Raw genomic sequence first — 43,775 nt, 5'->3', positions numbered from 1 at the left:
GGCCCAGCGTCAGCAGCGGCACGAGGGTGCCGGCAGCCGATGCGTTGTTGGCGGCCTCGGGACCGGCGACGCCCTCGATGGCACCCTTGCCGAACTCATCCGGGTATTTCGTTAGACGCTTTTCGGTCGAGTAGGACAGGAAGGTCGGGATTTCCGCGCCGCCTGCGGGAAGCGCGCCGATGGGAAAGCCGAAAAGCGTGCCGCGCAGCCAGGGCTTCCAGGAGCGCTTCCAGTCTTCCTTGGTCATCCAGAGCGAGCCGCGGACGGCCTCGAGCTTCTCCTCGTGCACGTGGCGGCGGGAGGCGACATAGAGGGCTTCGCCGACCGCGAAGAGGCCGACCGCCAGCGTGGTGACCTCGACGCCGTCATAGAATTCCGGAATGCCGAAGCTCAGGCGCGACTGGCCGGACAGGATGTCGATGCCGACAAGGCCGAGCAGCAGCCCGATGAAGAGGCTTGTGAGGCCACGCACGGGCGAGTCGCCGAAGGTTGCCGAGACGGTCACGAAGGCCACGCACATCAGCGCGAAGTAATCCTCAGGCCCGAAGCTGACGGCGATATCCACGAGATAGGGGGCCAGGAAGGTCAGGCCCAGCGTCGCGAAGGTGCCGGCCACGAAGGAGCCGATGGCGGCGGTGGCGAGCGCGGGGCCGCCGCGGCCCGCCTTGGCCATCTTGTTGCCTTCGAGCGCGGTCGCCATGGAGGCGCTTTCACCGGGCGTATTGATGAGGATCGCGGTGGTCGATCCGCCATACATGCCGCCGTAATAGATGCCCGCGAACATGATGATCGAGCCGGCCGGATCGAGCTTGAACGTGATCGGCAGGAGCAGCGCCACGGTGAGCGCGGGGCCGATGCCCGGTAACACGCCGACCGCGGTGCCGAGAAGAACGCCGATGAGAGCGAAGAGCAGGTTCATCGGCTGGATGGCGACGGTCAGGCCGTGGGCCAGTGAAACGAAAGCTTCCATGTCAGTCGGGCCTCAGAGCAGGTTTTCGAGCGGCCCTGCCGGGAGGGACAGGGTCAGGAGCTTCGCGAAGAGGAAGTAGATGATCACGGCGAGCACGGCCCCGATGATCAGATCCGTCACGAAGGCCTTGCGGCCGAAGGCGGCCGAGGTCGTCGCGAAAAGAATGGCCGTGCCGATCATGAAGCCGCCGCCGAGCGCAATAAGCGCGATCAGCGTGGCGAGGCCGCCGAGAATGAGGACGATGGGTGCCCAGTCCAGCCGGTCACGCGCCGGCAGGTCGCCGCGAAGGGCTCCGATGCCGTTGCCGATGGCGAGAAGGGTCAAGCAGACGGAGACGACGATCGGCATGACCTTCGGGCCGAGATCATAGGGGGAGAGGATCTGGAGTGTGGTCATGTCCCACCAGACCAGAGCTGCCAGGACGAGAAGAATGAGTGCGATGACGAGACCGGCCACGTCGACGCGCCGCTGCTGAGAAGTGCTCATGAGTGATCCCAAAAAAGAAGCGCCGCGCTCCGAGAAACGCGGCGCTTCCTAAGGCATTTATCTTGAAAACTAAGACTTAACCAGACCCACGGCGGTCAGGACGTCCTTCGTGCGGACCTGCTCCTCGGCGAGAATCTTCGCGAAGGCATCGCCCGAGACATAAGAATCCTCCCAGCCCTTGGCTTTCAGGAGTTCCTGCCATTCCTTCGACTTGGCCATCTTGTCCATGACGTCCGTCAGGGCCTTCTTCTGGTCGGCGGTGATGCCGGGAGGGGCCACGACCGCGCGCCAGTTGGCGATTTCGAGGTCGACGCCCTGTGCCTTGACGGAAGGCAGGTCGGCGGTCGCCTTGTCGGCAGGGGTCGTCAGGCCGATGAGGCGCAGCTTGCCGGCCTTGATCTGGCTTTCGAACTCGCCGTAGCCGGAGATACCGGCGGTCACCKTACCGCCGAGGATGGCCGCGAGAGCCTCGCCGCCGCCCGAGAACGGAATGTAGTTGATCTTCGTCGGGTCGGCTCCGGCCGCCTTGGCGAAGAGCGCGGCTGCGATGTGATCGACGCCGCCGGCAGAGCCGCCGGCCCAGGTCACCTTGGCCGGATCGGCCTTGATGGCCGCCGCCAGGTCCTTGGCATTCTTGATCGGGGAATCGGTCGGCACGACGATGGCCTCATATTCCGCCGTCAGGCGGGCGATGGGGGTCGTCTGGTCGAGGGTGATCGGCGACTTGTTGGTGAGCAGAGCGCCCACCATCACGTAGCCCATGACCATGAGCTGGTGCCCGTCGCCCTTGGAATTGTTGACGAGCTGGGTGATGCCGATGGAGCCGCCGGCTCCCGGAACGTTGACGACCTGCACGCTTTTCGCGAGGCCGGACTGGGTCAGCGCCTGCTGCATCGAGCGCGCCGTCTGGTCCCAACCGCCGCCGGGGGCTGCGGGGGCCATGATCTTCAGTTCCATCTGAGCGGCGGCAGACGTCACAAAGCCTGCCACGGCTGCCGCTGCGAGGGCGCCGCGCCAAAGGCTTTTCCGAATATGCCTCATAATCTATTTCCTCCATGGACACTTCCGTTACGTCGGAGTGTCGGGTCAAAAACCGTAATGGGGGATTTCTCAAGGGGCAAGCATATGGGTTATTTATCCCTGTTGAACCTTCGCGTAAGAGCCATGCTGTAATTCAGCGACGAGCACATCCTTGATGTCCTTCACCATCCCACTCGCGACCGACCGGCGCGCCCACTATGCTGAAGGGCTGTGGCGCGCGTCCATGGTCACGCTGGCCCTGATTCCGGCCGGGATGGTGATTGCGAACCGCTCCAGCGCGACTCTTATCGTGCTGAGCGCGCTCTTGGCGCTCGCGGCTGCGGGAATCGAGGGAAGGGCGCGTTCTTTACGGCAGGACATCGTATCCGCCCTGACATCGCCCATCGGGCTGGCCTCGCTCGCCTTCTTTCTCTGGTGCGCGATTTCGATCTCCTGGAGCGAGTTCAAGCTCGTCTCGCTGCGCTCCTTCGGCGAGTTCTGGATTCCCATCGCGGCCACTCTCGTGCTGGGCCTCACCCTCGTGCCGCGCCTGACGCAGCGCATGTTCCTGCTGCTCACGGCCGTCTTCGTGGTGTGCTGCCTCGATATCGTCCTGGAACTCGCGACCCATCGCTCCTTCCGGACCATGGCCGGGGTGCGGTCCGATTCCTACATCTTCAACCGGCCGGTCCTGACCCTGCTGATGATGGTTCCGCCCCTGGTGGCCTGGTTCCTCGGCTCCAGCCGCCGGGGCTGGCTCTATGGGCTGGGAGTGACCGTGCTTCTGGCCTTCACGGCGATGCGCTCGGAGAGCGATGCGGCGGCGCTGGGGCTTGCCATCGTCTGCTTGTCCTTCCCGCTCGCCTGGTATTTTCCCCGCATGACCTGCATCCTAGCGGGCCTTGCCTTCGTCATCGCCATGGGCGTGTCGCCGCTGATCGGCCAGATCGCCAGCCAGGTGATCACGCCCGAGATGCACGAGAAGTTCGCGACCGGGCATTCCAAGGAGCGAGTGGCGCTGTGGAGCAGCTTCGGCTCCGCCGTGAGGAAAGACCCGATCCTGGGAGGCGGCTTCGGCGTGAGCCCGAAGATGGCTGAAACGACAGTGGCCAAGAAAGTCCCGCGCAAGGAGCGGAAAATGCTCGCCATCGGGCACCCGCACAACGCCGCTTTGCAGATCTGGGTTGAGCTTGGCGCCGTGGGCGCGGTCCTTGCACTGGCCGTTATTTTCCTCACATTACGGTCAGTTGCCCGTCATCCTCACCTGGTCCGAAGCGCCTCTCTGGCCCTGATCGCCGGAGCAGCGCCCGTTGCCCTGGTCGGACACGGAGCCTGGCAGGGATGGTGGGCGGCATCTTTGGGAGCGGCCATGATCTGGACGCTCGCCGCTGCCCGATTCCAAACGGAGAAGCCTTGATGTCCGAGTTCGATGTAGACCTTTTCGTCATTGGCGGCGGTTCGGGGGGCGTGCGCGCGGCCCGCATCGCAGCCGGCTACGGCGCGAGGGTCATGATCGCCGAGGAATACCGGGTCGGCGGCACCTGCGTCATCCGTGGCTGCGTGCCCAAGAAACTGATGGTCTATGCCAGCCGCTTCGCCGACGATTTCCACGATGCGGCGGGCTTCGGCTGGACGCTGGGCGAGCCTAAGTTCGACTGGGCGACCCTGATCCGCAACAAGGACAAGGAAATCGACCGCCTGGAAGGCATCTACCGGGCCAATCTCGAAAAGGCCGGCGTCGAGATCGTCGACAGCCGCGCGGTGATCGAGGACCCGCATACCGTCCATTTGCTGAAAACCGGCGCCCGCATCCGGGCGCGCTACATCCTCGTGGCGGTGGGTGCTCACCCCACCATGGACCCGCCGATTCCCGGCGGCGAACTCGGCATCACCTCGAACGAGGTGTTCCACCTGGAAAAGCTGCCAGAGCGTATCATGGTCGTGGGCGGCGGTTACATCGCCGTGGAATTCGCCGGAGTTTTCGCAGGCCTCGGCAGCAAGGTCACCCTGGTCCACCGGGGCGACATGCTCCTGCGCGGCTTCGACGACGACATCCGCGTCGCCMTGGGCGAGGCCTATGCCCAGCGCGGCATTGATCTCGCCCTGTCGCGAACCCTGGCGCGCCTCGACAAAACGGCTGACGGCATCGCCGCCACCCTTTCGGATGGTTCGGTGGTCCATGTGGACCAGGTGCTCGTCGCCACCGGGCGGCGGCCGAACACCAAGGGCCTCGGCCTCGACAAGGCCGGGATCACGGTCGATGAGGTGGGGGCGATCCCGGTGGATGCCTATTCCCAGACGCTCACGCCCTCGATCTATGCGGTTGGCGACGTGACCAACCGGGCAAACCTTACCCCTATCGCCATCCGCGAGGGCCATGCCTTCGCCGATACGGTCTTCGGCAACAACCCGACCATCATCGATCACGACCTGATCCCGACGGCGGTGTTCTCGACGCCCGAGATCGGCGTGATCGGCTGCGGCGAGAACGCGGCCCGGACGATCTATGGCGAGATCGATGTTTACCGCACCGCTTTCCGCCCCATGAAGGCGACGCTTTCCGGCGGCTCCGAGCGGGTTCTCATGAAGCTCATCGTGGAAAAGGCCACCGACAAAGTCCGGGGTGTCCATATCATGGGTCACGACGCGGGCGAGATGATCCAGCTCGCCGGCATCGCCGTCACCATGGGCGCGACGAAGGCCGATTTCGACCGCACGGTCGCCGTTCACCCGACGGCGGCGGAAGAGCTGGTGACCATGCGTACGCCCGTCGTGGTCAAGAAGCCGGTCGCGGTGGGCTGAGGGCTGCTTGCTCCTGAACAGCTTTTTCCGTTCGCTTAGGTCCCTGTTTCGCAGTAGAATCCTCCCTCCGGAGGCTGAAACATGCGTATCGGAGCAATCCTGGCGACTGGCTTGGCGCTTTGTTTCCTGCTGGTCTTAGGCTTTCTTTTCGTAGCGCTCGTGGGGCTCGTCGGCTTCATGGGAAGCTTGGTCACAGGGCTCTTGGTGTTGGTCATTGCCTACACTGTCGAGCTCGAGGACGGGTCGGCCATCGGGTCGAGCTGGACACCCGACCTCTATGCTTCACAAAGGCAAGAACGGCCCATGAAGCCTGAAGAGCGCGCTGCACACCATGCCGAGCGCGCGGAGAGATTGGCGTGGCTTTCCATGGCAAAGCACGCCGGCGCGGCCTTTGTCACGATCGGAGCCATAGGTTTTTTCTTCTTCCAACTGTAGTTGGCTTGAAAAGCCTCCCATATCTTTGCCGGCATGCGGCCTCTCTCCGCACTCGCCTTTTAGATTATGTCGTGTATAGGTGCCCGTTCGTACCGCTTATTGCGGGGAACGAAGAAGTTTTGAAGAGAGGACACGGGGGTAAGTGTCATGAGTGAGCGGTGGACGCCCAATAGCTGGAGAAACAAGCCGATCCAGCAGGTTCCGGCCTATCCGGACGTTGAGGCACTTGAAGGCGTGGAGCAGCAGCTCGCAGGCTTTCCTCCGCTCGTTTTTGCAGGCGAGGCCCGTAAGCTGAAGCGTGATCTGGCGAAGGTCGCCAAGGGTGAGGCTTTCCTGCTCCAGGGCGGCGATTGCGCCGAGAGCTTCGCCGAGCATTCCGCCGACAATATCCGCGATTTTTTCCGCCTGTTCCTGCAGATGGCCGTGGTGCTCACCTATGCGGGCGGCTCGCCCGTGGTGAAGATCGGCCGCGTGGCCGGTCAGTTCGCCAAGCCGCGCTCGTCCGGCACCGAAATCATCGACGGCGTCGAGCTGCCGAGCTACCGGGGCGACATCATCAGCGACATCGCCTTCACGCCCGAGGCCCGCACGCCGGATCCGCGCCGCCAGATCGAGGCCTACCGCCAGTCGGCCGCGACGCTCAACCTGATCCGCGCCTTCGCCACCGGCGGTTACGCGAACCTTGAGAATGCCCATCGCTGGATGCTCGGCTTCGTGAAGGATTCGCCGCAATCCTCCCGTTATAGCGAACTCGCCGAGCGCATCACCGAGAGCCTGAACTTCATGCGGGCCATCGGTATCGATCCCGAGACGCATCCCGAGATGCGCTCGACGGATTTCTACACCAGCCACGAGGCCCTGCTGCTCGGCTATGAGGAAGCCCTGACCCGCGTCGATTCCACGACCGGCGATTGGTACGCCACCTCCGGGCACATGGTCTGGATCGGCGACCGCACCCGCCAGACGGACCATGCCCATGTGGAATACATGCGTGGCATCAAGAACCCGATCGGCCTCAAATGCGGCCCGTCGCTTTCGGCTGACGGGCTCCTGAAGCTCATCGACGCCTTGAACCCGGAGGACGAGGCCGGTCGCCTGACCCTGATCTGCCGTTTCGGTGCGGACAAGGTGGCCGATCACCTGCCGAACCTCATCCGCGCGGTGCAGAAGGAAGGACGCACGGTGGTGTGGTCCTGCGATCCCATGCACGGCAACACCATCAAGGCGGCTTCGGGCTACAAGACCCGTCCGTTCGAGCGCGTGATGGGCGAGGTGCGAGACTTCTTCGCCATCCATCAGGCGGAAGGCACGCATGCAGGCGGCATCCATCTGGAGATGACGGGCAAGAACGTGACGGAATGCACCGGCGGCGCCCGCGCGCTCACCGATGCCGACCTCTCGGACCGCTACCACACCTATTGCGATCCGCGCCTCAACGCGGAGCAGGCGCTGGAAATCGCGTTCCTGACCTCGGAGCTGATCAAGCGTGAGCGCCAGTCACGGGAACGGCCCACGCCGCTGGCCGCTGAATAAGAAGCCAAATGAACGAAGAAAAGGGGCGCATCTAGCGCCCCTTTTGCTTTACGCATACGCAACTCTACTTGTATTCGGGCTTAGCTCAGCCAGCCCATGAAGAAGAGAATAAGAATGATCGGCAGCGGAATGCCGATGAGCCAAAGCAGGCCACCTTTAAACATGTCAGTCTCCCGTATATTTCGTGTTCAGATAACGAACTGGACTATTGCGGGTTCCAACAAAGCTTGAGTTTGGCAAGCGATCTGTGGATGCCCATGTTTCCGTGGCGGGCTCCCCTTGTCCGAGGGTCGTAGGGGAAAGCGCGCTGAACTCATTGCTGTGCAACCTTCCGCGCGCTAAATCCGCAGGTGCCATGGCTCAGAACACGCTCAAGATCGCACTCGCGCAGCTCAACCCCATTGTCGGCGACGTGGCCGGCAACGAGCAGAAGGCTCGCGACGCCCGCGCGGAGGCCACCCGCCTCGGCGCAGACATCGTCATGTTTCCGGAGCAGTTCCTCGCGGCCTATCCCGCCGAGGACCTCGTGCTCAAGCCCGCCTTCCAGGATGCATGCCGCGCCGCCCTCGAACGGCTGGCGCGCGAGACGGCGGATGGCGGTCCCGGCATGCTGATCGGCCTGCCGTGGCGGGAGGGCGACGAGCTCTACAACGCCTATGCGCTGCTCGATCAAGGCACGATCACCGTGCGCTATAAGGTCGACCTGCCGAATTACGACGTGTTCGACGAGAAGCGGAATTTCGATGCCGGCCCTCTGCCTGGTCCGGTGAATTTCCGCGGCATCCGCATCGGCGTTCCGATCTGCGAGGATATCTGGGCCGGCGATGTCGTGGAGTGCCTGGCCGAGACAGGAGCCGAGATCCTTCTGGTTCCCAATGGCTCGCCTTATCATCGCGGCAAGACCGACGAGCGCTTCAACATCGCAACCGCCCGTGTGACCGAAAGCGGCCTGCCGCTGGTCTATCTCAATCAGGTCGGCGGACAGGACGAGTTGGTCTTCGACGGCGCGTCCTTTATCCTCAACGCCGATTGCTCGCTCGCCGGCCAGCTTCCTGCCTTCGAGGAGGCCATCGTTCTGACCGTCTGGGAAAAGGGCGAGGACGGCTGGGCCTGCCGCGAGGCCCCCATGGTCGAGGTCGATGAGGACCGGGAGGCCGATTACACGGCCTGTATGCTCGGCCTTCGCGACTACGTGGAGAAGAACCGCTTTCCCGGCGTGGTGCTGGGCCTCTCGGGCGGCATCGATTCCGCCATCTGCGCCGCCATGGCGGTGGATGCGCTGGGCGCCGACCGGGTGCATTGCGTGATGCTGCCTTACCGCTACACCTCGGGCGAGTCCCTGAAGGATGCGGAGGATTGCGCCAAGGCGCTCGGCGTGCGCTACGACATCCTACCCATCGCCGAGCCTGTGGAAGGCTTCGAGGCCGCGCTCAAACCCCTGTTCGAGGGCAGGCCGCGCGACATCACGGAGGAAAACCTCCAGAGCCGTGCCCGCGGCACCATCCTCATGGCGATCTCTAACAAGTTCGGCGCCATGGTGGTGACCACCGGCAACAAGTCTGAAATGTCCGTGGGCTATGCCACGATCTACGGCGACATGAACGGCGGCTTCAATCCGATCAAGGACCTCTACAAGATGGAGGTCTACCACATCTCAGCATTGCGCAACCGCTGGAAGCCGAAGGGCGCCCTGGGGCCGGATGGCATCGTAATCCCCGAGAACATTCTCACCAAGGCTCCCACCGCAGAGCTGCGCGAGAACCAGAAGGACCAGGATTCCCTGCCGCCCTACGAGGATCTCGACGAAATTCTGCGCGGCCTCGTAGAGCAGGAGCTTCGCGTCTCCGAGATCGTGGCGAAGGGCTATGACCTGGAGGTGGTGAAGAAGGTCGAGCGCCTGCTCTACATCGCCGAATACAAGCGCCGCCAATCAGCCCCCGGCGTAAAAGTCACCCGCAAGAATTTCGGCCGCGACCGCCGCTATCCCATCGTGAACCGCTTCCGCGACCAGGGTCTCGTCGCCCACGAGAAGGACGAGGCCCTGGAGCGCGCCATCGGCAAGCCGCGTGTCGGCTCGCTGGATGTTTGATCATTCCTCGCAGGCGGCCCCTTGCGCCGCCGCGCTCCCTTCGTCATAGGGTTTGCCCATGTCCAAGCCCATCGTCCGCTTCGCCCCGTCCCCGACCGGGCATATCCATATCGGCAACACCCGCGTGGCCCTGCTCAACGCGCTCTTTGCGCGTCGGGAGGGAGGCACCTTTATTCTCCGCTTCGACGATACGGATCTTGCCCGTTCGAAGCAGGAATACGCGGATTCCATCGAAACCGATCTCAAGTGGCTCGGCATCACGCCGGATATGATCGTCAGGCAGTCGGAGCGCTTCGCGCTTTATGACGCGGCGGCCGAACGGCTGAAGACCCTCGGGCGGCTTTATGCTTGCTACGAGACGCCGGAAGAGTTGGAGTTCCGCCGCAAGCGCCAGCTCGCGCGCGGCCTGCCGCCGATCTACGACCGCGCTGCCCTGAAGCTCACCGACGAGGATCGTGCGAAGCTCGAAGCCGAGGGGCGAAAGCCCCATTGGCGCTTCCGCCTCGACCCGACGAACGTGGCATGGAAGGACCTCGTGCGCGGCGATTGCCATGTGGATTGCAGCTCGCTCTCCGATCCGGTTCTGGTGCGCGAGGATGGGACCTATCTCTACACGCTGCCTTCCGTGGTGGACGATATCGACCTCAAGATCACCCATGTGATCCGGGGCGAGGACCACGTCACCAACACAGCGGTGCAGATCCAGATCTTCGAGGCGTTGGGTGCGGAGATTCCGACCTTTGCCCATCACAGCCTGCTGATCACCGCGAGCGGTGAGGGGCTGTCGAAGCGCCTTGGGCATCTCTCCGTGAAAGGCCTTCGCGACGCGGGTCTCGAGCCGCAGGCAGTCGCTTCTTTGGCTGTGCTCGTCGGCTCTGCCGAGGCCGTGCGGCCGATTGCCGATCTCAACGAACTCGCGGGGCTTATCGACTTTTCCCACATCTCCCGCGCGCCCGCGAAATTCGACGAGAGCGAGCTGGAGCATTTGAACGCGCGTCTCATCCACGAGATGCCCTATGCGGACGCTCGCGAGCGGCTTGCCGCTCTCGATGCGGATGCGGGCGAGGCTTTCTGGAATGCCGTGCGCGGCAATCTCACCAAGGTTCAGGATGCGGTGGAATGGGCGAGGGTGGTTCGCGGCCCGGTGACTCCTGTCATCGAGGACCGGGCCTTCATCGACGCCGCCACCGAAGTGCTGCCGCCGGCGCCATGGGATGCAACCACCTGGAAGGCCTGGACGGAAGCCGTGAAGACGAAGACCGGCGTGAAGGGCAAGGCGTTGTTCATGCCGCTGCGCCTCGCGCTCACAGGCCTCGACCACGGCCCTGAGCTGGCTGCGCTTCTGCCGCTGATCGGGCCGGAACGCACGAAGGCGCGGCTGTCGGGGCAGGTGGGTTAAGGTTCAAGCTCTCGTCATGCCCGCACTCGTTGCGGGCATCCACGTCTTTGCACCATAGCCCCCATCCTGAGGGATCGAGGAGTGATCGTCTCGCAGAGCCTGCCCCGGACTTGATCCGGGGACGAGGGCGTCTCCAGCGCACTCTGGACCCTCCTTCGAGACGCGAGCAAGCTCGCTTCTCAGGATGAAGGTTGTGTTGGTGGAGAGGGCAGAAGAAGAGCGAGGAGCAACATATGCCCGATGCAACGCTGCGAGCCGCCGTTCCTGACGACGTTCAGGCCATCGAGACATTGGTTCGGAACGCCTACGGCAAATACGTCGAGCGGATCGGCAAGCCGCCTGCTCCCATGACGGCGGATTACAGGCAGCTTGTCGATGAGGGCGACGTCTGGGTTCTCGAACTCGATTGCGATGTGGTCGGCCTGATCATTCTGAAATCCGAGACGGACCACCTTCTCCTCGACAATGTCGCCGTCTCACCCGCCCATCAGGGGCGAGGCCTTGGGTCGAAGCTTCTCGCTCACGCCGAGGCGCAGGCCCGGCAGCGCGGGTTTCGGGAAATGCGGCTCTACACGAACGAGCTCATGCACGAAAACCTCGTGGTCTACGGCAAGCTCGGTTGGTCGGAATATGACAGGACCGAGCAGGACGGGTTCCGYCGAGTTTTCATGAAGAAGGAACTCGGCGACATCCCGTCCTGAGACATGTCCTTAAGCCTTGATCTTGTACCCCGTCCTGAAGATCCACCAGATCGCGCCCAGGCAGATCAGCATGAACACGAAGGTCATGCCCAGGCTGATGCCCACATCCACGTCGGCGACGCCGTAGAAGCTCCAGCGGAAGCCGCTGACCAGATAGACCACCGGGTTGAACAGGGCGATCTTCTGCCAGAAGGGCGGGAGCATGTTGATGGAGTAGAAGCTGCCGCCGAGGAAGGCGAGCGGCGTCACGATCATCAGTGGGACCACCTGAAGCTTCTGGAAGCTGTCGGCCCACACGCCGATGATGAAGCCGAAGAGGCTGAAGGTGACGGAGGTCAGCACGAGGAAGGCTATCATCCACACGGGATGCTGGATGGAGAAATCCACGAAGAGACGGGCGGTAACGAGAATGATGACGCCGATGATCACCGATTTCGTCGCGGCTGCGCCCACATAGCCGATCACCGTCTCCATGGCCGAGATGGGCGCGGAGAGGATCTCGTAGATCGTGCCCGTGAATTTCGGCATGTAGATGCCGAAGGATGCGTTTGAGATGCTCTCCGTCAGCAGCGAGAGCATAATGAGGCCCGGCACGATGAAGGCGCCGTAGCTCACGCCGTCGATGCTGGCCATGCGCGAACCGATGGCCGTTCCGAACACGATGAAATAGAGCGAGGTCGAAAGAACAGGCGAGGCGATGCTTTGCATGATCGTGCGCCAGGTGCGCGCCATCTCGAAGAGATAGATGGCCTTGATGCCGTAGATGTTCACGCGCGTTCCCTCACCAGACTGACGAAGATGTCCTCCAGCGAGGACTCGGAGGTGTGCAGATCCTTGAAGCCGATGCCGTGCTCGTTGAGCCGGCGCAGGAGCGTGGCGATGCCCGTCTCCTCGCTCTGGGCGTCGAAGGTGTAGACGAGGTCTTCGCCATCCTCGGAGAGCTGCAAGTGCTCGGATTGCAGGTCGGCGGGCAGGGAGGTGAGCGGACTCTGCAAGTGCAGGGTCAGCTGCTTCTTGCCGAGTTTCTGCATCAGCACGTCCTTGTCCTCGACCAGGATGATCTCGCCCTTGCGGATCACGCCGATGCGGTCGGCCATCTCCTCCGCTTCCTCGATGTAGTGCGTGGTGAGGATGATGGTGACGCCGCTTTCGCGAAGCTGACGCACCATGTTCCACATGTCCCGGCGCAGCTCCACATCGACGCCGGCGGTCGGCTCGTCGAGGAAGAGGATGTTGGGCTCGTGAGAGAGGGCCTTGGCGATCATCACGCGGCGCTTCATGCCGCCTGACAGCGCCATGATCTTCGTGTCCTTCTTCTCCCAGAGGGAAAGGTCTTTCAGGATCTTCTCGATATAGGCCGGGTTCGCGGGCTTGCCGAACAGGCCCCGGCTGAAGCTCACCGTCGCCCATACGCTCTCGAAGGCATCGGTGGTGAGTTCCTGGGGCACGAGGCCGATCTTGGTGCGGGCGGGGCGGTAATCGCGCGCAATGTCATGCCCATCCGCCATCACCGTTCCGGTGCTCGGATTGACGATGCCGCAGATGATGCTGATCAGCGTCGTCTTGCCGGCGCCGTTGGGACCCAGCAGCGCGAAGATCTCGCCGCGCCTGATTTCCAGATCGACCTGTCGAAGCGCCTGGAAACCCGACGCATAGGTCTTGCTCAGGCCCGAGACGGCGATGATCGGGTCGGACATGCCGGAAGGTTGGGGAAGTCTCTGAGAATCGAGAGGTTTCATGCGCGCGTGATAGCACAAAACGTGACTGGGTACCTCATGGGCGTGGGCATCTCCTTTTACCGATCTCCAACCCACAAACCTCCTCAGGATGAGGTTTGTGGGTTGGGACCCAAAAAGAAATGGCCGGGACAGGCCCGGCCATGACGAAGGAACGTTTGAGCAATCAATTCTGCGGGTTGGGCACCGGGATCAGGTCGGGCGCGATCACGCGCACCGTCTTCTTGCCGGTGCTGGTCTGAACCTCGCGCTGCGAGCCTTCGTTCTCGCCCACGACGGCGGTGTTCTCGATGGATTGCGGGCCGATACCTGCGGATTCCTTGCTGGCGGTCGGAGCGGCGGCGGCGATTTCGGCGGCGGCCTTCTCTTCCTCGTCCGCCTTCTTCTCGGCGGCCTTGCGGGCCTGGACGGCCTTGGGGCGGGAAAGCTCCTCCGCCTTTTCGGCACTCACGATCATGTCGCCCTTACGCTGATCGAGCATGCTTTCCGCCTTGCGCAGAACCACGGACCAGCTCTCGTCCTGCTTCTTGCAGGCGCAGCTCTCGTCGAAGCTCTTGCGGAACTTGAAGGCGTTGGCGAGCGACGTATAGGGCTTGTCGCTCGACAGCGATGCCGCGCGGGAAAGGCCGTCGTCACCGCCCGGATAGGCGAAGGCGGTGGTTTCCGTGCCGGGGCAGAGGGCCTGGCACATTTCGTCCGCGCTCTGCCCGCCGCCCGGAGGTGTGGTGAGAGGGAAGAACGAGCCGTCGCAGGACTTCACGCAGATCAGGCGGCCACCGCCCATGGAGCGCGGGCCTTCATCGGCGATGATCGGCTGGCCTTCCGGCATGATCTGCTGCTGAGGCTGCTGGCTGCGCGGCGGGCCGAAGAGGGTCTCGAAGAAGCCGCGCGGCTGGTCGGTGGAGCAGGTCTGCTGAACCGCGGCCTGCAACTGGCGGCGGCGGAACTCCACATCCCCCGGATCGACGGCCTGGGCGGCGAGGCGGGCATAGCCGGCCTCGAGCTGGCGGATCTGCTGGGCGATGGCGGGGCACTCGGCCGGGGCGGGGCCGGAAAAGAAGCCAAGGGGGCCGCGCTCGCAGCCAATGGAGGAATAATACCGGGCAAGACGGGAGATCTCGGCCCGCTGCGCCTGCATCTGGCCAGTCGGCGCTCCACCCCGGTTGCGGTCCAGGTTCGCCAGCTCTGCCCGAAAGCGCTGGCATTCCGGCGATTGGGCCAAGGCGGCTTCGCCGGCGACCAGAAAGGCCATCACGGCGACAAGGGAGCGGAGGAGAGATGTCTTTGTCATCAAGCGTATCGCAGAACCGGATCGTCAGAAGGCGTCATTGCCAGATTGGTCATGTGCCGTCGGAATTTGACCCTATTGTGATTAATGCCTTGCCCGCCCCCGGGAAAGCCTCATAGCCTTCCCATCAGAAGCGATTCCCGATCGAGACCCTGCATGTACTCCCATACGACCATCGGGGCAAATGACCTCGCCCGGGCCAGGGCCTTCTACGATATCGTCCTGGCGCCTCTTGGTCTCGAAGTCCGGTTCGAGGACGACGGCATGGTGGGATACGGCTTGCCGGGCGGGCGGCCGCAATTCCTTGTCGTGCAGCCTTTCGATGGGCGAGAGCCCTCCGTGGGCAACGGCGCGATGATCGCCCTCCTGGCCGTGCGACGGGCGCTTGTGGACACCTGTCATGCGGCGGCAATAGAGCAGGGCGGCACGGATGAGGGCGGGCCTGCCTTAAGGCCGCATTATCACCAAAACTACTACGGGGCCTATTTCCGTGATCTCGACGGCAACAAGATCTGCATCTGCAGCCACCACGCCGAATAGGCCTCGCCAAAGCGGCCAGGCATCCCCACATGACAGCGTAACAGTGGGAGACTGTAAACAATGTTCGCTCGTATCGCTCTGGCTTTGGCCCTCATCGTCGGCGCGGCCTCCGGTGTCGCGGCCCAGGAGCCGGATCTGATCTTCAAGAAATCTACGGTCTGGCGCGCCCTGACGCCGGACGACAAGCTCGCGGTCTATGGCATCGACGACCCGCTCGTAGAGGGCGTCGCCTGCCATTACACGACCCCTGAGCGCGGCGGCATCTCGGGCACCTTCGGCGTGGCCGAGGAGGTGTCCGACATCTCTCTGTCCTGCCGTCAGGTGGGGCCGGTGAAGATCAAGCAGCGGTTCGGGCAGGGCGACATCGTATTCAGCGAGCGCCGGTCACTGATCTTCAAGAAGATGCAGATCGTCCGGGGTTGCGACGCGAAGCGCAACACCCTGGTCTACATGGTCTATTCCGACCGTCCCATCGAGGGCTCACCCAAGAACTCGACCTCGACCGTGCCGCTGATGCCCTGGGGCACCGAAGTGCCGCCGAAATGCGGGGAGTGGCTGAATAAGTAACAGGAAATTATTACACCATCCTCATCCTGATGAGGTCTAAGGTGTGGAGACAGGCAAAAGGAAATGGCCGGGACGAGCCCGGCCATTATGCAAAATTGGGAATTGCTCAGTTCGAGCACGTAATCGAAATGGGCCGGTGCTCGCCTGTGGTCATCGATGCCTTCTGGATCGAGCCCGTCACTTCCTCGGCGTCGATCTGGCGGAACGAGACCGCCTTCACGTAGCCCTGGGCTTCGCACCAGGTATTTGCCACAACTTGGCCACAAGCGTCGCTTGAAATCAGGCATTCCGCGACGCCGTAGCCGTCTGCGGCGGGTACCATGAAGGTGGCCTGGGACGATGAGGCCTGAGTGTCGTTGGGAAGAAGCGTGAGGGACGCGGCGGCGCAGAACACAGCTGTACCCAACCCGAGCATTGTATATGCGCGGCGCATAGATGACCTCTTTGATTGAACTCGTGATGTATTGTCACGATTGCCTGTGAATAAAGCTCTAACGAGTATGCTTAAATCCCGTTGCTTGCATTCCTGCAAATTGATTGTGCTCTTCAGCATGGGAACCTTGACGTCCTTAGGCTGACAGGGCATTGATGCTTTCATGAACATGGCAACAATCCTCATTTCCGGGATTATTTGCGGCTAGCGCACACGCTGGCTGGAGCTGTCTCGTTCTGATTCCAAGATCGAAACCAATCTCCGGCCTGTGTGGCCTGATAGGGAATTGGTTTCATGGCGCCTCAGTTGAAGCTCTACAACACGCTCACCCGGTCGAAGGATGGGTTCGTCCCAATCGATCCTGAGAACGTGCGCCTCTATATCTGCGGTCCCACGGTTTACGACTACGCCCACATCGGCAATGCCCGCCCCATCATCGTCTTCGATCTTCTCTTTCGCCTGTTAAGAGAAATCTATGGCGAAGCTGCCGTTACGTATGTGCGCAACATCACAGATGTCGACGACAAGATTAACGCCCGCGCCGCAAGGGATTATCCGGACCTTCCGTACAACGAGGCGATCCGCGAGCTGACCCGGAAAACCGAGCAGCAGTTCCATGCGGATATCCGCGCGCTCGGCGTGCTGATGCCGGAGGACGTGAACCGGCCGGGAATGCCGCCGAGCTTCGTCGAGCCGAGGGCCACCGAGCACATCGCCGAGATGCGCATGATCATCGAGCGGCTGATCGCGCGCGGCATCGCCTATGTGGCCGAGGAGCACGTGCTCTTCAGCGTCTCCGAGATGCAGAAGCTCTCCGGCGTGCCGAAATACGGCGCCTTCTCCAAGCGCTCGCTGGACGAGCTCTTGTCCGGCGCGCGGGTGGATGTGGCGCCCTACAAGCGCGACGCGATGGACTTCGTGCTCTGGAAGCCGTCCGGCCCCAAGGATCCCTCCTGGGAGTCTCCCGCAGGAATCGCGACTCCGGGCCGTCCCGGCTGGCATATCGAATGCTCGGCGATGGCGTGGAAGCACCTGATTCAGGCCTTCGAGACGCGGATCACCTGCACCGATGCGAAGGAGCGTGAGATCTTCGACATCCATGGCGGCGGAATCGACCTCGTGTTTCCGCACCACGAGAACGAGATTGCGCAAAGCTGCTGCGCTTTCGATGCGCCGCGCATGGCCAATGTCTGGATGCACARCGGCTTCCTGCAGGTGGAAAGCGAGAAGATGTCGAAGTCTCTCGGCAACTTTTTCACCATCAATGACCTGCTGAAGGATTGGCCGGGCGAGGTGCTGCGCTTCAACATGCTGCGCACGCATTATCGCCAGCCCATCGATTGGACGGTGGCAGGTCTGGAAGAAAGCCGGAAGATTCTCGACCGCTGGTACGAAAAGGCCGGCCACGGCTCGGCTATGGCCTTCTCTAGCTCCATCGTCGAAGCGCTCGCCGATGATCTCAATACGCCGAAGATGCTCGCGGAGCTGCATGCCCTCGACAGTCAGGGCGCGTACGAGGAACTCGGCGCGAACCTGCGCGCAATGGGCTTCCTTCTGGAAGGCGCCGATGCGTGGAAGGCGCGCAAGCGGGCCGCGCTCTGCGTCGATCCCGCCGTGGTCGAGAGATTGATCGCCGCGCGCAAGGAAGCGCGCGCCGCCAAGAACTGGGCCGATTCCGACCGCATCCGCGATGAGCTTGCATCCCTCAAGGTCGTGGTGAAGGACAACAAGGACGGCACGACCACTTGGGAGGTTGCACGCTGATGGGACAGTCATTGCCGAAACCGGGGCTTCGTCCCTTTCTCCCCGCCGACCTGCCGCTGCTCATCGAAATCTATCAGGCGAGCATCGAGGGGCTGACGGCTGAGGATTACAGCGAGGCGCAGCAGGAAGCCTGGATGGCGCAGGCCGAGGATGAGAACTTCGCCGAGACGCTGGCGAAAAGCCTTACCCTTGTCGCGACCGTGGAGGGCTCTCCCGTCGGCTTCATCGCGCTGAAAGACAACGAGCTGATCGCGTTCCTGTATGTGCATCCCGCCGTAGCAGGACAGGGCATCGGCACGATGCTCTACGACGCTGTCGAGAAGCTCGCCGGCGCGCGTAACGCGCCGCGTCTCGTCGGTGAGGTCACCGACAATGCGCAGCCTTTCTTCCAGAAGCACGGATTCCAGCCGCAGCGCCGCACCACCTTGTCCCTCGGCGACGAGTGGCTTGCGACCACCACCATGGAAAAGCGCCTGACGGCAGCCGAAGACAGGAAATTCTCCTCATGAGCCGCGAGCGCGTCTATCTCTTCGACACGACCCTGCGCGACGGCGCGCAGACCACGGGCGTCGATTTCTCGCTGGAGGACAAGCGGGCCATCGCCGCGCTGCTCGACCGGCTCGGCATCGATTACGTGGAAGGCGGCTATCCCGGCGCCAACCCGCTCGACACGACTTTCTTTTCCGAAAAGCGCACGAAGAACGCCAAGTTCACGGCGTTTGGCATGACGAAGCGGGCAGGGCGCTCCGTGTCGAACGATCCCGGCGTCTCGGCGCTTCTCGAAGCTGAGGCCGATGCCATCTGCTTCGTCGCGAAGGCCTGGGACTACCATGTCCATGTGGCGCTCGAGACGACGTTGGAGGAAAACCTCATCGGCATCCGCGACAGTGTGGAGGCGGCCCGCGCCAAGGGGCGCGAGGTGATCGTCGATTGCGAGCATTTTTTCGATGGCTACAAGGCCAATCCCGATTTCGCGCTCGCCTGCGCCAGAACCGCCTACGAGGCCGGAGCGCGCTGGGTGGTGATGTGCGACACCAATGGCGGCACGCTGCCTCATGAGGTCAGCGAGATTGTCCAGGCTGTCACGAAGGTGGTGCCGGGCGATCATCTGGGCGTCCACACCCATGACGATTGCGGCTGCGCGGTTGCGAATTCTCTCGCTGCGGTGGAGGCGGGCGCGCGCCATATCCAGGGCACGCTCAACGGCCTCGGCGAGCGCTGCGGCAATGCCAATCTCGTCACGATCATCGGCGCGCTGAAGCTCAAGGACACTTACTCCTCCCGCTTCGATATGGGCGTCTCCGACGAGATGTTGGGCGATCTCACGCATGTGTCGCGTCAGGTCGATGAAATTCTGAACCGCCAGCCGAACCGCCACGCACCGTTCGTCGGCGCGAGCGCCTTCGCGACGAAGGCGGGCATTCACGCCTCCGCCGTTCTGAAGGATCCGCGCACCTACGAGCATGTGGAGCCGGAAATCGTCGGCAATGCGCGCAAGGTTCTGGTGTCGGATCAGGGCGGCCAGTCGAACATCCTCGCCGAACTGAAGCGCTGCGGCTTCACGCTCGAAAAGGGCGATCCGCGCATCGGACGCGTGCTCGACGAGGTGAAGCGCAAGGAGTCCGAGGGCTTCGCGTTCGAGGGCGCGGATGCGTCCTTCTACGTGCTCGTCAAGCGCATGCTCGGCGAAGTGCCTGCCTTCTTCGATGTCGAGCGTTTCTCGGTCAATGTGGAGCGCCGCTTCAACGCAGTGGGCGAACTCGTCACCGCGTCCGAAGCCATCGTGAAGGTGCGCGTGGGCGACGAGATCCTCATCTCCGCAGCCGAAGGCAACGGCCCGGTGAACGCGCTCGACGTGGCCCTGCGCAAGGATCTCGGCAAGTACCAGAACCTGATCCAGGATCTGGAGCTGGTGGACTATAAGGTGCGCATCTATCAGGGCGGTTCTGACGCCGTGACGCGCGTTCTGATAGAGTTCACCGACGTCTCGGGAGAACGCTGGACCACCATCGGCGTCTCGCCCAACATCATCGACGCATCCTTCCAGGCGCTGACGGATTCGATGATCTACAAGCTGTTGAAGGGTGGGGCGACGCTTTAAGTCCCTCCGGTCACAATCCCCTAGCTCTCATCTATACAGTCTGGCTCGCTGAAGCGCTTCCTCTCCTGTCATGGCCGGGCTTGTCCCGGCCATCCCGATCCGAAGAGCGCGGCGCTACAACTAATCGGGATCACCGGCACAGGGCCGGTGATGACGTGCGGAGCATCCGTCAGACATGCAGGATGAAATTTGCAATGAGCAACCGAGACAACCCATGAACCCCTCACTCCTCCTGCCTCTCGCGGGCATCCTCCTAGGCGGCGTTTTCCTGGCCTCGCAGGCGCCGATCAATGCCGCGCTGGCGCGCTCGCTCGGCGATCCCATTCTGGCCGCCTGCATCTCGTTCGGGATCGGCTTTCTGGTGCTCGCCGTGATCAGCGTCTTCCGTGGAGGCTGGCCGTCGGGCGGCGCGGTTGCAGCTGCGCCCTGGTGGTCGTGGCTCGGCGGGTTGCTGGGCGCGTTCTATGTGGCCGTGGTGATCTGGGGCGTGCCGCAGCTCGGCGTGGTGAGCACCGTCGCGGCGCTGATCCTCGGCCAAGTCGCCGCAGCGCTCATACTCGACGCCACCGGCGCCTTCGGCCTGCCGGTTCAGGCCATCACATGGCAGCGCCTTCTAGCGGCGGGGATGATCCTGGGCGGGCTCATGCTGTCCCGCGCAGGATGAGGGTGTTTTAGAACTTCGTCTCGATCATCTCGGCGTTCTCGACGATGCCGACCCGCCGCGCGGCTGCTTCGACCATCGGAATGATCTCCTCGACGCGCTCGGCCACGAGATAGTTGAGTTCGAGCCCCGGGCGGATGAAGCCCTGGTCGCGCATATGGGCGATAAGAGTGAGAAGCGGCTTCCAGAAGCCCTTGGTGCTCAGCATCAGGATCGGCTTGGTGTGACGGCCCAGCTGTGCCCAGGTCATCTGCTCCACGAGCTCTTCCAGCGTTCCGATGCCGCCGGGCAGGGCCACGAAGGCGTCGGCCTTCTCGAACATCAGGCGCTTGCGGGTGTGCATGTCGGGCACGACGATGGTTTCCTGCACCTGGTCGAGCAGGCGCTCGCGGGATTTCAGGAAGTCCGGGATAATGCCCGTGACATAACCGCCGTGGTCGAGAACGGCCTGGGCCACGGTGCCCATGAGGCCCACATTGCCGCCGCCATAAACGAGGTTGATTCCCTGCTCGGCCATGGACCGACCCAATGCCGCCGCATTTTCAGCGAAAACGGGGTCGTCTCCGAAGCCGGAGCCGCAATACACACAGATGGATTTGATAGGCTTGGTCGCTGACATTTTCACTTCGGGGAGGCGGGGTGCCTCCCGCGCTGGATCATGAAACATTTATTCTTCCTTTATGGCCGTAGCCATTTGAAAGATAAACGGCTTAAATGCATGAAAGTGCCGGGTTGAGAAAAGGCATCATGGCGCAGCCGACTGAAAACAGGGGAACAATCGCGATCATCGGGGCAATCGCCGCCGGTGTCGTCGCCGTGCTTGTGGGTGCCCTCTATTGGGCATTGCCGGGCGGTTTCGAGCCCACAAAAGCAAGCAATTCCCCACAAGTAACGGCGCAGCAGCCCGCGCAACCCGAGCCAAAAGCCGTCGCTGAAAAACCGCCCGAGCCCAAGGCCGAGGCGAAGCCCGCCAATGCGCCCATCGTGCCATCCTTCGATCTGGTCCGCGTGGAGCCCAACGGGGAGAGCGTCATCGCCGGGCGTGCGGCGCCGGGTGCGACAATCGAGCTTCTGCGGGGCGATCAGGTCCATGCACGCGCCGTGGCCGATGCCTCGGGCCTGTTTGCCATCGTCCCGCCGTCCCTGCCGCCGGGCTCGCATCAGGTGATGCTGCAATCCATCGCGCCGGATGGCGTTCGCCAGCGCTCGCCCCAGACCGTGACGGTGGTGATCGACAAGGCGGGTACCCGCCCCCTCGTGACCCTGGCCTCGCCGGATCAGCCCACGGTGCTCCTGTCCAATCCCGAGCCTCCCGAGCCCAAGGTCGCGGAGCAGCCCAAGGCGCCGGAGCCCAAGGTGGCCGAGCCGAAGCCTGCGGAGCCTGCAGCCCAGCCCGTTCCACAGCAGCAGGCCAGCGCCACGCCGCCGGCGCCTGCTGCGCCGGCACAGCCGACGCCCCGGCCCGAGATCAAAATCGTGACTGTCGAATCGGAGGACGGAAAGCTCTTCGTCTCCGGCCAAGCTGCCCCAGGCGCGACGGTGCGCCTCTATCTCAACGAGAGCCTCATCGCCCCCGGCGGCGCGGGCGGAGACGGCAAGCTGTCCTTCTCCATCGGCAGCGGCGTGCGGCCGGGCGAGTACCGGATTCGCCTCGACGATGTGGACCCCGTCTCGGGACAGGTGAAATCCCGCGCAGAGGTCGGCTTCAACGTGCCGGCTCAAGTAGCCTCCGCCGAGCCCGAGGCTCCTGCGGCCACGCCGCAGAGCACAGCCAAGCCGACACCGGAGGCCCAGGTTGCGGCGGCAGGCACCGTCGTGATCCCGAATATCAACACGGCCATCGTTTCCCGGGGCGATAATCTCTGGCGCATCAGCCAGCGAATCTACGGCCAGGGCGTGCGCTACACGGTCATCTACGGGGCGAACCAGGACCAGATCCGCAACCCGAACCTGATTTATCCAGGGCAGGTGTTCGTTCTGCCGACGAATCAGGATCAGAAGATCAACTGATCGTTCTCCGGAAAAGGGTGAATTCAGCGCCCGCATCGCTTATATCGAGGTCCGACGCGACATTCGGATTCTCTTACGATGCCCCCCAACACTGCCGTTCCCGTGACGAGCGCCTCCCCGCGCAAGCCTGGCGGCTTGGCCGATACTTGGTCGAAGCTCTGGCCCTATCTGTGGCCCCATGGCCGGCCGGACCTGCAGCGACGGGTCTTCCTGGCGTTCGGCCTGCTGCTCGTCGCCAAGGGCGTGACCATGGTGACCCCCTTCGCCTTCAAATGGGCGACGGACGCGCTCGTTGCCGTCACGAACGGAGGCGGGCAGGGTGCCGAGGCGGCGGCAACTTCAGGCTCATGGATCTGGCGAGCGCCGATCCTGCTGACGGCCATCTACGGAATCACGCGCATCCTCATGGCGGTGCTCACTCAGGTGCGCGACGGCCTTTTCGCCAAGGTGGCCATGCATGCGGTGCGCAATCTTGCGCTCCAGACTTTCGAGCACATGCATCGCCTGTCCTTGCGTTTTCACCTCGAGCGCAAGACCGGTGGTCTCACCCGCGTGCTCGAGCGTGGCCGCGAAGGCATTGAGGAATTGTCGCGCCTCATGGTGCTGACGCTCGTGCCCACCATCTTCGAATTCGTGCTGGTGCTCGGGCTTCTGGCATGGGAGTTCAACTGGCTTTATTCGCTCGTCGTCTTCGTGATGGTGGTGATCTATCTCGCCTATACCTACAAGGCGACCCAGTGGCGGATCTCGATCCGCAGGCAGATGAACGACTCCGACACGGACGCCAACACCAAGGCGGTCGACTCGCTTCTGAACTATGAGACGGTGAAGTATTTCGGCGCCGAGAAGCGCGAAACCGCGCGCTATGATCGCTCGATGGAGCGCTTCGAGAAAGCCTCCACGCAGACCTACACGTCGCTTGCCGTGCTCAATGCCGGTCAGGCCGTGATCTTCTCCATCGGCATGGCCATCGTGATGGTGCTCGCCGCGCGGGACATCATGGCCGGGCGCGCATCCATCGGCAGCTTCGTGCTCGTGAATGCGATGCTCGTGCAGCTTTACATCCCGCTGAATTTCATGGGCATGCTCTATCRCGAGATCAAGCAGGCGCTCATCGACATCGATGACATGTTCCATATCATCGAGCGCAACCCGGAAATCCAGGACAAGCCGGGCGCGAAGCCGCTCGATGTGAAACAGGCCGTCGTGCGCTTCGAGGACGTGCACTTCTCCTACATCCCCGAGCGTCCGATCTTGAAGGGCGTGAGCTTCGAGGTTCCGGCGGGCCACACGGTCGCCATCGTCGGGCCTTCGGGCGCAGGCAAGTCCACCATCTCGCGCCTGCTGTTCCGGTTCTACGAACCCACGAGCGGCCGCATTCTCATCGACGGACAGAACATCGCCGACGTTCAGCAGGCCTCGCTCCGCAACGTCATCGGCATGGTTCCGCAAGATACCGTGCTGTTCAACGATACCATCGGCTACAATGTGCAGTACGGACGCTGGGATGCGACGCAGGAAGAGGTGAGGGAGGCAGCGCGCCTTGCGCAGATCGACCGCTTCATCGCCGCCTTGCCCGAAGGCTACGATACGCCCGTCGGCGAGCGCGGCCTCAAACTCTCGGGCGGCGAGAAGCAGCGTGTGGCCATCGCCCGCACAATCTTGAAAGCACCGCCGATCCTGGTGCTCGACGAGGCGACCTCCGCCCTCGATACCTTCACGGAGAAGGAAATCCAGGACGCCCTCGACCGGGTCAGCCGGGGCCGCACCACGCTCGTCATCGCCCACCGCCTCTCCACCGTGATCGGCGCCGACGAGATCATCGTGCTTGACCAGGGGCGGGTGGTCGAGCGGGGCAATCATGGTTCCCTTCTGGCCCAGGGCGGGGTCTATGCCGCCATGTGGAACCGTCAACGCGAGGCCGATCAGGCCCGCGAAACCCTCAAGCGGGCGGAAGAGGAGGAGAGGTCTAAGGAAAGCGTGGCAGGTTGACGCGAGCGCTCTCTCCTGCCATCCGGTGAGTTAACCCGAGTTAAGGTTTCAAAAAGCATGAACGACATCCTGGCATCGATGCGCCGCATCCTCGTCCCGATCCACAAGGAAGGGTATCCCTTCATCCTGATCGCGCTGTTTGCGACCATCGTCCTGGCGTGGCTGTGGTCGCCGCTGGGCTGGGTCGGCGCCATCCTCACGGTGTGGGTGTGCTACTTCTTCCGCGATCCGCCGCGCGTGACCCCGGTCCGTGAGGGACTCGTGATCTCGCCTGCCGACGGGCGCGTGAACCTCATCACCACCGCCGTGCCCCCGGCCGAGCTCGACCTGCCGCCTGAGCCGATGACCCGCATCTCGGTCTTCATGAACGTGTTCGACTGCCACGTGAACCGCTCTCCCGTGGCTGGCCGCATCACGCAGATCCTGTACACGCCCGGCCTGTTCCTCAATGCCGAGCTGGACAAGGCGAGCGAGGACAACGAGCGCAACGCCCTCGTCATCGAGACGGCGGGCACCAAGATCGGCGTCGTGCAGATCGCGGGCCTCGTGGCGCGCCGCATCGTCTCCTTCGTCAAGATCGGCGAATCCTTGAGCACCGGCGAGCGCTTCGGCCTCATCCGCTTCGGTTCGCGCCTCGACATCTATGTGCCCATGAACGCCCATGTCCTCGTCGGCCTCGGCCAGACGGCAGTGGCGGGTGAGACGGTGCTGGCGGACCTCACCGCCAACGAGCCGGCCCGTCAGTACCGGGTGGGCTAGGGTCCTTTTCCGGCGAGCTTTGTGGAACTGTCCACAGCGGTTTGCGCTTCTCTCCCACGGGCAAACCGCCCAGCTCTGCTTGCCGGTAAAGGCGGCTCCTCCTAGATTTGCGCCATGAGTGATCTTTTCCCACCCTTCGCCCCGGACCCGGACGAGTCGCGCAAGCGGCTCTTCAAGCCGGTCCCGTTCCGCATGATCGCCCCCAACATCATCACCCTGATCGCCCTGTGCCTGGGGCTCTGGGCGATCCGCCTCGCCTTCGAGGGGCGCTATGAGCATGCGGTCATCGCGGTCATCGTGGCGGCGATGCTCGACGGCGTGGACGGGCGCATCGCCCGGCTACTGAAGGGAACCTCCCGCTTCGGCGCGGAGCTCGATTCCCTGGCCGACTTCCTCAATTTCGGCGTGACGCCGGCCCTGATCCTCTACAGCTTCGTCCTGCACGAGCTGCGCTCGGTCGGCTGGATCGGAGCCCTCGTTCTCGCCATCGCGGCGGCGCTCAGGCTCGCGCGCTTCAACGTGATGATCGACGATCCCAACCGGGCGGAGTGGAAGAAGAACTTCTTCGTGGGCATGGCGGCCCCCATGGGCGCCCTGTGCGCCCTGCTGCCGCTCTACCTGTCCTTCCTGGGCGTCTCGATCCAGGATTCCTCGGTTGCCCCCGTCATACTGATCTACGTGGTCGGCATCGGTCTCCTGATGGTGTCCACCGTGCCGACCTATTCGGGCAAGACCATGGGCAAATATGTGCCGCGCCATTGGGTCCTGCCGATCTTCGTCCTGTCGGTGGCGGCATTCGGCCTGCTTCTCAGCTTCCCCTTCGAAATGCTGGCCCTCGGCACCGTTCTCTTCCTGCTGACGATCCCGATCGGCGTGATGCGCTACCGCAAGCTCGACCGCGCGGATCTGGAGAATGGCCCCGCCCAGCCTGAGCCGCCGGTGGATGACGAACTGCCTCCAGCTTGATTCACTCAGCCTCCGTGCCATGTTGTGACCGGGCTTGAGGCCTTAAGAATAAAATTTGTGTAAGGCTTCAAAGCCCTTGAGCGTGGAGATTAAAGTGGCGTCATCCTCTGAGGTGTCGAATTCCAGCCCGCGTCCGAAGCTCATCCTGGCTTCCGCCTCGCCCCGCAGGCTGGCGCTGCTGCAGCAGGCCGGGATCGAGCCCGATGCTCTGCTGCCGGCCGATGTGGACGAAACGCCCCTGAAGAACGAAAGCCCGAAGGATCTGGCCAAGCGCCTCTCCCGCGCCAAGGCGGAGGTGGCCCGCAAGACCGCGCGCAACCGCGACGACCTGAAGGATTCTTATATCCTCTCCGCCGACACGGTGGTGGTGGCGGGCGGGCGCATTCTGCCCAAGGCCGAGGTGGTGGACGAGGCCGCCGGCTGCCTGCGCCTTCTCTCGGGCCGCGCCCACAGGGTCTACACGTCGGTCTGTCTCATCACGCCCAAGGATTCGTTCCGCGAGCGTTTCGTGGAGACGCGGGTGCGCTTCAAGCGCCTCTCCCGCGAGGAATTCGAGCGCTATCTCGCTTCCGGCGAATGGCGCGGCAAGGCGGGCGGCTACGCCATCCAGGGCCTTGCCGGCACCTTCGTAGTCAAGCTCGTGGGGTCCTACACCAACGTGGTCGGCCTGCCGCTCTATGAAAGCGTGGCCCTCCTCGACGGCGAGGGCTTCCCCGTGCGCTTCAGCTGGCTCGACGCCGCCTGATTCCGGCGTGAGGAAAGAACGATGGACCCCGCCAACGAGAACAACCCCCTGGCATCCTCCGGCAAGTGCCCGATCTGCGGCAAGCCGACGAAGGAAGAGTTCAAGCCCTTCTGCTCCAAGCGCTGCGCCGACGTGGACCTGAATCGCTGGCTCTCGGGCAACTACGCCATCCCGGCCGTCGAAGGCGCTGAGGACAGGGACGAGGACGACCAGGAAGACAGATAAGTTTCCTCCCCCCAATTTTTCTTGGAGGGAGTGCTAGACATCGTCAGCTGGTCTGACTATACACGCCTCCACGACGCGCACGGCTTCGCCGCGCATCGGATGCCCAGGTAGCTCAGTTGGTAGAGCATGCGACTGAAAATCGCAGTGTCGGCGGTTCGACTCCGTCCCTGGGCACCATTTCTTTTCTCCTGACAGTCCAACAACTTAGATCCTCCGTATAAGATACCGTACAGGCGACGGTGTTAGGGTGCGTGTTAGGGTTGGTTGTTCGAGGCCCGTTCTAAGCCTCGCCGGTGTCTTTCTTCCGTCTCTTGGCCATCCGCAGTTCGGCGACCCGCGACGACTGAACCACCGCTCCGCGATTATAGATCATCGTCGTGCTGAGCTGAGTGTGAGTTGCCGTCTTCATCACGTCCGCCGGCTCCGCCCCGGCCTCGAAGGCTTCCGAAACTGCGCCAGCCCGCGAGTCCATGTTCCAAACGTCCTTCGGCCAGCCGGCTGCATTGGCGATCTTCCTGAACTTCCGAGAGAAGTTCGACACGCTCCACGGCTTGCCGGTGTGCTCATCAAGGACAACCGGCCCGATCCGGTGTGAGGTCGGGATTTTGCTCAGTTCCTCGACCACGTCCGGGTACTGTTTGAGGTCGTGTTCCGCGACTTGGGTGCCGTTAGACTTGCTGGTYGGCTTCTTGAGGATCAGGCTACCGTCGATGTGGTTCCACGTCAGGCCCCATTGCCATATCCTCGGGCCGTCCGTGATTGCCCCTTCGATCTGCTCCCGTTGCTCCGGGTCGGGGTACACCCACTCTCCGATCACATCCTTCTGCCGGAGCCCGAGGTCGAACTGAAGCGTCACGGCAAGCGCGATAGACGGCCTGCCAGCCTCATGAGCGGCTTTCCTGAGGGCGGAGATCAGATCATAGGTCGGGCGCTTCTTCCGTGGCTTGGGAGGCGGAAATTCCATGTGGCTGAGCACCTCGGCCAGTTCGATGGCCTCCTTGTCGCGCAGTTCGCAGCCATAGGAGACGACGCGGCGCAGAGTTTGGATACAGCCATAGGCCCCTCGGTCCCCGAGTTCCTTTACCCATTCCTTGTGCCAGCGGCGAACGTCACGCCCGGTGATGCTCTTAAACTGCTCTTCCCCGATGCTCCCCTTAAGCTCCTTGCAATAGCGGCTGTAGAAGACCTGTGTCGCTTTGCGCTTCTGCCGGAAGGGAGAGTCCTCATCCGTCTCGAAGGCATCGCAGAACCAGGCGACGGTGCCGAGGGCAGAGCGATTGCCGGAGCTTTTGATCCCGTCGAGCCATTGGCGCATTTCTGCCTGTAGTCGCTGGCATGTGTCGGCCATAGCCAGGAAGTCCACAGGGTCGGTCGGGTCGCCGAAGAGCCTTTGGGTTTTGGGGATGAAGCCCTTCTTCACGGCCTCCTTGTCGGCCACCCAGTAGCAGTCAATTCGACCGCCCTTTCGCTTTAGTCGCCTTAGTCCGGGCGCGTCGTGCTCTCCACTCATCGAATGATCCTCCTAGCTTTTCTTCGTCTTCTTCCTCTGCCGTGTGCTCTTCGATCGATTTGAACCGTCGATCATAGAAGGCCTTGACTGCCGGCCAGTAACGCCCGCCGTACTGATGTTGCACTCGCGGGAGGCCGACCCTTTCTTCGACCTTGGCGATAGTGGGCCACTGGGGCGCTCGGTCGCCAAGGATCAGGCGGGCAAGTTCATCCTCACTCGGATACAGGCAGGAGGGTTCTTGGGGCTGCTTCTTTCCCATGGTCTTACTCGTACTCCATGACCGTAGTGAAAGCCGACTTGCCTGCGCTTGCTGAAGTCCAGACGTGAAGGTTCAAGGGGTTATGTCCCATTACTCTCCACCTCCGTTATACTGTGATGGGATTTGGATTTGGGCGTCTCGGCTTGCGCCGATTGCGCTGTCGTCCTTCGGATCGAGCCTGTTGGTCTCGACCGCTTCGCGGCTTCCATCGCGGACGCTGAGGGCGGCGCGAAGCCGCTCGATTTCGGCAGCTGCGTCCCGAAGTAGCTTCGCCGCATGAGGAAATCCCTCGCGCTCAATCAGGTCTGCGTATCGGCGCATTTCTGCTGTGTCGGTCATTCTGCGGCCTCCAGCTTCGTCTCTGCGATCTGGCAGAACAGCGAGCATTCGAAGCTTGGCTCATCGGCATGGTTGCCGCGCTTCGGGTTCAACTCGTCAAGGAACAGCGGCTGCCCCTCATCCCGAAGAACTGTTGCTCCAAGTTCCCGCTCCAGTTTCGCCATGCGGACGAATGTCTCTGGAAAGTCGCGACGGATCTTGTTCCAGTAGCCCATGCCGCCCTTGGGGCAGCCGATGCAGTTGTTGTTCTGGTAGCCGAGGCGATACATCGCCGGCACTTCAATGCCTGCCCGCTCAATCATGGCAATGGTGTCGCCCTTGGTCAGACCCTCATCAATGAGCGGCGTTGACAGCATGACTTCCGGGTTCTGCTCACGGAATCGTTTGGCGCGATGCTCCTCTTCCGCCGTGTAGCCGAAAATCTGCATGTCATCGAAGTCCTCGAACCGCTGGCGGAGAGACTTCTTCATCTCGGTTGTGCAGAGGGCTCCGGTTGGCCCGACAAGGTAGCGGCGCTTTTCCCACAGTTCCCAGGTGTCGGCATACTTCGCGTTTTTGAGAACAGTGATTTCCTTGCCGAACCACTTCTCGCAATCGGCGCGGAACCGCACGTTGTCGGGATGCTCGCTGCCGGGGTCGGTGTAAACAAGGTGGACGCGCTCATGCCCGTACTTGGCGAGGGTGAGCTTCGCGGCGACAGCGCTGGCGGCTCCACACGAAAACCAGACCACAACCCGCCCGCCGTTATCATTGACAGGTCGCACCCAAGTCTCCTTGCCACCTAGCGACTGGGTGCTGTCGGTTCTCGCGCTACGAGGAGCGGAGCGACGGAGGTCAACCCCCAATTCCTTATCCATTATTAATCTCCGTGAGATCTAAAGAACGAGGGGAGGCTGATCCCCCCTTGACTTGGGAGAGAGCTGAGCGACTGAGTTCGTCCTTGTAGTCCGACAGCCACTCACGCAATTCTTCCGGCAGATCCACGCCCTCTTCATCGTCGCAGGGGACGCCGTAGGCACGCAGGATCTTGAGCAGCTTGTCAGCCCACTCTGGCCAGAGAGTTGCTGCCTCAAAGCGTTCTTCTTCGCGAGCTTCTTCGATCAGAGCATCCACGTCCTCTTTCAGTTTGCGGTGCTCGTCCTGCTCCTCCAGCGCCTTCTTCATGCTATCGAGGAGGGACTCGGCTGCTTCGATACGTTCCCTGTTGGTGTTGTGCTCGACTATGAGACGAGCCCGTGCCTCATCCCGCTCCTGCTTGAGGCGGGTGTTCTCGGATCGCTCATTGAACATCTCATCCCGCAGTTGGGCGTTATGAATGCGAAGCGTCCGAGCTTCAGACTTCAGCCTCTCTATCAGCTCCCCTATATCCCCTGATGGGGAGGGGAGAGAGGGCGTCTCGACTGCTTCGCAATCGACCGCGCTGGCATGCTGCGCACTCGACCCCTGCGGGTTCTCGCTCTGCGAGTGCTCATCGCTTACGCGGCCCTTGGTAAGCGTATCGATGTGCTTCTCAAGCCATGCTTTTGCCCAAGCGTCGTAGTATTCGCGCTGCTCATCGCTTACGCTGGGAGCGGGAGGAAGCGGCATCCAATGGGTGGGCTCGAATGGCAGACAATGTGAAAACCAGTCGTCCAGCCAGTCCGAATAGTTCATGAAGGCGATGACGCACCGCTTGCTGTCCCGATAGGTGCCCCATCCGAGAACCGTGTCTTTGCCCTTCGGAGCCGTTTCAATCGGCTGCCAGCAACTCTGCGACTGGGTGCTGTCGGTTCTCGCGCTACGAGCGCGGAGCGCGGAGGTCACCCCCAAATTCTTCTCATCAGATACTATCGGATTAGTCATGGGAGGACTCCTTCTCCCTGCTGTTGGCGGAAGGGGAGGCGGCAATCCTTTCCAGGAGGCCAAGCCCGAAATCTTCAAGCATCATTCGCTCGAAATCGGTCGGCGTATAATCAGGGTCACGGAACTCGTATTCCTGCGCTTCCTCGTGGACGATCTCTGCGATTGCCGAGGTCATCAGAGCCTTCGCCATCTCTGACGGCTGGAGGGATGCGAGGATCGTGTCGAGGTTGGCGAATAAAAGGTCGCGCAACTTCTGYTCGGCAGCCATGACGTTGAAGTAATTTTGCGGGCGGTACTCTGCCTCGTGCTTCAGCTGCTGTAGTCTCTTCACCAGTTCCGGCGCATCGCCGCTCTTGTGGGGTGTGGGTGTCATGATGCGTCTCTGTATAATTGGAGGGGAGAGCCACTGTGCTCGACGTCGACGACGCGAGACGAAACAGTCCCAGTCGGCACAGTGGAAGGGGTGAAGGGTTTCGCCTTCGACCCGTGCTTTTCACAGATCCTTGCAGCACGGATGTTGTGCGCCTTGATGCGAATGGTCTGGAAGTTGCCCTTGATCTGGTAGCGATCGATGCCGTGAACGTGGAGCAAGTAGCGGTAGCATTCCTCCTCACCCAGGTTCTTGAGCGGAGAGTCGGCTAGAAGCCTGATGATCCTGTCAGGGCGATAGATCGCGTGAGCGGGGAGGCGGATGAGATCGCTCATTTATCCCTCCGAACGACAGAGCCATCCATCCGCTTCTTGAGAGGCGAGTTGCGGCCGAAGGGCATGGGCGTCTTGGAGCGATGGACGCCCTTATGCCGATCCTCCCGGCGCACTGCCCGAGCGAGGTTTCCCTTGTCCTCTGCCGTCTTGATCTTGTGGCAGCCAACATGGGCGGGCTTCATGTTGTCGTCGGTGTCGGCAAGCTTCCCCAGCATAGAGCGAGGAATGACGTGCTCGACTTCCCATCGCTCGCGGGTGCCGTCGATCTTGAGCCCGCATAGGTGGCAGACGCCCTTGTGCATGAGGAACAGCTCGCGGCGCTTCTTGTCGGAGAGCGATGGGCGGTCGTCTATCTTCATCGCACCTTCCTCTTCATCGCTCGCACTTCGCGACGCAGTTGCTTAATACGCAGCTCACGCAGGCGGGCTTCCTCGTTTCGGGTGCTCTGGTGCGCCTGGCGCCGGCGCTGAATGCGGCTCTGCAGGCTCTGAATTTCAGACTGAGGGGAAGCTTGCGGCATGGCTCAGTCTTCCGCGTTCCGCGCGCCAACCAGCATCGGCATCACAACAGCATCATGACCTTCGTCTGCGGGCGACAAGGGGAGGATGCGGATTGGTGAACTGGCATTGGCCTGATCGAGGAGGACGTGCTCACCAGTCATCCGAGATAGAAGGCCAACCAGATACTTGCGCGACACGACACAGCTAAACGCAGACGCTCCTGAGGCAGTATGGATCTCGGCCTCCACTTCCTCACGGGCATCCCCCAAGGAAGCGTGCTGGCCAGAGAGGATCAGAGAGGCCTCGCCAGGAGTGATGCTGATGCCGGAGCCTTTCTCGTCCAAAGCCCCAAAGCGCCCAAGCGCCGCCAAAAGCGATTGCCGGTCGACTGTTGCGCCTCTGCCCGAAGGATTAGGAAACAGGCGGACATAATCAGGGAAGCGTTGTTCGATCAGCTTCGATGCGAACCCGACATTGCCGACCTCAGCCGAGATACGGCTTTCGCTTATGGTCAGTCTAATTTCTCCCTCGTCCGGAGCGAGGCGCCCGAGGGTGGCAAGTGCCTCAGTAGGGATTGTCACCCCGGGCATGCTCTCAAGGCCGCTTGGTAGCTCCATGAAGCACCGCGACAGGACGAAACCATTTGTGGCGGCAAGCGCCAGCTTTCTAACACCACGATCCTCAGCGATATGGAGATGAGCGCCCCAGAGGAACGTCCGATCCTGTGCCGTAGCGACCGCGAAAGCCACTCGCGAGATCGCGCGCTTCAGATCGGCGCCAGGCACCTCGAACGGTGCGCCCTGCGGAGCTCCGATATCTGGAAGATCTATGGCTGGCAGTACGGACAGCCTGTAGCGTGATCGGCCGGACGCCAGAGAGCACCGCTTGCTCGCTGGATCGCTTTCGAGGCGAACTTGGGCCCCCGCAGCAAAGCCTGACACGATATCACGCATGGCGTCACCGGGGAGGCAAATCGCTCCAGGCCGATCAATATCGGCGGGAATGGCGGCGACCGTCTGGCGCTCCAGATCGCATGTCTGAAGTAGGAGCTGGTCATTCTCGGCCACCGCCCTGACGAAACCGGTAACGGGAATAATCGGCTTCTTCGCCAGCGTGTCGGACACACGCTTAAGAGCATTGTCGAGCGCCGAGCGCTCAACAGAGAGCGCCATGTTTAAGCTGTTCATAGGGCCCCTCAGAGCTGGAAAGCGGTTTGGACGAAGACGGGAACTGTGGGCGGCGCGAATACTAAGAGCAGCGGCGTCATGGCCTCGTCGTAGGACTCCTGACATTTCGCGTGGCTCTCGAACTTCGGCTTGCAAAAGCACTCGACGCGACGGGCGGCATCCAGGATCATCCCGGCGTCGAGCAGGCTGATAGCTTCTTCCGCCAAGGCACTTGCTAAACTGTGGTCCGCGGCGCTCGGCCCTGTGGGCTCTTCATCATCTTCGGAAGCGAAGTAACGGAAGTCGGCCGCCTCGGTCGTCAGAAAGGTGTCGAGCATATCGCGCGCCTGGCGCAGCTCGTTATCGTGGAGAAGCTTGAGAACTTCGCTGAAGACATCCTCGATGTCTCCAAAGGCAGTGATGTCGTTGAGATGGTACATGCTCACCACTCCGTTGAGGGATCATCAAAAGCTTCGCGGAGMCTCTGCTCCGGCGTGGATGGCGGGCGGTACCGCGCATTGATCTTGTCAAGCTGCCGGCGCTCATGGCGCAGGGACGCCACACCAAGCCAGATGATCAGCAGGATCACTGGCACGACGATAAAAAGGGCTTCCATCAGATTCCCCAGCAATTGGAACGGCGGTATGCGTCACGCGCGATCTCATCGCGCTCTGCGTCTGATGATCGGCGTCGGCGCTCCGGCGGTGGACCGCGCAGGGGAGGGTTGGCCGCATAGCCTTTGGCGTTTGCCACGTAGGCCAGGATGGCAGAGTGACAGGTGTACTCAGCTGTACACGTGCAGCCTTGAAGCTTGCCGCCCAGATCTGCCTTGATCTCCGCAAATGTCGGACGTTCGCGCGGCTGTAGCGGCAGGCGTGTGAAGACGGAGCGCGGCAAGTGCGGCAACAGCCCATAAAGCCAGAGGCAGTACAGCTCACGCGAGGCCCAGGCGCGGTTTTTCATCGTATGGGGCGCATAGGATGTGCGTGACCGCTTCGTGTTGAGCAGAGCCGGCACGGCCGGATGATCGACATCGAACGGGTTTGCGTACTTCGCCGGCAGCGCTGTGCATGTGAGCGTCATGGCAGCACCACGAGCCTGATGACCGCAGTGATACTCACAACGAGCACGGCTGGCACTAGGGCTTGAGCGTTGCTTCTGTATGCTTTGCGAGTCGAACGAAAAGGCATCAGGCTGCCCCTCCGAAGTCCGGCTCTTCGCTATCGATGCGGTTGTCATCATCGCCGCCACAGGGGCAGTAGATCGACGCGAGATAGCCGTACTCGTTCTTGTACAGGAATTCGCCGCGGCCCTTGCAGGCGGGACACTCGTGGGCCGGGATGTAGAGTTGTTCCGCATCTGTGCAGATAAGGCGCAGGCGCCGATGGGGCGGGAAGGGGACTACGTTGCTCATTCACGCCCCCATCCCAATCGAGACCAGGGCAACAGCGGCGGCGAACACGCCAAGGCAGGCAAGCTCACAAGTGTCTTCAATAACGGATCGGAGGAAGTGCATGGGGCTCATCCCGTGTGGTGATGAGCAAAAGGTATTGCGCAATTTTTATCGCGTCAAGTCAAATGCGAATTATTTAGCGCATATTTTCGCGCCCGGCGCTGTTTTTTACTCTCCCCGTTATCCACAACTCCGATGACTCGACTCCGAAGAGCCATAGAACATAATGGGAACATAGCTCTTTGGAGACGACCTTGCCGCCTTCCTTCATCCCACCTCAGCCTGAAAGCCCGCTTCCAAAAGAGCATCAATATAAGCTCCGCATGCGGTGTTCTGATTGCCTGACTGATTCCTACCCCACCGTTGTGTTCGGGATGCTGCGCCTTTCGGCGCTCGAGGTCACACAGCGCGTCACCGAGTTTGCGTACCGTCTGGAGATGCCCTGCCAAAACTGTGAGGGCCATTCCTTCCGGCTTATTAGTTTTTTCCCTGATAGAACAAAGGATGAACGCATTGCCAGCTACAGCAGCTAAAACCTTCTACGTCGTACAGCCATTCAGCAAGGGTAAGCGGGGAGGGGTCAAAGCAGAGCAGGCCATCCAGGCGCCCAGCGAGAGCGCAGCAATCCTTAGAGGAGAGCGCATGGCAGAGAGCAAGGCCGGTGTGCTGGTCTTCTCTATCAGCGGGGATCCGGAGATGGGAGAGTTTGATGAGCCGGTATTCCTGGCGCGTCACGGTGATGTGCCAGCGCAGGACTAAACAAAAGGGCCTCCTCACCCGCCGTTGCCCAGTAGGTGAGGAGGCCTCCTAGTCCTTGAAGGCCCAATCGGAAGGCGCCCTCGCGATTTTAATGATGGTGGGACAGCGTGGTTTCAGCTTGGCCAGACAAAAACCAGAGTAAGACCGGGCCAGCATCCTAGCCGTATTCTACAATGAAGCTCACCGTGCATACAGTTGCCCCCGCCTCGTCGGTGACCCACAGGCGGAGTTGAGTGCCGCTCCATCCCCGACAGCCGACGCCCTTCAGAAGCTCCCCGGCTACAAGGACAGCATGGTTCCTGGCTGTGTGGCCGTCCGCCAAAACAGTCCCTTCTTGGTCGATGGATTCAGTATCAACGTGGGAGTGGAAGAAGTAGCGAGGCATGTGTGGATGGTCAACTCAGGTAAAAAGTCCTAGCTGCACATATGGTGGACTGGCCTACGCTTCAAGCTCTCTAAAGAAAAACCCCGGCTTGGGGCCGGGGCGGACGTTTCGTCAATGAGCCGATTTTTCGTGGGCGCGATACTCGTCCTCCATTTTAGATACTAAGTCATCTATTTGATTTTCTTCGTAAATTGAGGGATGGAATGGGGACTTTCGCAAAATCGCGACCGCGTTCTCATATGCGCTTTTGAGTGATGGGTCCTGTGGTGCGCCTAGAATGAAGTGTAGCTTGAACTGCTCTGGGTTACCGTCGGCTACAGCGGCTAGATGCCCTCGCCAGCGTCGTGCTTTGTCTTTTATCCCCTCTGCATCAGCCAAATCGAGAGAAATTGGCTCATACGCATGCCATTGACCATTTTTCCAAGCATGCTTGAACGAGATTGCGTCTGTCGCGCCGACAACAACCTTCTCCTGAAGCGGAAGCGATAGCTTCCGTTCAGCCAATTTCTCCCGAACAGGGCGCCATACATCTTCGTCTGACGTTCTATGGGGCGAGTGGGCATCATAGCGCGTCACAAAGCGCTCGTAGAGCCTCTCTAGGGTATTATCTGGGCTGTCCGTAAGGCCAGTGCCAATTGGTGACCACTGTAGAGAGCTGTCATCAGCGGGAACGGCCCTCCGAGCCAATTCTGCGGCATTCAGGTCACTATTTAAGAACCCGCTATCAGCAACTTCCTTGGTAATTCGCCTTATGCCTCTACGAACGGAATGCATCGAGGTGACGAACGAGCGTCGATCAAGATCAGGAAAAACGCCCTTTATACGTCCGACTGAGGTGCGCATTTTTGCACGCAAGATATTCCCAGACGGTACGAAAAGGACCACGCCTACATTCACGAACTCGCCAGTGATGACATCGTGCATGTATCGCAGAACTGTGTAGCTGTATGGACTTTTCTTCGTCATACCAGCACCCGCTTAATTTCAGACAGGCATCCGTCAATGTTGTCCCGGGCGTCCTTAACCAACGTCAGGGCATCCTTCACCGAATTTGAAACGCCGCCCCACTCCAAGGGCAGAGCGCTCTCATACGATGCTATTTGGTCGTCAGACAAGGCATTCCAACTGGCCTTGATCTGATCATAGTCAATGATTTTGCCTTTGAGGCCGTTGCGGAAGATGTGAAAGCCAGGGTTTTCCATGGCTCTTAAGGATCCCGTCGTCCACGGAGGCCGCCAGCCAATAACGAGCCGATGCACAAACGCGAGCTCGTGGTCAAAGATCCGAATTTCATCCCCGCGAACTAAGCAGTTTGGGTTTTCCCCACGGCGGTCTGAGTTTTGGATTATTGCGTCGAAGGTGAATATAGCAGCGGCTGTCGGCAGCATGGCATCAGATATTTCGGTTCCAATCGTCCAGGCAGAGAACTGCTTGGTCACCAATCTGGAGCCAAAAGCTACATGAGAGCTCCCATTGATCTTTGCCCTGCGCCCTGGGTCTGGGACTAAGTCCACCCATTCTCTGGGAGCCTCAACCAAGAATGGTTCTGGTACCGGGAGCCCAAGGTCAGCCGCGAGACATGCCGCTATGACCTCTCTCGCAAGATTGATCTCGCGCTCATCGCAGCATGCGGAGAATTTGGCAACGAGCTCAACCTCTGTGCCGTCGGGACACTCACAAAGGAGCACTGATGGTTCAGTTCGGCCGCGCGTGGCTGCCTTTATGAACTCGATTGGTGTAACACGCTTGAGCATTGCCCCCTGCCCATTCTCGCCTAGCGATTCCGCTAAAGGGTCGTTGGAACATCACCAGTTCCTAGGAGAAAAATCAATCGCCTGCACGCACGTGAGGGCTAGTACGTCACGTCGCTGATGATCCGACGGACAAGGGCCAAAATCCTCACCTGCCGGCCATCGTCCTCGCTAGGATCTCGGAAGGCTTTGTCTACGACCACAATCGGCCTGTGTCTTTTGCTCGTGGACCGAGGACAGAGCTCGTACCGTTCCTCGAACATTTCGAGCTGCTTCACGGACCATTCTCGGGTGTGTCCGCCGTCACGGGTCTGTTCGACCACAACAACCATCCCCTCGCGGAGCACGACCTGGCCTTCAATGTCATGGAAGTCGAGCCCAATGACCTTGTCCCCCTCCAGGATCGGTCGTGGCTTTAGGTCGTTCATCGAATCGCCGCGGACCCTGAACCCGATACGGCGGGCGTAGGGGAATTCCTTGTCCGGGTAGTCAGTCACATACTCAATGTCATCTGGCTCGAAYTCGGGAGCCTCCCTGAAAGCACCGGCCTCCACGTCGCCTACGATTGGGACGGGAATCAATTTATCCTTAATCGGGATTGCATCGCTCGGACTCGCATATGCGAGACCCTGGCTAGGTTGAGGCGAGCTTGTGGAATTGGCCTCATGCGGCTTCCACCCGAAGTTTCCAACTTGATCTGAGCCGAATGCAAGCCACTCAACGGAAGTGTCCAGGACCCCAGCCAGCTTCTTGATTGTGTCGAGCCGGGGGGAGCTGACTTTGCCTTCCCGGATGTTCCGGATTGTCGAGCCACTAAGTCCGGCCTCTTCAGCGGCAGCGCGCTCGCTTTTCCCCGTCGCTTCGAGGCGGGAAATTATACGGTCGAGTAGAGCTTGGACTTCGGGAGAAAGCGCGGTCTTTTCCATGGGATAGATATATCCCGCCTCGTTATCCGACAGGAGCGCATTTTTTAGCATTGATTTTGAGATAAATATTGCGCATATTCTTGCGCATGAGGATCAAACATCAGCTTCTCGCAGTCTCGTCTGCTTACGCCCAAGCGATCGGAAGGTCCGAAGCGAGGGTTTCCACCATTGTGTTCGGAGCCGGTAACGCCCTCTCGAGACTTCGAGAAGGTGCCGATATGGGCTCCGAGAGAATTCATAACGGCCTCCAGTGGTTTTCCGACCACTGGCCTGCGGGTGCCAAGTGGCCCTCCGAAGTTCCCAGACCGGCACCCTCCCAGGCGGAGGCCGCCTGATGCGCAAAGCACGCTACCGCCTCTGTGCCCATGGCCATCTCTGGTTTCTCACGCATGACGGCTACGTCCTTACTCTGAGGGCGCAGCGTTGAGCACGGTTTCCTCCCCCATCGGTTGTCCATGCCCCGCCGATGGCACCTGCGCGGGCGGTCGCTCCTCCACGGCTGTCCGCGCCTTCTCTTTCATCCTCGCTTCCATGCTGAGGAATATCGGCCCGAACCGTCCAGCYTTCATCTCAAATCGCTAGGCAAACATTTCATGAACACCAAAAATCCATATGCCGCCATCAAGGCCGCATTCGACGCTGATGTAGATCGTTTGGGCGGCGTCGTTGTGGCCGCGGGAAAGACGCGGGTAGGGCAAGCTCTGATCTCTCGCTACTCGTCTATCTCCGACCAGAACATCACCACGCACGTACCTGCTGACGTGCTGCACGACATCACCATGGAAATCATCCGGCGTGGAGGTGAGCCAGAAACACTCCGTCTGCTCGCGGATCTTGCTGGCTTCAAGCTTGTGCCACGTGCGCAGGCTGAGGAAGCGACAGCAGCGCCGATTGCCCGCCAGCTCAGCGATATCACCCGCGCCATGGGCGCCCTCATGACCGAGACGGCAGAAGCCGTGGCTGATGGCGTTGTGGACGATGCTGAGAAGCTATCCATCGACGTTGCCGCATCTGTCGTCGAGACGGAAGTTGCAGAGCTGCGACAAGCCACCGGGCTCGCGAAGGTCGTGCCGATTTCAACCAATGGAAAGGGCGCAGCATGAGCGGACTCGAGAGCTCCCAGCTGAAATCATTGGTCAGCCGCATAGAACGCGTCGAGACCGAGATCGCAGACTTGAATACGGATAAGCGCGACATCTACGCGGAAGCTAAAGCTATGGGCTTCGACGTGAAGGTGCTCAAGCAGGTCGTTGGCCTACGCCGTAAGGATCTACCCGCCGTTCAGGAGAGCAACGCCATCCTGGCGCTGTACTTGCAGGAGCTCGGCATGCTGGACGTGGCCTCGGGCGTCGAGCGGGCCACCCCCGAGAGCGATGGATCTCTCGCACGTGCACGTGCACGCGTACGTGAGGAGAAGCCGCCGACAGAACTGCAACGGCGATACGGGATGGGAGCCTGATCATGGCAGTTCCTTTTCCAAACCCGACGACCCTTGAGCAGATGCGAGCGAACAGCCGGCATCTAAACGCGACGTTCTTTACGCGTAGGCCGCGCATGAAGGACCGTATGCCCGAGCCGCCGGAGGTGCCAAGTCCTGAGCCTGAAGAGGGCCAGCCTTCGATACACAGCGAGCCGGTTGCCAGGGTTCTCGATGCGGTTGCAACCACTGCCAACATCTCCATCCAAGCGATGATGGCTGAAGATTCCGGGACAGCTGCGGTTGCGCGTCAAATCGCCGTGGCGGTTCTGGTCCGCTCGAACCTGGCATCCCCTACGGATGCAGCTACGATCTGCGGCCTATCCTTCGGCGCGGCCCACCGAGCGCTCGTGCGCTTCGACCCGTTCATTGACGGTGCAGCCCTGCCGATCCTGAATAGCCCAATCGCTTGCGTTTTGCCTCTTTGGAGGAACGCTATGGACGATCTGCGATCATACAGCAGATCGTCCACCTTCGGCGATTGTCTGAGGGCAGCTTCGAGAGTCTCTGGCGTGTCTGTGCACGACATGAAGACTGAGCGCCGCACCAAGCATCTTGCAAAGGCACGCCATATTGCGATGTGGCTCGGTACACAATTCACGTGCCTTTCCCTGCCATCGCTCGGGAAGGGACTTGGAGGGCGCGACCATACTACGATCCTTCATGGTTCCCGTGTCGCTGCATCGATCGCCAGCACGATCTCCGCAAGGGAAGACTGGGGCTTGCAGGAGTGGGCGGACGCTCTTTGGGTGGCGGATTGGGATGCTATCAAGAAGGGGCGTTGCTCATGATTACTGGCCTCACCCGCAAGCAGAACCAGCTCTTCCGCTACATCTCTGGCTATATCGATAGCCAGGGCATCGCGCCGACCTTGGACGAGATGAAGGACGCCATGGGCGTGAAGTCCAAGAGCTGCATCCACCGCACCCTGACCTCGTTGGAGAACCGCGGTTGGGTCAGGAGGGAGAAGAACCTCGCTCGTGCGCTCATCGTAGAGGATGCAGCAAAGGCGCGGGCGCGCCGGGCAGGTGCTGCATGAGGGCGCGTGTCTCTGAGGCATCCATCCAGTCTGCTACGATCGACCATTGGCGCGCCTGTGGTCTGCCGGACACCCTGGTGGCCGCTATCCCGAACCAGAAGGCATTCGGCCAGGCAGGATTGTGCAAAGGCTTGTTCGACCTACTGGTCATCGGCGGTCGCGTCGGCGTCGGCTTCCTCGAGCTCAAGACAGAGGCTGGGAAGCTGCGTCATGAGCAGAAGACGTTCCGCGACCTATTGATCGTCAATGGCATCTCCTATGCCGTCACCTACGGCCGCGACGAGCCCATCCGCATGCTTGAGGATTGGGGCGTTGTGCGCAAGCAGGCGAGGGCAGTGGCATGAGCATTCTCCGCCGCCGCAGGACGCGAAATTTTACCATCGTCGAAAACGAGGTCTTCAGTGACGAGAGCCTGAGCCTGGAGGCTATGGGCCTACTCGCATGGCTTCGATCTCGGCCGGATAACTGGTCCCTGTCCGTCGATCATCTGCGTAACCGCTTCAAGGTCGGCCGGAACAAGATGCATGATCTAGTGCGCGAACTGGTCGAAGCGGGATGGATCCTGCGCGAGCGTACGCGAGATCCGGAATCGAAGGCATTCAACGGCATCGAATACATCGTCCTCGATGAGCCAAAGCCTCCGACGCCACATCCCCAAAATCAGGACGTGGCCCTGATCAAAAACGGAACCGATCCTGAACAGGAGAGAAACGCCGAGCCATGTCCTGATTTGCCAGAGGTGGAAAAGCCAGAGGTGGCAAATCAGGACGACTTAATAAGAACTGAAAGAAAACAAATACCCCCCAACCCCCTAGCAGGGGGAGTGGCGGGTGGATCTTCGATCGATTTGGAAGAGATCCCCTCCAAAACAGCGGCCGCTCGCTTCGAACGGTTCCAAGCGGCATGGCCGGCAGATCCGACGATCAACTGGGAGCGTGTCGAGAGCGGGTTCTACCGCATGCCGGCCGACGACCAGGACAACGCCTGCAAGATCGCTGGCCGCTACGTCGAGTACTGCCGCAGGGAAGGGCGCAAGTTGAAGGCGCCGCAAAACTGGCTTCGCGAAAAGGGCTGGTCGGGTTTCCTCGATGTCGAGCGCAAGGCGAGCGAGGCCACGGAGCGCGGCCGCACGATGGTCTGGGTGCAGGAAGGCACTCGGGCTTGGGATGCCTGGAAGGCGCATTTCACGGCACAGGGCAAGCCGATGAAGTCGCCGACGCAGGTCAAGGCTGAKAAGGGGCTTGGCTGGTTCTTCCCATCGCTGTTCCCGCCTGACTGACCAGAGGATTTGATCGCGCCCACCCATCGATCCGCCCACACCAAGTCTGAGGCAGCACCATGAGCAAGAATCGTCGCAAAAAGCACCGCCAGCGCTACGAGACGCCGAAGCCAACTTCCACCCATTTCATTCGGCTTGAGCGCCTCCCGGTGAAAATCGACGAGAGCCGCAAATGGTATGTGGTCCGTGTGAATTCGAAGACTGAGGCGAAAGTGCAGAAGAGCCTAGAGAAGGCTGGGTTCGCTACCTATCGGCCCGTCGAGCCCGACATGGTGCGTAGACGCGGGCGAGTGTACGAGGTCGGTAAGCGGCCGGCTGCGGGGTATCTGTTCGTCGGCGTTGATCCTGATGTGTGCGGGCATAAAGAGCTTTGGGCTTATCATGACCGAGTGGTGTATGATGCAAGTGTGGTCCATGATCGGCCTTTCTATCGCGTCATGGGACCGTTTCGCGAGAAACAGCTCACACGCTTTGCCGACCGCATCAGGGCGCCGCTCGTCGCTGCACTGTGGTGTCAGGGCGAAGTGCTTGGTCATTTCCCGGCAGCCAACGCGGGTATTCTTGAGGACGAGCGTATCTTGTTGACAAACGTCTTCGAGACTCTTGAAACCAAGGCCGCGTCACGTTAGTTATTCGGTCACGAAGACTTGTGGTGCAGTGTGCTCGCCTGATTGGGCTTTGAGCTACGACCGCTTCGGGTGATGGAGCCAAAGGCCGCTGTCACCTCAAGTGCGAAGCCTGCAAGAAATTAGCCCCGGCGAGATGGTCGCGCGGGGCTTTTCTCTGAGTTCTGAGAGTTCCTACCAGCGCCGGCCGTAGTACTCGCGCCGCTCCCAGTATGGGCGTTCATAGTGGCGACGCCACCACGGACGAGCCCAAGGCGGCGGACCGTAAGCACGGCGCCAGTAGGGACGCTCTTCATAGCGCCGTGGGCGCCCTTCGTATCGCCGCTCATAGCGCGGCGGCGGGTCGTAATACTGGATTTGCTGAAGCGAAACGCCCGAGCCGTCAACGATAACTGCCGGACCTGACATTGGGCTTGCAGAAGCCGACTGGGATGCAAAACCAGCGGCAGCGAGCGCAAGAGCTAAGACCACTTTCTTTAACATGTTCACCTCCCGAGGCGATGCAACGAGACTGCGCCTTTGAGAGTGAACCCGCTC

General features: G+C 61.5%; 50 protein-coding genes, 1 tRNA gene and 1 pseudogene. 27 read left to right on the top strand and 25 right to left on the bottom strand.

The features are described 5' to 3' along the window. The 3 genes from ACXJKO_RS10825 to ACXJKO_RS10815 form a co-directional block, all read right to left on the bottom strand. Positions 1 to 970: tripartite tricarboxylate transporter permease (locus tag ACXJKO_RS10825; protein WP_457091095.1), on the bottom strand; the 970-nt coding region annotated here is incomplete at its 3' end. Positions 971 to 982: 12 nt separating this feature from the next. Continuing rightward, entirely contained in the window at positions 983 to 1,456 is a 474-nt protein-coding gene (locus ACXJKO_RS10820) for a tripartite tricarboxylate transporter TctB family protein (RefSeq protein WP_457091094.1), read from the bottom strand. Positions 1,457 to 1,525: 69 nt separating this feature from the next. Continuing rightward, positions 1,526 to 2,497, bottom strand: a complete 972-nt coding sequence (locus ACXJKO_RS10815; RefSeq protein WP_457091093.1) for a Bug family tripartite tricarboxylate transporter substrate binding protein — start codon at positions 2,495 to 2,497, stop codon at positions 1,526 to 1,528. Between the two features lie 154 nt (positions 2,498 to 2,651). On the opposite strand from ACXJKO_RS10815, the gene ACXJKO_RS10810 reads away from it, so the two are divergent. The 7 genes from ACXJKO_RS10810 to ACXJKO_RS10780 all read left to right on the top strand — a co-directional run bounded on the left by ACXJKO_RS10810 (position 2,652) and on the right by ACXJKO_RS10780 (position 11,435). After that, entirely contained in the window at positions 2,652 to 3,893 is a 1,242-nt protein-coding gene (locus ACXJKO_RS10810) for an O-antigen ligase family protein (protein WP_457091092.1), read from the top strand. Further along, on the top strand, positions 3,893 to 5,278 hold the full coding sequence (gene gor / locus ACXJKO_RS10805) for a glutathione-disulfide reductase (protein ID WP_457091091.1): 1,386 nt from the start codon (positions 3,893 to 3,895) through the stop codon (positions 5,276 to 5,278). The genes ACXJKO_RS10810 and gor overlap by 1 nt, the downstream gene beginning before the upstream one ends. Before the next feature lie 81 nt (positions 5,279 to 5,359). Further along, positions 5,360 to 5,713, top strand: a complete 354-nt coding sequence (locus tag ACXJKO_RS10800) for a hypothetical protein (RefSeq protein ID WP_457091090.1) — start codon at positions 5,360 to 5,362, stop codon at positions 5,711 to 5,713. 147 nt (positions 5,714 to 5,860) lie between these two features. Then, positions 5,861 to 7,246, top strand: a complete 1,386-nt coding sequence (locus ACXJKO_RS10795; RefSeq protein WP_457091089.1) for a class II 3-deoxy-7-phosphoheptulonate synthase — start codon at positions 5,861 to 5,863, stop codon at positions 7,244 to 7,246. A gap of 355 nt (positions 7,247 to 7,601) precedes the next feature. Next, positions 7,602 to 9,335 carry an NAD+ synthase gene (locus ACXJKO_RS10790; protein ID WP_457091088.1) on the top strand — a complete coding sequence of 578 codons (1,734 nt, stop codon included), beginning with the start codon at positions 7,602 to 7,604 and terminating at the stop codon, positions 9,333 to 9,335. A 58-nt stretch (positions 9,336 to 9,393) separates the two neighbouring features. Continuing rightward, on the top strand, positions 9,394 to 10,734 hold the full coding sequence (gltX, locus tag ACXJKO_RS10785; protein ID WP_457091087.1) for a glutamate--tRNA ligase: 1,341 nt from the start codon (positions 9,394 to 9,396) through the stop codon (positions 10,732 to 10,734). A gap of 233 nt (positions 10,735 to 10,967) precedes the next feature. Next, positions 10,968 to 11,435, top strand: a complete 468-nt coding sequence (locus ACXJKO_RS10780) for a GNAT family N-acetyltransferase (protein ID WP_457091086.1) — start codon at positions 10,968 to 10,970, stop codon at positions 11,433 to 11,435. Between the two features lie 9 nt (positions 11,436 to 11,444). Here ACXJKO_RS10780 and ACXJKO_RS10775 read toward each other — a convergent pair whose 3' ends face one another. The 3 genes from ACXJKO_RS10775 to ACXJKO_RS10765 all read right to left on the bottom strand — a co-directional run bounded on the left by ACXJKO_RS10775 (position 11,445) and on the right by ACXJKO_RS10765 (position 14,462). Beyond that, a complete protein-coding gene (locus ACXJKO_RS10775; protein ID WP_457091085.1) occupies positions 11,445 to 12,206 on the bottom strand; it encodes an ABC transporter permease in 762 nt (253 codons plus the stop codon). After that, a complete protein-coding gene (locus tag ACXJKO_RS10770; protein WP_457091084.1) occupies positions 12,203 to 13,174 on the bottom strand; it encodes an ABC transporter ATP-binding protein in 972 nt (323 codons plus the stop codon). Before ACXJKO_RS10770 ends, ACXJKO_RS10775 begins: the two co-directional genes overlap by 4 nt. 163 nt (positions 13,175 to 13,337) lie before the next feature. Beyond that, a complete protein-coding gene (locus ACXJKO_RS10765) occupies positions 13,338 to 14,462 on the bottom strand; it encodes a DUF2865 domain-containing protein (RefSeq protein ID WP_457091083.1) in 1,125 nt (374 codons plus the stop codon). Positions 14,463 to 14,615: 153 nt separating this feature from the next. On the opposite strand from ACXJKO_RS10765, the gene ACXJKO_RS10760 reads away from it, so the two are divergent. Continuing rightward, the gene (locus tag ACXJKO_RS10760) at positions 14,616 to 14,999 is read left to right on the top strand and encodes a VOC family protein (protein WP_457091082.1); all 384 of its coding nucleotides are present in this window, start codon (positions 14,616 to 14,618) and stop codon (positions 14,997 to 14,999) included. A gap of 60 nt (positions 15,000 to 15,059) precedes the next feature. After that, positions 15,060 to 15,566 (top strand): CreA family protein, encoded by a 507-nt coding sequence (locus ACXJKO_RS10755; RefSeq protein WP_457091081.1) that lies wholly within the window; start codon positions 15,060 to 15,062, stop codon positions 15,564 to 15,566. Between the two features lie 106 nt (positions 15,567 to 15,672). Here the strand turns inward: ACXJKO_RS10755 and ACXJKO_RS10750 are convergent, their stop codons facing one another. After that, positions 15,673 to 15,999 carry a hypothetical protein gene (locus ACXJKO_RS10750; RefSeq protein WP_457091080.1) on the bottom strand — a complete coding sequence of 109 codons (327 nt, stop codon included), beginning with the start codon at positions 15,997 to 15,999 and terminating at the stop codon, positions 15,673 to 15,675. 294 nt (positions 16,000 to 16,293) lie between these two features. On the opposite strand from ACXJKO_RS10750, the gene cysS reads away from it, so the two are divergent. From cysS to ACXJKO_RS10730, 4 genes are all read left to right on the top strand, one after another. Next, positions 16,294 to 17,763: a cysteine--tRNA ligase gene (gene cysS, locus ACXJKO_RS10745; protein WP_457091079.1), complete on the top strand. Its 1,470-nt coding sequence runs from the start codon at positions 16,294 to 16,296 to the stop codon at positions 17,761 to 17,763. Continuing rightward, positions 17,763 to 18,272 carry an N-acetyltransferase family protein gene (locus ACXJKO_RS10740; protein ID WP_457091078.1) on the top strand — a complete coding sequence of 170 codons (510 nt, stop codon included), beginning with the start codon at positions 17,763 to 17,765 and terminating at the stop codon, positions 18,270 to 18,272. The genes cysS and ACXJKO_RS10740 overlap by 1 nt, the downstream gene beginning before the upstream one ends. Beyond that, positions 18,269 to 19,864: a citramalate synthase gene (cimA, locus tag ACXJKO_RS10735; protein WP_457091077.1), complete on the top strand. Its 1,596-nt coding sequence runs from the start codon at positions 18,269 to 18,271 to the stop codon at positions 19,862 to 19,864. The genes ACXJKO_RS10740 and cimA overlap by 4 nt, the downstream gene beginning before the upstream one ends. A gap of 214 nt (positions 19,865 to 20,078) precedes the next feature. Then, on the top strand, positions 20,079 to 20,528 hold the full coding sequence (locus tag ACXJKO_RS10730; RefSeq protein WP_457091076.1) for a DMT family transporter: 450 nt from the start codon (positions 20,079 to 20,081) through the stop codon (positions 20,526 to 20,528). Between the two features lie 7 nt (positions 20,529 to 20,535). Here ACXJKO_RS10730 and ACXJKO_RS10725 read toward each other — a convergent pair whose 3' ends face one another. Further along, a complete protein-coding gene (locus ACXJKO_RS10725) occupies positions 20,536 to 21,144 on the bottom strand; it encodes an LOG family protein (RefSeq protein ID WP_457091097.1) in 609 nt (202 codons plus the stop codon). 128 nt (positions 21,145 to 21,272) lie between these two features. On the opposite strand from ACXJKO_RS10725, the gene ACXJKO_RS10720 reads away from it, so the two are divergent. From ACXJKO_RS10720 to ACXJKO_RS10690, 7 genes are all read left to right on the top strand, one after another. Further along, positions 21,273 to 22,535, top strand: coding sequence for a LysM peptidoglycan-binding domain-containing protein (locus ACXJKO_RS10720; RefSeq protein WP_457091075.1), 1,263 nt, complete (start codon positions 21,273 to 21,275; stop codon positions 22,533 to 22,535). A gap of 78 nt (positions 22,536 to 22,613) precedes the next feature. Then, complete coding sequence (locus ACXJKO_RS10715; RefSeq protein WP_457091074.1) at positions 22,614 to 24,527, top strand: ABCB family ABC transporter ATP-binding protein/permease; 1,914 nt, start codon at positions 22,614 to 22,616, stop codon at positions 24,525 to 24,527. A gap of 15 nt (positions 24,528 to 24,542) precedes the next feature. After that, on the top strand, positions 24,543 to 25,286 hold the full coding sequence (locus tag ACXJKO_RS10710) for a phosphatidylserine decarboxylase (protein ID WP_457091096.1): 744 nt from the start codon (positions 24,543 to 24,545) through the stop codon (positions 25,284 to 25,286). Positions 25,287 to 25,400: 114 nt separating this feature from the next. Further along, entirely contained in the window at positions 25,401 to 26,252 is an 852-nt protein-coding gene (locus ACXJKO_RS10705; protein WP_457091073.1) for a CDP-alcohol phosphatidyltransferase family protein, read from the top strand. A gap of 94 nt (positions 26,253 to 26,346) precedes the next feature. Beyond that, positions 26,347 to 26,997: a Maf-like protein gene (locus ACXJKO_RS10700; protein ID WP_457091072.1), complete on the top strand. Its 651-nt coding sequence runs from the start codon at positions 26,347 to 26,349 to the stop codon at positions 26,995 to 26,997. A gap of 21 nt (positions 26,998 to 27,018) precedes the next feature. Further along, a complete protein-coding gene (yacG, locus tag ACXJKO_RS10695) occupies positions 27,019 to 27,222 on the top strand; it encodes a DNA gyrase inhibitor YacG (protein WP_457091071.1) in 204 nt (67 codons plus the stop codon). A gap of 101 nt (positions 27,223 to 27,323) precedes the next feature. Beyond that, positions 27,324 to 27,399 (top strand) — tRNA-Phe (locus ACXJKO_RS10690). Between the two features lie 103 nt (positions 27,400 to 27,502). Here ACXJKO_RS10690 and ACXJKO_RS10685 read toward each other — a convergent pair. The 16 genes from ACXJKO_RS10685 to ACXJKO_RS10610 form a co-directional block, all read right to left on the bottom strand. Next, positions 27,503 to 28,732: an integrase gene (locus ACXJKO_RS10685; protein ID WP_457091070.1), complete on the bottom strand. Its 1,230-nt coding sequence runs from the start codon at positions 28,730 to 28,732 to the stop codon at positions 27,503 to 27,505. Positions 28,733 to 29,081: 349 nt separating this feature from the next. Next, positions 29,082 to 29,330: a hypothetical protein gene (locus tag ACXJKO_RS10680; RefSeq protein ID WP_457091069.1), complete on the bottom strand. Its 249-nt coding sequence runs from the start codon at positions 29,328 to 29,330 to the stop codon at positions 29,082 to 29,084. Continuing rightward, positions 29,327 to 30,094 carry a phosphoadenosine phosphosulfate reductase domain-containing protein gene (locus ACXJKO_RS10675; RefSeq protein ID WP_457091068.1) on the bottom strand — a complete coding sequence of 256 codons (768 nt, stop codon included), beginning with the start codon at positions 30,092 to 30,094 and terminating at the stop codon, positions 29,327 to 29,329. The genes ACXJKO_RS10680 and ACXJKO_RS10675 overlap by 4 nt, the downstream gene beginning before the upstream one ends. A gap of 85 nt (positions 30,095 to 30,179) precedes the next feature. After that, positions 30,180 to 31,172 (bottom strand): DUF551 domain-containing protein, encoded by a 993-nt coding sequence (locus tag ACXJKO_RS10670; protein WP_457091067.1) that lies wholly within the window; start codon positions 31,170 to 31,172, stop codon positions 30,180 to 30,182. Further along, complete coding sequence (locus ACXJKO_RS10665; protein WP_457091066.1) at positions 31,165 to 31,545, bottom strand: hypothetical protein; 381 nt, start codon at positions 31,543 to 31,545, stop codon at positions 31,165 to 31,167. Before ACXJKO_RS10665 ends, ACXJKO_RS10670 begins: the two co-directional genes overlap by 8 nt. Next, positions 31,542 to 31,877, bottom strand: a complete 336-nt coding sequence (locus ACXJKO_RS10660; RefSeq protein WP_457091065.1) for a hypothetical protein — start codon at positions 31,875 to 31,877, stop codon at positions 31,542 to 31,544. The genes ACXJKO_RS10665 and ACXJKO_RS10660 overlap by 4 nt, the downstream gene beginning before the upstream one ends. Beyond that, the gene (locus ACXJKO_RS10655) at positions 31,874 to 32,236 is read right to left on the bottom strand and encodes an HNH endonuclease (RefSeq protein WP_457091064.1); all 363 of its coding nucleotides are present in this window, start codon (positions 32,234 to 32,236) and stop codon (positions 31,874 to 31,876) included. The genes ACXJKO_RS10660 and ACXJKO_RS10655 overlap by 4 nt, the downstream gene beginning before the upstream one ends. Positions 32,237 to 32,400: 164 nt before the next feature. Continuing rightward, the gene (dnaN, locus tag ACXJKO_RS10650) at positions 32,401 to 33,549 is read right to left on the bottom strand and encodes a DNA polymerase III subunit beta (protein ID WP_457091063.1); all 1,149 of its coding nucleotides are present in this window, start codon (positions 33,547 to 33,549) and stop codon (positions 32,401 to 32,403) included. Positions 33,550 to 33,572: 23 nt separating this feature from the next. Further along, positions 33,573 to 33,983: a hypothetical protein gene (locus tag ACXJKO_RS10645; RefSeq protein WP_457091062.1), complete on the bottom strand. Its 411-nt coding sequence runs from the start codon at positions 33,981 to 33,983 to the stop codon at positions 33,573 to 33,575. Between the two features lie 2 nt (positions 33,984 to 33,985). Continuing rightward, positions 33,986 to 34,159: a hypothetical protein gene (locus ACXJKO_RS10640; protein WP_457091061.1), complete on the bottom strand. Its 174-nt coding sequence runs from the start codon at positions 34,157 to 34,159 to the stop codon at positions 33,986 to 33,988. Beyond that, positions 34,159 to 34,626, bottom strand: a complete 468-nt coding sequence (locus ACXJKO_RS10635) for a hypothetical protein (protein WP_457091060.1) — start codon at positions 34,624 to 34,626, stop codon at positions 34,159 to 34,161. The genes ACXJKO_RS10640 and ACXJKO_RS10635 overlap by 1 nt, the downstream gene beginning before the upstream one ends. Positions 34,627 to 34,732: 106 nt before the next feature. Beyond that, on the bottom strand, positions 34,733 to 34,957 hold the full coding sequence (locus ACXJKO_RS10630; protein WP_457091059.1) for a hypothetical protein: 225 nt from the start codon (positions 34,955 to 34,957) through the stop codon (positions 34,733 to 34,735). 955 nt (positions 34,958 to 35,912) lie between these two features. After that, positions 35,913 to 36,140 (bottom strand): DUF6894 family protein, encoded by a 228-nt coding sequence (locus tag ACXJKO_RS10625; protein WP_457091058.1) that lies wholly within the window; start codon positions 36,138 to 36,140, stop codon positions 35,913 to 35,915. A gap of 111 nt (positions 36,141 to 36,251) precedes the next feature. Next, entirely contained in the window at positions 36,252 to 37,106 is an 855-nt protein-coding gene (locus tag ACXJKO_RS10620; RefSeq protein WP_457091057.1) for a DUF3037 domain-containing protein, read from the bottom strand. Beyond that, positions 37,103 to 37,894: a HipA family kinase gene (locus ACXJKO_RS10615; RefSeq protein ID WP_457091056.1), complete on the bottom strand. Its 792-nt coding sequence runs from the start codon at positions 37,892 to 37,894 to the stop codon at positions 37,103 to 37,105. Before ACXJKO_RS10615 ends, ACXJKO_RS10620 begins: the two co-directional genes overlap by 4 nt. Before the next feature lie 98 nt (positions 37,895 to 37,992). Next, positions 37,993 to 38,817 carry a LexA family protein gene (locus tag ACXJKO_RS10610; RefSeq protein ID WP_457091055.1) on the bottom strand — a complete coding sequence of 275 codons (825 nt, stop codon included), beginning with the start codon at positions 38,815 to 38,817 and terminating at the stop codon, positions 37,993 to 37,995. 593 nt (positions 38,818 to 39,410) lie between these two features. On the opposite strand from ACXJKO_RS10610, the gene ACXJKO_RS10605 reads away from it, so the two are divergent. The 7 genes and pseudogenes from ACXJKO_RS10605 (at position 39,411) to ACXJKO_RS10575 (ending at position 43,241) form a co-directional block, all read left to right on the top strand. Then, on the top strand, positions 39,411 to 39,920 hold the full coding sequence (locus ACXJKO_RS10605) for a hypothetical protein (RefSeq protein WP_457091054.1): 510 nt from the start codon (positions 39,411 to 39,413) through the stop codon (positions 39,918 to 39,920). Further along, a pseudogene (locus tag ACXJKO_RS10600) lies at positions 39,917 to 40,147 on the top strand (DUF2312 domain-containing protein); the annotation flags it as partial. The gene ACXJKO_RS10605 and the pseudogene ACXJKO_RS10600, both read left to right, overlap by 4 nt. A 131-nt stretch (positions 40,148 to 40,278) precedes the next feature. After that, positions 40,279 to 41,085 carry a helix-turn-helix domain-containing protein gene (locus ACXJKO_RS10595; RefSeq protein ID WP_457091053.1) on the top strand — a complete coding sequence of 269 codons (807 nt, stop codon included), beginning with the start codon at positions 40,279 to 40,281 and terminating at the stop codon, positions 41,083 to 41,085. After that, positions 41,082 to 41,333, top strand: a complete 252-nt coding sequence (locus tag ACXJKO_RS10590; RefSeq protein WP_457091052.1) for a LexA family protein — start codon at positions 41,082 to 41,084, stop codon at positions 41,331 to 41,333. Before ACXJKO_RS10595 ends, ACXJKO_RS10590 begins: the two co-directional genes overlap by 4 nt. Then, entirely contained in the window at positions 41,330 to 41,677 is a 348-nt protein-coding gene (locus ACXJKO_RS10585; protein WP_457091051.1) for a hypothetical protein, read from the top strand. Before ACXJKO_RS10590 ends, ACXJKO_RS10585 begins: the two co-directional genes overlap by 4 nt. Positions 41,678 to 41,865: 188 nt before the next feature. Beyond that, complete coding sequence (locus ACXJKO_RS10580; protein ID WP_457091050.1) at positions 41,866 to 42,612, top strand: hypothetical protein; 747 nt, start codon at positions 41,866 to 41,868, stop codon at positions 42,610 to 42,612. A 59-nt stretch (positions 42,613 to 42,671) separates the two neighbouring features. Continuing rightward, positions 42,672 to 43,241 (top strand): transcription termination/antitermination NusG family protein, encoded by a 570-nt coding sequence (locus tag ACXJKO_RS10575; protein ID WP_457091049.1) that lies wholly within the window; start codon positions 42,672 to 42,674, stop codon positions 43,239 to 43,241. Positions 43,242 to 43,412: 171 nt separating this feature from the next. Here the strand turns inward: ACXJKO_RS10575 and ACXJKO_RS10570 are convergent, their stop codons facing one another. Further along, entirely contained in the window at positions 43,413 to 43,721 is a 309-nt protein-coding gene (locus ACXJKO_RS10570; protein ID WP_457091048.1) for a hypothetical protein, read from the bottom strand. Positions 43,722 to 43,775: the final 54 nt, after the last annotated feature.

This window comes from Microvirga sp. P5_D2, from assembly GCF_054049475.1.
The sequence above is the reverse complement of the archived record's forward strand: the minus strand, read 5'-3'. Positions and strand labels throughout refer to the sequence as shown.

Bases quoted from the DNA above. Each gene is read 5' to 3' on its own strand.
- ACXJKO_RS10820 (WP_457091094.1), bottom strand. From the start codon at position 1,456: ATGAGCACTTCTCAGCAGCGGCGCGTCGACGTGGCCGGTCTCGTCATC.
- ACXJKO_RS10810 (WP_457091092.1), top strand. From the start codon at position 2,652: ATGTCCTTCACCATCCCACTCGCGACCGACCGGCGCGCCCACTATGCT.
- ACXJKO_RS10800 (WP_457091090.1), top strand. From the start codon at position 5,360: ATGCGTATCGGAGCAATCCTGGCGACTGGCTTGGCGCTTTGTTTCCTG.
- ACXJKO_RS10795 (WP_457091089.1), top strand. From the start codon at position 5,861: ATGAGTGAGCGGTGGACGCCCAATAGCTGGAGAAACAAGCCGATCCAG.
- ACXJKO_RS10790 (WP_457091088.1), top strand. From the start codon at position 7,602: ATGGCTCAGAACACGCTCAAGATCGCACTCGCGCAGCTCAACCCCATT.
- gltX (WP_457091087.1), top strand. From the start codon at position 9,394: ATGTCCAAGCCCATCGTCCGCTTCGCCCCGTCCCCGACCGGGCATATC.
- ACXJKO_RS10770 (WP_457091084.1), bottom strand. From the start codon at position 13,174: ATGAAACCTCTCGATTCTCAGAGACTTCCCCAACCTTCCGGCATGTCC.
- ACXJKO_RS10765 (WP_457091083.1), bottom strand. From the start codon at position 14,462: ATGACAAAGACATCTCTCCTCCGCTCCCTTGTCGCCGTGATGGCCTTT.
- ACXJKO_RS10760 (WP_457091082.1), top strand. From the start codon at position 14,616: ATGTACTCCCATACGACCATCGGGGCAAATGACCTCGCCCGGGCCAGG.
- ACXJKO_RS10755 (WP_457091081.1), top strand. From the start codon at position 15,060: ATGTTCGCTCGTATCGCTCTGGCTTTGGCCCTCATCGTCGGCGCGGCC.
- ACXJKO_RS10750 (WP_457091080.1), bottom strand. From the start codon at position 15,999: ATGCGCCGCGCATATACAATGCTCGGGTTGGGTACAGCTGTGTTCTGC.
- ACXJKO_RS10740 (WP_457091078.1), top strand. From the start codon at position 17,763: ATGGGACAGTCATTGCCGAAACCGGGGCTTCGTCCCTTTCTCCCCGCC.
- cimA (WP_457091077.1), top strand. From the start codon at position 18,269: ATGAGCCGCGAGCGCGTCTATCTCTTCGACACGACCCTGCGCGACGGC.
- ACXJKO_RS10730 (WP_457091076.1), top strand. From the start codon at position 20,079: ATGAACCCCTCACTCCTCCTGCCTCTCGCGGGCATCCTCCTAGGCGGC.
- ACXJKO_RS10725 (WP_457091097.1), bottom strand. From the start codon at position 21,144: ATGTCAGCGACCAAGCCTATCAAATCCATCTGTGTGTATTGCGGCTCC.
- ACXJKO_RS10720 (WP_457091075.1), top strand. From the start codon at position 21,273: ATGGCGCAGCCGACTGAAAACAGGGGAACAATCGCGATCATCGGGGCA.
- ACXJKO_RS10705 (WP_457091073.1), top strand. From the start codon at position 25,401: ATGAGTGATCTTTTCCCACCCTTCGCCCCGGACCCGGACGAGTCGCGC.
- yacG (WP_457091071.1), top strand. From the start codon at position 27,019: ATGGACCCCGCCAACGAGAACAACCCCCTGGCATCCTCCGGCAAGTGC.
- ACXJKO_RS10680 (WP_457091069.1), bottom strand. From the start codon at position 29,330: ATGACCGACACAGCAGAAATGCGCCGATACGCAGACCTGATTGAGCGC.
- ACXJKO_RS10670 (WP_457091067.1), bottom strand. From the start codon at position 31,172: ATGACTAATCCGATAGTATCTGATGAGAAGAATTTGGGGGTGACCTCC.
- ACXJKO_RS10660 (WP_457091065.1), bottom strand. From the start codon at position 31,877: ATGAGCGATCTCATCCGCCTCCCCGCTCACGCGATCTATCGCCCTGAC.
- ACXJKO_RS10655 (WP_457091064.1), bottom strand. From the start codon at position 32,236: ATGAAGATAGACGACCGCCCATCGCTCTCCGACAAGAAGCGCCGCGAG.
- dnaN (WP_457091063.1), bottom strand. From the start codon at position 33,549: ATGGCGCTCTCTGTTGAGCGCTCGGCGCTCGACAATGCTCTTAAGCGT.
- ACXJKO_RS10645 (WP_457091062.1), bottom strand. From the start codon at position 33,983: ATGTACCATCTCAACGACATCACTGCCTTTGGAGACATCGAGGATGTC.
- ACXJKO_RS10635 (WP_457091060.1), bottom strand. From the start codon at position 34,626: ATGACGCTCACATGCACAGCGCTGCCGGCGAAGTACGCAAACCCGTTC.
- ACXJKO_RS10630 (WP_457091059.1), bottom strand. From the start codon at position 34,957: ATGAGCAACGTAGTCCCCTTCCCGCCCCATCGGCGCCTGCGCCTTATC.
- ACXJKO_RS10625 (WP_457091058.1), bottom strand. From the start codon at position 36,140: ATGCCTCGCTACTTCTTCCACTCCCACGTTGATACTGAATCCATCGAC.
- ACXJKO_RS10620 (WP_457091057.1), bottom strand. From the start codon at position 37,106: ATGACGAAGAAAAGTCCATACAGCTACACAGTTCTGCGATACATGCAC.
- ACXJKO_RS10615 (WP_457091056.1), bottom strand. From the start codon at position 37,894: ATGCTCAAGCGTGTTACACCAATCGAGTTCATAAAGGCAGCCACGCGC.
- ACXJKO_RS10605 (WP_457091054.1), top strand. From the start codon at position 39,411: ATGAACACCAAAAATCCATATGCCGCCATCAAGGCCGCATTCGACGCT.
- ACXJKO_RS10595 (WP_457091053.1), top strand. From the start codon at position 40,279: ATGGCAGTTCCTTTTCCAAACCCGACGACCCTTGAGCAGATGCGAGCG.
- ACXJKO_RS10590 (WP_457091052.1), top strand. From the start codon at position 41,082: ATGATTACTGGCCTCACCCGCAAGCAGAACCAGCTCTTCCGCTACATC.
- ACXJKO_RS10585 (WP_457091051.1), top strand. From the start codon at position 41,330: ATGAGGGCGCGTGTCTCTGAGGCATCCATCCAGTCTGCTACGATCGAC.
- ACXJKO_RS10575 (WP_457091049.1), top strand. From the start codon at position 42,672: ATGAGCAAGAATCGTCGCAAAAAGCACCGCCAGCGCTACGAGACGCCG.
- ACXJKO_RS10570 (WP_457091048.1), bottom strand. From the start codon at position 43,721: ATGTTAAAGAAAGTGGTCTTAGCTCTTGCGCTCGCTGCCGCTGGTTTT.